General features: G+C 54.1%; 62 protein-coding genes, 1 tRNA gene and 1 pseudogene (2 of these 64 cut by a window edge). 5 read left to right on the forward strand and 59 right to left on the reverse strand.

Annotated elements, in window-relative coordinates:
- The 5 genes from H7U36_RS00875 to H7U36_RS00895 all read right to left on the reverse strand — a co-directional run.
- A protein-coding gene (locus H7U36_RS00875) for a TIGR03960 family B12-binding radical SAM protein (protein WP_033125252.1) crosses the window boundary here: on the reverse strand, positions 1-175 show its 5' portion. 1,691 nt of this gene lie to the left of the window's left edge; 175 of the gene's 1,866 nt are visible here — the first part of the coding sequence; the start codon lies at positions 173-175; its stop codon lies off the left edge, out of view.
- 220 nt (positions 176-395) lie between these two features.
- Positions 396-737 (reverse strand): hypothetical protein, encoded by a 342-nt coding sequence (locus H7U36_RS00880; protein ID WP_033125251.1) that lies wholly within the window; start codon positions 735-737, stop codon positions 396-398.
- Positions 738-884: 147 nt separating this feature from the next.
- Entirely contained in the window at positions 885-1,307 is a 423-nt protein-coding gene (locus tag H7U36_RS00885; protein WP_033125250.1) for a type II toxin-antitoxin system HicB family antitoxin, read from the reverse strand.
- Positions 1,308-1,337: 30 nt separating this feature from the next.
- Positions 1,338-1,511, reverse strand: a complete 174-nt coding sequence (locus H7U36_RS00890; RefSeq protein WP_081957986.1) for a type II toxin-antitoxin system HicA family toxin — start codon at positions 1,509-1,511, stop codon at positions 1,338-1,340.
- Positions 1,512-1,741: 230 nt separating this feature from the next.
- A tRNA-Val gene (locus tag H7U36_RS00895) sits at positions 1,742-1,815 on the reverse strand.
- A gap of 177 nt (positions 1,816-1,992) precedes the next feature.
- Here H7U36_RS00895 and H7U36_RS00900 point away from each other — a divergent pair.
- Complete coding sequence (locus H7U36_RS00900) at positions 1,993-3,261, forward strand: ArsB/NhaD family transporter (RefSeq protein ID WP_033125249.1); 1,269 nt, start codon at positions 1,993-1,995, stop codon at positions 3,259-3,261.
- A gap of 33 nt (positions 3,262-3,294) precedes the next feature.
- On the forward strand, positions 3,295-3,780 hold the full coding sequence (locus tag H7U36_RS00905; RefSeq protein ID WP_033125248.1) for a hypothetical protein: 486 nt from the start codon (positions 3,295-3,297) through the stop codon (positions 3,778-3,780).
- A 69-nt stretch (positions 3,781-3,849) separates the two neighbouring features.
- On the opposite strand, the gene hisIE is transcribed toward H7U36_RS00905, so the two are convergent.
- From hisIE to H7U36_RS00975, 14 genes are all read right to left on the reverse strand, one after another.
- Complete coding sequence (hisIE, locus tag H7U36_RS00910; RefSeq protein ID WP_033125247.1) at positions 3,850-5,133, reverse strand: bifunctional phosphoribosyl-AMP cyclohydrolase/phosphoribosyl-ATP diphosphatase HisIE; 1,284 nt, start codon at positions 5,131-5,133, stop codon at positions 3,850-3,852.
- Between the two features lie 21 nt (positions 5,134-5,154).
- Positions 5,155-5,742, reverse strand: a complete 588-nt coding sequence (gene hisB, locus H7U36_RS00915) for an imidazoleglycerol-phosphate dehydratase HisB (protein WP_033125246.1) — start codon at positions 5,740-5,742, stop codon at positions 5,155-5,157.
- Positions 5,743-5,749: 7 nt separating this feature from the next.
- Positions 5,750-7,051, reverse strand: coding sequence for a histidinol dehydrogenase (hisD, locus tag H7U36_RS00920; protein ID WP_205155605.1), 1,302 nt, complete (start codon positions 7,049-7,051; stop codon positions 5,750-5,752).
- Positions 7,052-7,118: 67 nt separating this feature from the next.
- Positions 7,119-7,754, reverse strand: a complete 636-nt coding sequence (hisG, locus tag H7U36_RS00925) for an ATP phosphoribosyltransferase (RefSeq protein WP_033125244.1) — start codon at positions 7,752-7,754, stop codon at positions 7,119-7,121.
- Between the two features lie 2 nt (positions 7,755-7,756).
- Positions 7,757-9,013 (reverse strand): ATP phosphoribosyltransferase regulatory subunit, encoded by a 1,257-nt coding sequence (gene hisZ / locus H7U36_RS00930; protein WP_033125243.1) that lies wholly within the window; start codon positions 9,011-9,013, stop codon positions 7,757-7,759.
- Positions 9,014-9,078: 65 nt separating this feature from the next.
- Positions 9,079-9,627 carry a Holliday junction resolvase RecU gene (locus H7U36_RS00935; protein ID WP_033125242.1) on the reverse strand — a complete coding sequence of 183 codons (549 nt, stop codon included), beginning with the start codon at positions 9,625-9,627 and terminating at the stop codon, positions 9,079-9,081.
- A 2-nt stretch (positions 9,628-9,629) separates the two neighbouring features.
- Positions 9,630-10,646, reverse strand: coding sequence for an RluA family pseudouridine synthase (locus tag H7U36_RS00940; protein ID WP_033125241.1), 1,017 nt, complete (start codon positions 10,644-10,646; stop codon positions 9,630-9,632).
- Positions 10,647-10,671: 25 nt separating this feature from the next.
- The gene (locus tag H7U36_RS00945; protein WP_033125240.1) at positions 10,672-11,247 is read right to left on the reverse strand and encodes a hypothetical protein; all 576 of its coding nucleotides are present in this window, start codon (positions 11,245-11,247) and stop codon (positions 10,672-10,674) included.
- 1 nt (position 11,248) lies between these two features.
- The gene (locus tag H7U36_RS00950; protein WP_033125239.1) at positions 11,249-12,031 is read right to left on the reverse strand and encodes an SDR family NAD(P)-dependent oxidoreductase; all 783 of its coding nucleotides are present in this window, start codon (positions 12,029-12,031) and stop codon (positions 11,249-11,251) included.
- A gap of 34 nt (positions 12,032-12,065) precedes the next feature.
- A complete protein-coding gene (locus tag H7U36_RS00955; RefSeq protein ID WP_138303152.1) occupies positions 12,066-13,994 on the reverse strand; it encodes a YgiQ family radical SAM protein in 1,929 nt (642 codons plus the stop codon).
- The gene (locus H7U36_RS00960; RefSeq protein ID WP_205147565.1) at positions 13,991-14,710 is read right to left on the reverse strand and encodes a pseudouridine synthase; all 720 of its coding nucleotides are present in this window, start codon (positions 14,708-14,710) and stop codon (positions 13,991-13,993) included. Before H7U36_RS00960 ends, H7U36_RS00955 begins: the two co-directional genes overlap by 4 nt.
- Entirely contained in the window at positions 14,707-16,101 is a 1,395-nt protein-coding gene (locus tag H7U36_RS00965) for an RsmF rRNA methyltransferase first C-terminal domain-containing protein (protein ID WP_205147564.1), read from the reverse strand. The genes H7U36_RS00960 and H7U36_RS00965 overlap by 4 nt, the downstream gene beginning before the upstream one ends.
- 68 nt (positions 16,102-16,169) lie before the next feature.
- Positions 16,170-16,883 carry a M23 family metallopeptidase gene (locus H7U36_RS00970; RefSeq protein ID WP_243425672.1) on the reverse strand — a complete coding sequence of 238 codons (714 nt, stop codon included), beginning with the start codon at positions 16,881-16,883 and terminating at the stop codon, positions 16,170-16,172.
- Between the two features lie 56 nt (positions 16,884-16,939).
- Entirely contained in the window at positions 16,940-18,388 is a 1,449-nt protein-coding gene (locus H7U36_RS00975) for an aminoacyl-histidine dipeptidase (protein ID WP_205147563.1), read from the reverse strand.
- Positions 18,389-18,517: 129 nt separating this feature from the next.
- On the opposite strand from H7U36_RS00975, the gene H7U36_RS00980 reads away from it, so the two are divergent.
- Positions 18,518-19,480 carry a hypothetical protein gene (locus H7U36_RS00980; RefSeq protein WP_033125233.1) on the forward strand — a complete coding sequence of 321 codons (963 nt, stop codon included), beginning with the start codon at positions 18,518-18,520 and terminating at the stop codon, positions 19,478-19,480.
- 7 nt (positions 19,481-19,487) lie between these two features.
- On the opposite strand, the gene H7U36_RS00985 is transcribed toward H7U36_RS00980, so the two are convergent.
- The 20 genes from H7U36_RS00985 to H7U36_RS01080 form a co-directional block, all read right to left on the reverse strand.
- Positions 19,488-20,114, reverse strand: a complete 627-nt coding sequence (locus H7U36_RS00985) for an ATPase (RefSeq protein WP_033125232.1) — start codon at positions 20,112-20,114, stop codon at positions 19,488-19,490.
- On the reverse strand, positions 20,111-20,608 hold the full coding sequence (gene coaD, locus H7U36_RS00990; protein ID WP_033125231.1) for a pantetheine-phosphate adenylyltransferase: 498 nt from the start codon (positions 20,606-20,608) through the stop codon (positions 20,111-20,113). Before coaD ends, H7U36_RS00985 begins: the two co-directional genes overlap by 4 nt.
- The gene (rsmD, locus tag H7U36_RS00995) at positions 20,602-21,171 is read right to left on the reverse strand and encodes a 16S rRNA (guanine(966)-N(2))-methyltransferase RsmD (protein WP_033125230.1); all 570 of its coding nucleotides are present in this window, start codon (positions 21,169-21,171) and stop codon (positions 20,602-20,604) included. Before rsmD ends, coaD begins: the two co-directional genes overlap by 7 nt.
- Positions 21,172-21,391: 220 nt before the next feature.
- Positions 21,392-21,598 (reverse strand): alpha/beta-type small acid-soluble spore protein, encoded by a 207-nt coding sequence (locus tag H7U36_RS01000; RefSeq protein ID WP_033125229.1) that lies wholly within the window; start codon positions 21,596-21,598, stop codon positions 21,392-21,394.
- Between the two features lie 63 nt (positions 21,599-21,661).
- A complete protein-coding gene (recG, locus tag H7U36_RS01005) occupies positions 21,662-23,692 on the reverse strand; it encodes an ATP-dependent DNA helicase RecG (protein WP_138303155.1) in 2,031 nt (676 codons plus the stop codon).
- An 85-nt stretch (positions 23,693-23,777) separates the two neighbouring features.
- A complete protein-coding gene (locus tag H7U36_RS01010; RefSeq protein ID WP_207750568.1) occupies positions 23,778-25,436 on the reverse strand; it encodes a fatty acid kinase ATP-binding subunit FakA in 1,659 nt (552 codons plus the stop codon).
- Between the two features lie 44 nt (positions 25,437-25,480).
- Positions 25,481-25,840 carry an Asp23/Gls24 family envelope stress response protein gene (locus H7U36_RS01015; RefSeq protein WP_033125226.1) on the reverse strand — a complete coding sequence of 120 codons (360 nt, stop codon included), beginning with the start codon at positions 25,838-25,840 and terminating at the stop codon, positions 25,481-25,483.
- A 147-nt stretch (positions 25,841-25,987) separates the two neighbouring features.
- Positions 25,988-26,173: a 50S ribosomal protein L28 gene (rpmB, locus tag H7U36_RS01020; protein ID WP_076777440.1), complete on the reverse strand. Its 186-nt coding sequence runs from the start codon at positions 26,171-26,173 to the stop codon at positions 25,988-25,990.
- A gap of 114 nt (positions 26,174-26,287) precedes the next feature.
- Positions 26,288-26,440: a hypothetical protein gene (locus H7U36_RS01025; RefSeq protein WP_171031513.1), complete on the reverse strand. Its 153-nt coding sequence runs from the start codon at positions 26,438-26,440 to the stop codon at positions 26,288-26,290.
- 75 nt (positions 26,441-26,515) lie between these two features.
- Positions 26,516-26,926, reverse strand: coding sequence for a GerW family sporulation protein (locus H7U36_RS01030; protein WP_138303157.1), 411 nt, complete (start codon positions 26,924-26,926; stop codon positions 26,516-26,518).
- Positions 26,927-26,947: 21 nt separating this feature from the next.
- The gene (locus H7U36_RS01035) at positions 26,948-27,997 is read right to left on the reverse strand and encodes a DUF2953 domain-containing protein (protein WP_205155606.1); all 1,050 of its coding nucleotides are present in this window, start codon (positions 27,995-27,997) and stop codon (positions 26,948-26,950) included.
- Between the two features lie 19 nt (positions 27,998-28,016).
- On the reverse strand, positions 28,017-28,340 hold the full coding sequence (locus H7U36_RS01040) for a hypothetical protein (RefSeq protein WP_033125223.1): 324 nt from the start codon (positions 28,338-28,340) through the stop codon (positions 28,017-28,019).
- A gap of 18 nt (positions 28,341-28,358) precedes the next feature.
- Entirely contained in the window at positions 28,359-29,702 is a 1,344-nt protein-coding gene (locus tag H7U36_RS01045) for a peptidoglycan D,D-transpeptidase FtsI family protein (protein ID WP_243425686.1), read from the reverse strand.
- A gap of 37 nt (positions 29,703-29,739) precedes the next feature.
- Complete coding sequence (locus H7U36_RS01050) at positions 29,740-31,215, reverse strand: FtsW/RodA/SpoVE family cell cycle protein (RefSeq protein WP_205155607.1); 1,476 nt, start codon at positions 31,213-31,215, stop codon at positions 29,740-29,742.
- Between the two features lie 8 nt (positions 31,216-31,223).
- Positions 31,224-33,446: a U32 family peptidase gene (locus H7U36_RS01055; RefSeq protein ID WP_205155608.1), complete on the reverse strand. Its 2,223-nt coding sequence runs from the start codon at positions 33,444-33,446 to the stop codon at positions 31,224-31,226.
- 54 nt (positions 33,447-33,500) lie between these two features.
- A complete protein-coding gene (gene zapA / locus H7U36_RS01060) occupies positions 33,501-33,914 on the reverse strand; it encodes a cell division protein ZapA (protein ID WP_033125221.1) in 414 nt (137 codons plus the stop codon).
- 67 nt (positions 33,915-33,981) lie between these two features.
- Positions 33,982-34,989, reverse strand: a complete 1,008-nt coding sequence (gene ruvB, locus H7U36_RS01065) for a Holliday junction branch migration DNA helicase RuvB (protein WP_033125220.1) — start codon at positions 34,987-34,989, stop codon at positions 33,982-33,984.
- A 15-nt stretch (positions 34,990-35,004) separates the two neighbouring features.
- Positions 35,005-35,619, reverse strand: coding sequence for a Holliday junction branch migration protein RuvA (gene ruvA, locus H7U36_RS01070; RefSeq protein ID WP_205147560.1), 615 nt, complete (start codon positions 35,617-35,619; stop codon positions 35,005-35,007).
- A 16-nt stretch (positions 35,620-35,635) separates the two neighbouring features.
- Positions 35,636-36,130 carry a Gx transporter family protein gene (locus tag H7U36_RS01075; protein WP_205147559.1) on the reverse strand — a complete coding sequence of 165 codons (495 nt, stop codon included), beginning with the start codon at positions 36,128-36,130 and terminating at the stop codon, positions 35,636-35,638.
- A 12-nt stretch (positions 36,131-36,142) separates the two neighbouring features.
- Positions 36,143-36,514 (reverse strand): NusG domain II-containing protein, encoded by a 372-nt coding sequence (locus tag H7U36_RS01080; RefSeq protein ID WP_205147558.1) that lies wholly within the window; start codon positions 36,512-36,514, stop codon positions 36,143-36,145.
- Between the two features lie 185 nt (positions 36,515-36,699).
- On the opposite strand from H7U36_RS01080, the gene H7U36_RS01085 reads away from it, so the two are divergent.
- Positions 36,700-37,686, forward strand: coding sequence for an FAD:protein FMN transferase (locus tag H7U36_RS01085; RefSeq protein ID WP_191428119.1), 987 nt, complete (start codon positions 36,700-36,702; stop codon positions 37,684-37,686).
- A gap of 87 nt (positions 37,687-37,773) precedes the next feature.
- Here H7U36_RS01085 and H7U36_RS01090 read toward each other — a convergent pair whose 3' ends face one another.
- The 19 genes and pseudogenes from H7U36_RS01090 to H7U36_RS01180 form a co-directional block, all read right to left on the reverse strand.
- Positions 37,774-37,995 (reverse strand): helix-turn-helix transcriptional regulator, encoded by a 222-nt coding sequence (locus H7U36_RS01090; protein ID WP_138303164.1) that lies wholly within the window; start codon positions 37,993-37,995, stop codon positions 37,774-37,776.
- Positions 37,995-38,309 (reverse strand): DUF6442 family protein, encoded by a 315-nt coding sequence (locus tag H7U36_RS01095; protein WP_205147555.1) that lies wholly within the window; start codon positions 38,307-38,309, stop codon positions 37,995-37,997. The genes H7U36_RS01090 and H7U36_RS01095 overlap by 1 nt, the downstream gene beginning before the upstream one ends.
- Positions 38,310-38,444: 135 nt before the next feature.
- On the reverse strand, positions 38,445-39,071 hold the full coding sequence (locus tag H7U36_RS01100; RefSeq protein ID WP_205155609.1) for a hypothetical protein: 627 nt from the start codon (positions 39,069-39,071) through the stop codon (positions 38,445-38,447).
- A gap of 150 nt (positions 39,072-39,221) precedes the next feature.
- A complete protein-coding gene (locus H7U36_RS01105) occupies positions 39,222-39,632 on the reverse strand; it encodes a DUF2752 domain-containing protein (protein WP_171031515.1) in 411 nt (136 codons plus the stop codon).
- Positions 39,633-39,683: 51 nt separating this feature from the next.
- Complete coding sequence (locus H7U36_RS01110) at positions 39,684-40,475, reverse strand: RnfABCDGE type electron transport complex subunit B (protein WP_033125213.1); 792 nt, start codon at positions 40,473-40,475, stop codon at positions 39,684-39,686.
- A gap of 12 nt (positions 40,476-40,487) precedes the next feature.
- Positions 40,488-41,063 carry an electron transport complex protein RnfA gene (locus H7U36_RS01115; RefSeq protein WP_033125212.1) on the reverse strand — a complete coding sequence of 192 codons (576 nt, stop codon included), beginning with the start codon at positions 41,061-41,063 and terminating at the stop codon, positions 40,488-40,490.
- Positions 41,064-41,074: 11 nt separating this feature from the next.
- The gene (gene rsxE, locus H7U36_RS01120) at positions 41,075-41,791 is read right to left on the reverse strand and encodes an electron transport complex subunit RsxE (protein ID WP_138303167.1); all 717 of its coding nucleotides are present in this window, start codon (positions 41,789-41,791) and stop codon (positions 41,075-41,077) included.
- A 12-nt stretch (positions 41,792-41,803) separates the two neighbouring features.
- Complete coding sequence (locus H7U36_RS01125) at positions 41,804-42,388, reverse strand: RnfABCDGE type electron transport complex subunit G (protein ID WP_033125210.1); 585 nt, start codon at positions 42,386-42,388, stop codon at positions 41,804-41,806.
- Positions 42,388-43,341, reverse strand: a complete 954-nt coding sequence (locus H7U36_RS01130; RefSeq protein WP_033125209.1) for an RnfABCDGE type electron transport complex subunit D — start codon at positions 43,339-43,341, stop codon at positions 42,388-42,390. The genes H7U36_RS01125 and H7U36_RS01130 overlap by 1 nt, the downstream gene beginning before the upstream one ends.
- Positions 43,342-43,370: 29 nt before the next feature.
- On the reverse strand, positions 43,371-44,693 hold the full coding sequence (gene rsxC, locus H7U36_RS01135) for an electron transport complex subunit RsxC (RefSeq protein WP_033125208.1): 1,323 nt from the start codon (positions 44,691-44,693) through the stop codon (positions 43,371-43,373).
- 212 nt (positions 44,694-44,905) lie between these two features.
- A complete protein-coding gene (rpsA, locus tag H7U36_RS01140; RefSeq protein ID WP_033125207.1) occupies positions 44,906-46,006 on the reverse strand; it encodes a 30S ribosomal protein S1 in 1,101 nt (366 codons plus the stop codon).
- Positions 45,987-46,252: pseudogene (locus H7U36_RS15465) on the reverse strand (4-hydroxy-3-methylbut-2-enyl diphosphate reductase); the annotation flags it as partial. The gene rpsA and the pseudogene H7U36_RS15465, both read right to left, overlap by 20 nt.
- Before the next feature lie 17 nt (positions 46,253-46,269).
- Positions 46,270-46,926 carry a (d)CMP kinase gene (gene cmk / locus H7U36_RS01150; RefSeq protein ID WP_033125206.1) on the reverse strand — a complete coding sequence of 219 codons (657 nt, stop codon included), beginning with the start codon at positions 46,924-46,926 and terminating at the stop codon, positions 46,270-46,272.
- A gap of 58 nt (positions 46,927-46,984) precedes the next feature.
- Complete coding sequence (locus H7U36_RS01155; protein ID WP_205155610.1) at positions 46,985-47,410, reverse strand: YcxB family protein; 426 nt, start codon at positions 47,408-47,410, stop codon at positions 46,985-46,987.
- A gap of 53 nt (positions 47,411-47,463) precedes the next feature.
- Positions 47,464-48,693, reverse strand: coding sequence for a BaiN/RdsA family NAD(P)/FAD-dependent oxidoreductase (locus H7U36_RS01160; protein ID WP_033125204.1), 1,230 nt, complete (start codon positions 48,691-48,693; stop codon positions 47,464-47,466).
- On the reverse strand, positions 48,686-49,624 hold the full coding sequence (locus H7U36_RS01165) for a MurR/RpiR family transcriptional regulator (protein WP_033125203.1): 939 nt from the start codon (positions 49,622-49,624) through the stop codon (positions 48,686-48,688). Before H7U36_RS01165 ends, H7U36_RS01160 begins: the two co-directional genes overlap by 8 nt.
- A 118-nt stretch (positions 49,625-49,742) precedes the next feature.
- Positions 49,743-50,828, reverse strand: coding sequence for a M24 family metallopeptidase (locus tag H7U36_RS01170; RefSeq protein WP_033125202.1), 1,086 nt, complete (start codon positions 50,826-50,828; stop codon positions 49,743-49,745).
- A gap of 91 nt (positions 50,829-50,919) precedes the next feature.
- Entirely contained in the window at positions 50,920-52,281 is a 1,362-nt protein-coding gene (locus tag H7U36_RS01175) for a peptide MFS transporter (RefSeq protein WP_033125201.1), read from the reverse strand.
- A gap of 28 nt (positions 52,282-52,309) precedes the next feature.
- The gene (locus H7U36_RS01180) at positions 52,310-54,097 is read right to left on the reverse strand and encodes an aminopeptidase P family N-terminal domain-containing protein (protein WP_138303169.1); all 1,788 of its coding nucleotides are present in this window, start codon (positions 54,095-54,097) and stop codon (positions 52,310-52,312) included.
- 304 nt (positions 54,098-54,401) lie between these two features.
- Here H7U36_RS01180 and pepI point away from each other — a divergent pair, with 304 nt between their 5' ends.
- Positions 54,402-55,295, forward strand: coding sequence for a proline iminopeptidase (pepI, locus tag H7U36_RS01185; RefSeq protein WP_138303170.1), 894 nt, complete (start codon positions 54,402-54,404; stop codon positions 55,293-55,295).
- Between the two features lie 24 nt (positions 55,296-55,319).
- On the opposite strand, the gene H7U36_RS01190 is transcribed toward pepI, so the two are convergent.
- Positions 55,320-55,824, reverse strand: partial view of a 2-isopropylmalate synthase gene (locus tag H7U36_RS01190; RefSeq protein ID WP_138303171.1) — the end only. The gene runs 1,484 nt beyond the window's last position; only the last 505 of its 1,989 coding nucleotides appear in the window; its start codon lies beyond the right edge, outside the window; it ends in the stop codon at positions 55,320-55,322.

The raw sequence follows: 55,824 nt of genomic DNA on the forward strand, positions 1-55,824 counted from the left end.
GGATCTGGATGCCCAGGTGGGACATCCCGATCTCGTACACATCGGGAAAGCACATGGCAAAACGGATATCCACCTTGTCCCTGTCTTTCATCACCGAGTTCACCTCTCCGCCGATGTAGCGGGCAGGCTTCTCGACTTTTAGTAATATTTCATCACTTAACGCCAGTTTACGCATAAAATCCACCTTTATTTTGAATTAATTGAACAAACGCATATTCATACATTTTTACATTATACAAACTCTGGATGGGAAAATCAATGTAAAGATGGGAAAAGGCCTGCACAGGAGGGCTGGACATACAAAGACCGGACGATCATATGCCATGATGGATATTCCCGTCCGATCTTTCCTGCGCTGTGAATAACGCTGGCTTTTCTTTTTATATTTATAAATGTCAGGGAGCTTCCTCCTGGCCGGTGAGGCTCTGGATTTCCTGCCACACAGTCCGGACATCCACCCCCTCCTCCACAGCCTCTGTGATCTGGCTGCTGCTGACATCCGCCACTGTGATATCGTAATTGTCCATCATGACAAAGCCGATAAAGAGAAGACAGCAGAGTATGACCCGCAGGCCGAAGAGGCCGGAGCTCTCCCTGTCCTCACCGTCCCCGTAGAGGCTGTTGTAGGCGTTCCTGTACCTCGGGTGGACAGCCGGGGAGAAGCTTTTCTCACTGTACAGACTCCTTGTCTGGGCGAGGAGCGCCCGCCTTCTTTTTTCTGTGTCTGTTCTGTCCATCTGCTCTTCCTCCCTTTATATTCTAAAGGATTATTATATCTCTATGCGATTAAAAGGAAATTGATGAAAAGAGACTTAGAAGAATTATTTTACTTTTTAATTAACAAAAGACCGGAAGAAATATACTATCTTCTGGTCTTTTGCGGATTAATAATTCGGTGTTTTAAGCCCAAGAGTTGATATTAGTGCCTCCTGAAGGACTCTTGAGACATTGATGCCTGCATGTTCAGCCTCATAGTTCAGCCAACTGGGTAAAGCAACATTTCTCCTAACCGTTTTTGTGTCTATTTTTCTTCTGTACTCACCAGAGTCAATGTCTACCAAAGAAATGACAGTATTACCCTCGCCAGCAAAAACTCCATCATTTGCATTAAGCCCTTCTAATGCAGATGGTTTAGGAATAGGTTTATTTGCATCTTCCAGCGATACGCATTTTACTTCAATTGCGTCTCTTGCCATTTCAATTGCATTGCTCATATTTTCCCCTTCAGTTAAAATATCAAAATCAGGGACTTCGATTAGAATATTATTTTCTGTTTTAGTGAATAAAACTGGGTAAACGGCTTTCATATAATCTCCTCCTTCTGGCAATCCTAAAACTTATAAAAGCCCTCTTCTTCTCAATATCGCTCTGGCCAATCGCTCATCAATTTCATTGTGTCGTGGAACAGTTTCCTGTTCATCTCCTCTAGTATAAACATCATGACTGCTACCATGGCGTTCGAAGACAAATCCACCGTCTTCTAGTTTTTTGATCAAATCACGCCTTTTCAAAAAGTATACATCCTCCTTATAATTAATTATACACACTAATTACACAAAATACAATGCTGCGGCAAAAATTGCCTCTTGTATATGCTTCGGTCAGTTGAATGTGGCCTGTGGTTCCTATTATAAATATATTTTCGGAAGAAACTGGGAAATTTGGGCAAAAACAAAGCCAACTGAGACTCAATAAAAACTAATACTAATAAAGGGGAAAAAGAATTTTAAGAAAAAATAAATGGAAGCAATGGGGCTCGAACCCATGACCTCTCGCGTGTGAGGCGAACGCTCATCCCAGCTGAGCTATGCTTCCATGTCTATTATTATATCACTATGTCTGAAAAATGCAAGGACGAAACACAAAAATGATAATTTAAAAACAATTTTGTTAAATGTTTGACAACGAAGAAAATTGTGCGTAACTTATATTTACAAAACAGAAAAATAAGAGTACAATACCATCTGAACATTAACTAGGAGGTAACAAAAGATGAATACAGAGGCAGTGATCTCAGTCCTTGTCTTTCTTCTCGTCATGGCTGCGATCATATCTGAAAAAGTGCACCGCTCCGTGGCCGCAATGGCCGGAGCTGTCATCCTTCTTCTCTTCCACGTGCTGTCCATCGAGGAGGCCACGTCCTACGTGGATATCAACACGATCGGCGTACTGGTGGGTATGATGCTCTTTGTGGCGGTTGTCAAGAATTCCGGTCTGTTTGAGTATGTCGCCATCAAGGCGGCGAAGCTCACAAAAGGAAGACCCATGGCTATCATGGTTGTATTTGCCGTCATCACGGCGCTGCTGTCCGCCTTTCTGGACAACGTGACCACCGTGCTCCTGATCGGGCCCATGACAATTGCCATCACGCAGATGCTGGAGGTCAACCCCATCCCCTATCTTCTTTCCCAGATCATGGCGTCCAATATCGGCGGTACAGCCACGCTGATCGGTGACCCGCCCAATATTATGATCGGAAGCGCTGCGGGACTGAGCTTTGTGGATTTCGTGATCAACACCGGAAGCGTAATCGTCATCATCATGGCCGTGACTGTGGTGATCTACTATTTCATGTACAGAAGCCGGATCAGCGTAGTCAAGGAGAACATGCAGAAGGTCATGGAGCTGGATGAGGACCGCTCCATTAAAGATAAGCCACTTCTCATAAAAAGTGTTATAATGACTATAGTGGTAGTGATCGGATTTGTGTTCCATTCACAGCTCCAGGTAGAGTCGGCCACAGTCGCGATGTTTGCCGCTGGCTTTATGCTCATCTTTGGAAAGCAGGATGCGGAGGAGATCATCCTTGGCGTGGAGTGGTCCACGATCCTCTTCTTTATCGGGCTCTTTGTCGTTGTTGGAGGACTGCAGAAATCCGGTGTCATCTCCTCCATGGCTGAGGTAATGGTCGGATTTATCGGAAACAACGAGGCGCTGGGCATTATCGTTATCCTGTGGGTGTCCGCCATCATCTCGTCCTTCCTGGACAACATTCCTTTTGTGGCGACTCTCATTCCGCTGATCCTCACAATGGAGAGCAGCGGTGTGGATGTGGCTCCCCTGTGGTGGGCTCTCTCCCTGGGCGCATGCCTGGGAGGAAACGGCACGCTGATCGGAGCCAGCGCCAATGTGGTACTGGCAGGAGTCAGCTCAAAGAACGGCTATCCGATCACCTTCATGCAGTACACGAAAATAGGATTTCCGCTGATGCTTATCTCAATCTTGATCAGCATGGTCTACCTGCTGCTCCGTTTTGCGTAGGCGCCCGGCGGAGAAAAGGAAGGAGAGGCTTTTATGAACAGAAACACAGTGAGCGGAGATATTATCGACTGGCAGCTCAGACAGATGGGCGCCTCGAATATCACATTTGTAAACAGCAATATGTACATTGTTGACTTTAAGCTGGAGGGCGGACTTCTTGTGTCCTACGTGTTCAATATTACCCGGGGAGACAAGTATTTCCTTCAGAGGATGCGCCCCTATGCCATGGTTCAGGGCAAATATGCCAACACGGCACAGATCGCCGAATTTATTGAAAAGGATCTGTCCAAGTTCCGCAACGCGGAGCACAGCCGCAATTTTGACAAGTTTATTGAGATTTCAAAAAAGGGAGCTGAATTTGCGGAGGCTCTTGAAAATCTCTTCCTCAATTACAATGTGGGCAAGGAGGAGATGGAGAGCATGGAGGAAAAGCTGGACAGACTGCTGGAGCACATCGGGCAGGCCAAGGAGAAGGCCGCGCCCATCCAGGTGCCTCCACTGAACGAAAACGAAAAATAAGGTCAAAGAAAATCCTCATGGAGCTCCATGAGGATTTTTAAATTATCTGTCTTTAGATTACCTGTCTTCCTATCTGTCCGCCAGCTCTTTGACAATGTCCTCCCAGCTGACGCCCCTCTCCACCATGAGCACCATGGCGTGGTAGAGGAAATCCGCCATCTCGTACTTGACCTCCTCCGGGTTGGGGTTCTTGGCCGCGATGATGATCTCTGTGGCCTCCTCTCCCACCTTCTTGAGGATCTTGTCGATTCCCTTCTCAAAGAGGTAGTTTGTGTAGGATCCCTCCTTGGGGTGGTCCCTTCTGTCCACAATGGTATTGTAGACGCTCTCAAACACCTGAAGCGGATTGGTCTCGTCGTAGTCCGATCCCACCAGTGGCTGGAAGAAGCAGGTCGGATTGCCGGTGTGGCAGGCCGCTCCCACCTGGTCTACCTTGGCCAGGAGGGTGTCCTTGTCGCAGTCGATGGTCAGGGAGTGGACGTACTGGAAGTGTCCGCTCGTCTCCCCCTTCACCCAGAGGCACTGGCGGCTTCTGCTGTAGTAGGTCATCCGCCCGGTCTTGATGGTCTGGTCAAAGGCCTCCTCATTCATGTAGGCCAGCATCAGCACCTCCTGGGTCTTGTAGTGCTGCACGATGACCGGGATCAGTCCTTTGTCGTCTGTCTTAAACTCAGAGAAATCCATCATACTCTCAAAGGAAGTCATCTGGATCTGCTCTTCCTCGCATTTCTTCTTGAAGTCATCGAAATTCATGTCCGTCTGGCTCACATACTTGCCGGAAAGCCCCCGCACGCCGGAGCACTTCAGAATCTTGAAGAGCTCTTTTTCCTCCATGGTGTCTGTCAGCACCACGCAGGGGATATCCGTCACGTTGATCACAGAGTTCAGATCCAGACGATGCATGAAAACAAGCTCGCTGGCGTACTCGTTGATGAGGTGCTGGTGCTTGAAGAGGGCGTCAAAGTCGTTCAGCGAGACAGCGATCTTCTCCTTGCCGAAGCGCTTGGACACGTCCTCTATAAGCTTCTGGTTGTCTGCTTTAGAGAAGTTCAGCATGGCTCTCTTGGCGCCTGCGTAGAGGATCTTTTTGATGTCCTCCTGCCGCTTTACATTTCCGCCCGCCACCATGGGAATGTGGATGACGCGGTTAATTTTCTTCATGAGGTCAATGGCCTCGTCGTGGTCCTCATCAGAGTCTGACAGGTCAAATACAAGGAGCTCGTCCGCTCCGTGCTCACTGTAATATCTGGCAAGGGAAATGACATCGTCGCTCACTACCGTATGGTCGTCGAACCAGCGAACCGCCTTGCCGGAGTCGATAAAGATACAGGGTATCAGTCTTTTATAACTCATTTCTCTTCCCCTTTTCCTTTCCTATAAAGTACCCTTTGTGGTCCAGGCTCCCTCGATGCGGGGTTCCATGGATACAGCCATATCCAGGGCCTTGCCAAAGCCCTTGAAGAGGGCCTCGGCGATATGGTGGTTGTTTATGCCGTCCAGCACCTTCAGGTGCAGGTTCATCTTTGCGCTGTAGGAGATGGCATAGAAAAATTCCCGCACCATCTCTGTGTCCAGATCTCCGATCCGCTCTGCCGTAAACGGGGCATCATAGTTAAAATACGGGCGGCCGGACAGGTCGATGGCGCACAGAATGAGGGTCTCGTCCATGGGGAGCAGGAAATTGCCGTATCTCTTGATCCCTTCCTTTCCTCCCAGGGCCTCCAGGATGGCGCTGCCGAGGACAATGCCGGTGTCCTCCACCGTGTGGTGGCAGTCCACATCCAGGTCTCCCGCGGCCCTCACGGTCAGGTCAAAGAGCCCGTGGCGGGCAAATCCGTTCAGCATGTGGTCAAAGAAGCCGATGCCGGTCTCTATGTCCGTCTTTCCGGTTCCGTCCAGGCAGATGGTGACCTCTATGTCTGTCTCCTTTGTGGTTCTTCTGATCGTCGCTTTTCTGTCCATATCTGTATTACGCCTCCTTGTCCTCAAAGCGGACTTTGATGGAATTGGCATGTGCCGTCAGGTGCTCCGCCTGGGCAAAGGCCTCAATGTCCGTGTGTATCTTCTCAAGGGCCTCCCTTGAATAGCCGATGATGCTGGATTTCTTGATGAAATCATCCACTGACAGGGGAGAGAAAAACCGGGCCGTGCCGTTGGTGGGGAGCACGTGGTTGGGGCCCGCGAAATAGTCGCCCAGGGGCTCGCTGGCATACTCTCCGATGAAAATGGCGCCCGCGTTGCGGATCTTTGTCATCACATCGTAGGGGTTCCTTGTCTGGATCTCCAGGTGCTCTGAGGCAATTTCATTGGCAATGTCGATGGCCTCATCCATGCTCTCTGCCACAAGGATGTAGCCGTAGTTGTCCAGTGATTTCCGGATGATCTCGCTTCTGGAGAGCACCCCGAGAAATTCGTCCACCTCCTCAGACACCCGCCGTGCCAGCTCCTCGCTGGTGGTGACAAGGATGGCGCTCGCCAGCTCGTCATGCTCGGCCTGGGACAAAAGATCCGCTGCCACATACCTGGGATTGGCGCTGTCGTCAGCGATGACTAGGATCTCGCTGGGACCTGCGATGGCGTCAATGCTGACATACCCGTAGACAGCCTTCTTGGCCAGGGCCACGTAGATGTTGCCCGGCCCCACGATCTTGTCCACCTTGGGGATACATCCGGTGCCGTAGGCCAGTGCGCCTACAGCCTGGGCTCCTCCCACCTTGTAGATCACGTCCGCCCCCGCCTCGTTGGCAGCCACCAGAGTGTTGGGATTTACCTTTCCGTCCTTCCCGGGGGGAGTCACCATGACGATCTCCTCCACTCCCGCCACCTTTGCGGGCACGATGTTCATCAGCACGGAGGAGGGATAGGCGGCCTTTCCGCCGGGCACGTAGACTCCCACCCTCTGCAGGGCTGTCACCTTCTGGCCAAGGATGGTGCCGTCCGGCTTGCTGTCAAACCAGCTGTACTGCCGCTGCTTCTCGTGATAGCTGCGTATATTAACGAGAGCCTTCCGGATAATGGAGATGAGCTCCTCCCCGGCCAGCTCGTAGGCCTCCCGGATCTCTTCCTCCGTCACCCGGATATTCTGCTCATTGATGTCAGCGTGGTCAAATTTCGCGGTGTACTCGAACAGAGCCTCATCGCCCTTTGACTTCACATCCTCCAGGATGCGGGTCACACCCTCCTCGTAGCTGCCGTACTGGTTGGGACTTCTCTTCAGAAGGTCCTCCAGCAGGTTTCTCCTTGTATGTCTGTCCAGCTTCTGTATCCTCATGTTCACAATCCTTCCTTCCAATCTGTCTTTCAGTCACGCTCTCGCTTACTCTTTCAATCGCGGTCCGCTAAATCACGGTTCGCAGGCGGGTGATGAGATCTCTGATCCTGTCGCTCTCCATCCGCATGCTGACCGGATTTACGATCATTCTGGCAGAGATGGGGCACACCTCCTCCAGCACGGTCAGGCCGTTTTCCCGCAGGGTGGAACCGGTCTCCACGATGTCCACGATGACCTCAGAAAGGCCCACAATGGGGGCCAGCTCGATGGAGCCGTTAAGCTTGATGATCTCCACGGTCTGATGCTTTGTGTTGTAGAAATAGTCCTTAGCGATATTGGGGTATTTTGTGGCCACCCGGATGAGCTCGTGGTGCTCCAGCAGAGGAGCCGCCTTCTTGGGCCCGCAGACACACATGCGGCAGGCGCCGTAGCCCAGATCCATGACCTCGTGGACCTTTCGCCCCTCCTCCAGGATGGTATCCCTGCCGACGATCCCGATGTCCGCCGCCCCGTATTCCACATAGGTGGGCACGTCAGGGCCCTTTGAAAGGAAAAACCGGAGTTTCAGATCCTCGTTTGTGAAAATGAGCTTTCTGGACTTCTCGTCCTTCATCTCCTCACAGGTGATGCCGATCTTCTCAAAAAGCTCCAGTGTATGTTTTGCAAGTCTGCCCTTTCCCAGGGCAAATGTCAGATATCTCATAATTACTGCTCCTGTTCCTTACTGCCTACAACCTTCTCCTCCCCTGTGACAAGGTTGATCATTAAGATCTGTCTGTCCGCCTGAATGTAGATCAGGCTTCCGGCATAGTATTCTTTTCCGTACCTCTTGTAGTCGTCCAGCGTCTTCCCCGTCTCCTTGCGCAGAAGCTCCGTGTTCTTGAATTTGTCCCGGAATTCCTTGGCCAGCTCGATAGCAGACTTCTCCATCCCCTTGTCATAGAGGATGAGGGTGTTTTTGCGGGAGTAGGTGATCCGCACGTGCTGTCTTGTGAGAGCCTTCATCAGCTCATCGATGACCAGGGCGAAACCGATGGAGGGGGACTCCTTGCCGAATTTCTCCAGAAGATGGTCGTACCGGCCGCCCTTTACGATGGCGTCCCCTGTTCCGAAGGTGTATCCGCGGAAAATGATGCCTGTGTAGTAGCCGTAGGTTCCGCTCATGCTCAGGTCAAAGCTGATGTACTTCTCAGCCCCGTATATCTTCAGAATGTCGTAGATCTGCTCCAGGCGGCGCAGGGCCATGATAGCCTTGGAGTTGGGGGCGATGTTCCGGGCCTGGGCCAGCACCTCCACGCCTCCGAACAGGTCACCCAGTCCGGAGAGGGCCTCCTTTGCGCTCCTTCTCACCTGGATGCTGTCCAGATACTCCTCCACGCCGAAGTAGTTCCTGTTACCTATAAGCTCCCGCACCCGCATCTCGGCTTCCGAATCCAGGGAGGCATCCTCGATCAGGCTCTGGAAGAAATCCACGTTTCCCACGCTGACCTGAAACTCACGCAGCCCGATGGAGGACAGACAGTCCACTACCATGGCCAGCATCTCAGCGTCGGCCTCCACCGTGTCCACGCCGATCAGCTCCGCGCCCATCTGAGTATTCTCCCGCATCCTGCCCTGGTAGCTGGAATGATTGACAAATGTGTTCCCTGTGTAGCAGAGACGGATGGGAAGCTCCTCCTCCCCGAAGAGGGTGGCCGCCGCTCTCGCGATGGAGGGGGTGATGTCCGGCCTGAGCACAAGGGTATTGCCCTCCTTGTCAAAGAACTTGTAAAGCTCCTTTGAGGGGGTGGTGCCGATCTCTTTGCGGAAGACATCAAAATACTCGAAAGTAGGTGTCTGGATGTCGTGATAGCCGTAGAGCTGCAGCACCTTGTGCAGACGGCTCTCCAGGGAAAGCTTTTTGCCGCACTCCACGTTGTATATATCACGGACTCCCTCCGGTGTATGTAGTAACTGTTTCATGAAAATCCTCCTCGCACTTTACCGTGCTAAAACGTTAAAACTCTTTTGCAATTATACGCACTTTTTTATGTATTGTCAAGTTTGTCCCTCATGGACAGATCCAGGTTCATAAGATCCAGATAGGGCAGATAGACCTTTGCCTTCATATCCAGAAAAAAGCGGGGATCCAGCTCGTCCATGCGGAAGCTCTTGCGTCCTCCCTGGCGGGAGCGGTTCCAGAACTTCAGGAGCTCTTCAAACCGCATGTAGTAGGCCCTGTGCTCACCGCTGAAGTAGATGAGAAGGAAAGCCACCCCGCCCTGCCGTTCAAATTTTTCCATAAATACGGCCTGGTGCTCGTGAATATTCTGGATGGGGAAGGTGCCCTCCGCGCACTCCTTTGCGTCAAAGCATACCGGAATTCCCTGGACAACGCCGATATAGTCCACTGTGCTGCGCTGCTCGAAATAGGCCAGGGTGATCTGTCGGTGCTCCTTGTCCATCCGGACCGGTGTGATGGGGGTGGGGATCTTCTGGATCAGGGCGATATTTTTTTCCGCGTACCGCTCGTTAGTCCTGTTGATGATATCCTCCAGCTCTGATCCCCTCAGTCCTCTTGTATTCCATGTGGCCATTGCTATTTCTCCTCCTTCAGTATCCTGGAAAAGAGATCCGGGAGAGGCGCCTCAAAGGCTTTTCCTGAAAGATGGGCAAGGGGGCCCGCTATCTCAGGAAAGACCATGCGGTGGGCGTGGAGAAGCTGGCTTTTCAGGCCGTAGGCCTTTTTGAAGCGGTCGTTTACCCTCCTGTCCCCGTACTTGTAATCCCCGATGATGGGATGCCCCGTCCCCGCCAGGTGGGCCCTGATCTGATGGGTGCGGCCGGTTATCAGATGCACCTCCAGAAGGGTGGCGTCTCTTATGATGGATACCGGCCGGTACTCTGTCTCGATGAACAGATCCTCCGGGGCGTTCTTTCTTTGGTGGACAGTGACCCGGTTTGTCCGTCTGTCCTTTTGCAGCCAGCCCCGTATCCGCTGGGATTCCTCCACTCTGCCCCTGACAAGGCACAGATAGTACTTTTTCAGGCTCCTGTCCTTGAAGAGGCGGCTCAGCTCCTGGAGCCCGGCAAGGCTCTTCCCTGCGGCGATGAGGCCGCTTGTGTTCCTGTCCAGACGGTTGCACACAGAGGGCCGGAAGGTGCGCAGCTCCTCCTCTGTGAGCTGCCCCGTCTCCAGCAGGTAGCGGATGACATACTCGGTCATGGACAGCTCCCGGTTGTCTGCCCTCTGGGACAGGATGCCGGCGGGCTTGTTTAAAAGGAGGACGTGGTCGTCCTCGTAGACGATGTCACTGCCTGTCAGGCGGAAGGGGCTCCTTTCCTCACCGGCTTTCCCGGCAGCTTTCCCAGGAACCTTCCCGGCATTTTTTGCTGTGTCCGAGAAGCCGTCGATGGTCTCCTCAGACAGGAAGAGCCGCACCACGTCTCCCTGGGCCAGCTTTTCACTGCCGGAGGCCTTCTTTCCGTTGAGGACAATGTTCTTTTTGCGGAGCATCTTGTAGAAAAAGCTTTTGGGGGCTTTTTTCATGTATTTGGCGAGAAATTTGTCCAGGCGCTGCCCGGCTTCATTCTCTGCTATCTGTAATTCCCTCATAGTTTCTTTTCCCTATATATTTTCCCTACATGGAAATGTTGAGAAGGATCTGGCGGATCCGCTTCTCTTTCTTGCTGTGTTCGCTGTGCTCTACCTGGGCGATGCTGTTCAGCCCCTCCGCCCTTGTGAGAAAGGGCTTGTAATCGGAAAAGATCTTTACAGTGATCTTGTTCAGGCGGTTCTCCTCCAGAATATTCCTGATGTGTTTTGCGGCCTCCTCGGGGACAGTCTTCCTGTTGGGGGCGTAGCCGCAGACAGTATTTCCGGAGATGACCACCGCCTCCACGGGCATGATCTTCTCCCGGCTTGTGATGACCAGGTCGAAGGCTGTGGTGAGAAGGGGCGCCTTTTCCCGGATCTCGGCCGCCTTGTCCTGGTCAGCAGTCCTGTAGGGCAGCAGGGTGATGAGTCCCACCAGCACCTTGCAGGCCGGCAGACAGCCCACGATGGCCACTACGGTGAGCAGGTTCAGCCTGGTGCCGGTCTGCATGTACCCCAGCACCAGGAGGGCGATCACAATGGCAAACTCCAGGAGAGTGAGCAGCAAAAGCCGTATTTTTCTGGCGTTCAGATAGCCAGGTGTTCCTTTTTCTATCTTCATCTTAAGTCAGACTCCTTGTATTCATTTTGTTCATAAACCAGTCCGTCAGTCTGTCCGGCGCAATCTTGGCGGCCGTCCTGGCCCCCTTCATGGCCGCGCCGTATACAGAGACGCTGCGGCGCCTGCGCACGTCCGACAGAGCCTTTCGCACCACTTTCCCGGGCTGGGCCATGAGCTTTTGCCTGGTCTTCCCTGCCGGCTCTCCGGCGGTGCGGAAAAAGTCCGTCTCCACAGGCCCCGGGCAGACGGCGGTGACAAAGATCCTCCTGTCAGCCAGCTCCTGGCCAAGGGCCCTGCTGAAGCTGAGCACGTAGGCCTTCGTGGCGCCGTAGACCGCAGATCCGGGCTGGGGCGCGAAGGCAGCCGCGGAGGCCAGATTGACGATGCGGCTTCCCCGGTTCATGTAGGGCAGGCACAGGCTGGTCAGGTGGGTCAGGGCCGTGCAGTTCAGCTGGATCATCCCGGTCAGGGTCTCCGGGCTTGACTGGGATACCAGAGCGTTGCACCCGACGCCGGCTCCATTGACGAGCATCCGAATGTCCGGCCTGAGGGCCTCCAGGTCCCGCTGCAGGTGATAGAAGACATAGTCTCTTGTGAGGTCGCTGTCGTAGATGCGGCAGTAGATGCCGGTCTCCTTTGTCAGCTCCTCCTTCAGCTGCTCCAGCTTGTCGCTGCTGCGGGCAATGAGCCATATCTCATCAAGGCTGCGGTAAAACTTCGGTATCTGTCTGGCGAACTCTCTTCCAAGACCAGAGGAGGCGCCTGTCACGATTGCTGTTTTCATATAAATCCCTTCTTTATCAATTATCTATACTTATCTATATGGTTTTCTTTCTATGTATATTGCGGATCGTCTTTTTCTTTCCCCTCTTTCCGGCCTTTCTCTCCCCCTGGCCGGCCGGAGCGTACTGCTTTATGCGTCTGCCCGCGCCCTCTTCCTTATCCTTTGGTCTTCTTGGACGGATCAGACATTTCTTATCAAATCCCACCAGATCCATCCGCCCCGCTTTTTTCAGAGCCTCCAGAACCAGATCATAGTTCCGCGGATCCCGGAACTGGATAAGGGCCCGCTGCATGGCCTTCTCATGCGGATTTTTCGGCACGTAGACCGGCCCCATGTCCCTCGGATCCACACCTGTGTAGTACATGCAGGTGGAGATGGTGGAGGGGGTGGGATAGAAATCCTGGACCTGCTCCGGCATAACTCCCAGATCCCGCAGGTACTCGGAAAGAGCGATGGCCTCCTTCAGGGTGGAGCCCGGGTGGGAGGACATCAGATAGGGAACCAGGTACTGCTTTTTCCCGATCTGTCGGTTGATGCTTTCGTATTTCTTTACAAAGGACTGGTACACGCTGTTCTTTGGCTTCCCCATCCTATCAAGGACCGGGTCCGCAATATGCTCCGGGGCCACCTTGAGCTGTCCGCTCACATGGTACTGGCACAGCTCCCGGAGGAAGGTGTCGTCCCTGTCGGCCATCACATAGTCGAACCGGATGCCGGAGCGGATAAACACCTTCTTCACACCGGGCACCTCTCTCAGTTTCCGTAATAATTTTACGTAGTCCTTATGGCTCACCTCCAGGTTTTTGCAGGGTTCTGGAAAGAGACACTGCTTTTTGCTGCATACGCCCTTTGTGAGCTGCTTTTTGCAGGAGGGCTGCCGGAAATTGGCAGTGGGCCCGCCCACGTCGTGAATGTACCCTTTGAAATCCGGATCCTCCGTCATCCCCTTTGCCTCTGTCAGAAGGGATTTATGGCTTCTCGTCTGGAGGATGCGGCCCTGGTGAAAGGTCAGGGCGCAGAAGCTGCAGCCCCCGAAGCATCCCCTGTTGCTGACCAGGGAGAACTTTACCTCCTGGATGGCCGGGATACCGCCCGCCTCATCGTAGGCGGGGTGCCAGGTGCGCATGTAGGGATAGCTGTACACCTGATCCATCTCCTCCTGAGTCAGGGGCTTTGCAGGCGGGTTTTGGACCACAAAGCAGTGGTCCGAGTAGGGCTCCACCAGCCTCCTGCCGGAGAAGGGATCCGTGTTGCAGTACTGGGTGTAGAAGCTTCTGGCATAATTCAGCCGGTCCTCCTTCAGCGCCTCGTAGGACGGAAGAATCACCGGGTCGTAGACACTGGAAAGATCCCGCACCTTGCAGACAGTCCCGTCAATATAGGTGATATCCCGGATGGAAAGCCCTGCGTCCAGCGCCTCCGCCACAGCGGCGATGGACCGCTCTCCCATCCCGTAGGAGATGAGGTCCGCTCCGGAGTCCAGAAGGATGGATCGCTTCAGCGTGTCGGACCAGTAGTCGTAGTGGGCCAGACGGCGCAGGCTGGCCTCAATGCCCCCCGCGATAATGGGGGTATGCTTGTACACCTGACGGATCAGATTGCAGTATACAACCACGGCGTAATCAGGACGCTTTCCCATGACACCGCCAGGTGAAAAGGCGTCCGTGCGGCGCCTCTTTTTTGCCACTGTGTAGTGGTTGACCATGGAGTCCATGTTCCCCGCTGACACGAGAAAGGCGAGCCTTGGCTCCCCGAACTCCATGATGCTTTCCCGCCTGCGCCAGTCCGGCTGGGGCAGGATACACACTTTATATCCAAGGGACTCTAAAAGTCTGGTGATGATGGCATGGCCAAAGGAGGGGTGATCCACATAGGCATCGCCGGACACATAGACGAAATCCGGCTGGCTCCATCCTCTGTCCTCCATCTCTTTTCTGGAAATCGGTAAAAATCCCTGCTTCATTCTTCTTTCAACCTCTTGATCTCTTCCTCGGTGAGGGGCCGGTACTCTCCCGGTTTCAGGCTTTCATCCAGCCTAAGTGGCCCCATGGACTCCCGCTTCAGGTAGACTACCTCCATGCCCTGCGCGTGGAACATCCTCTTGACCTGGTGGAACTTGCCCTCCCGTATGGTGAGGCGCACACGGGACAGGTCCCGCCCCGCCTCCAGGATTTCCAGATCGGCGGGCATAGTGACAAGAGGCTCCTCCCTGGTCCCGATGTCCACTCCCTCCCGGAAGGCTTTCTTTGTCTGCTCTGTCGCGCGGCCGTCCACCTCCGCGTAGTAGGTCTTATCCACATGGCGTCTGGGGGACAGGAGGCGGTGGGACAGCTCCCCGTCGTTTGTGATGAGGAGAAGCCCCTCCGTATCCCTGTCAAGGCGTCCTACAGGGAAGAGATCCTTTCTCTTCTTATCCTGTATCAAGTCCAGGACAGTCCTGTCCCTTTTGTCCTCCGTGGCGGAGACGACACCGCCCGGCTTGTTGAGCATATAATACTCCATTTTTGCATAGGCGACCTCTATTCCGTCCAGGCAGACCTGGTCTCCTTCGCTCACCTTGCGCTCCGGGGAGCGGACCGTCTCGCCGTTGACAGTGACAGCCCCTCTGCGGATCTGTTTTTTTACCTCCTGGCGGGTGCCCTCACCCATGTCAGCCAGGTATTTATCTAATCTTATCATAGGGACTGCCATCTCCAGCCTGGCAGATATTTGTTCTTGAGTGTTCCTCCGGACAGCTTTCCCCATCCAAGCGGATAGCCGTCCACGCAGAAGAGATGCCAGCCCTTCTGCGCTGTGGAGGTCTTGTCTTCCACATCCAGGGTCTCCCCCTTCAGGTAGCGGATCACCCGCTCGTCGCTGCAGGGGAGGCTGATAACCTGGTCAAACTCCTCCGCCCGGAGCGCCATGGCCATAGCCTGGCTGGGCTCGAAGCGGTTCTTCTTGAGTTCGCCCAGGAGAAGGCCTGTCCGCAGGAAGCGAAGTCCCCGGATATCGGAAAGCCCTTCTGGCATATAATAAACCCTTTCGCCGTGAATATCCAGTCTGTCCGGACTTAAATCTATCTTAAGTTTCTCTAAAAACTTTTCCAGCTCCTCCGGCAGCCTTCTGCTCCTCCGTCTGGGTGGCTCCTTCCCTTCACTGCCTTTTTTCGGAGCCTGCTCCCCCTTCTGGAGGAGGGCCAGGAAATGCCCTTCCCCGTGCATCCTGTGGGGGAAGATGCGAACCGTGTCAGCCAGAGAGGGATCCGCCCCTTTTGCCAGCTCCGGTCTTCCGGGGGCAAAGCCCTGGTAGGGCTCTATGGGGCAGACGTGAAATTCCGGCCTCTCTCTTAAGAGGTGGGCAATGACCTCCTCGTTCTCCGACGGGTCAAAGGTGCAGGTGGAATAGAGCATCATGCCCCCCTCCCGCAGCATGGAGGCTGCCTGCAGGATGATATTCTTCTGTATCTTTGAGAAAAAGGCGGGGCCGTGCTCCTCCCACGCCTTTACCATCTTTTTGTCCTTGCGGAACATCCCCTCCCCGGAGCAGGGGGCGTCAATAAGGATCTTGTCAAAGAATTCTGGGAAAAATTCCGCCAGGCGTCCCGGCTCCTCGCTGGACACAAGTACGTTTCCGATGCCGAAGAGCTCAATGTTCTTTAGGAGCCCCTTGGCCCGGGAGCTGCTGATGTCGTTGGCCGCCAGAAGGCCCCTTCCCCGGAGCTTGGCCCCCAGCTCCGTAGCCTTGCCGCCCGGGGCCGCGCACAGGTCCAGTACTCTGTCCCCTGGCTCCACCGGGAGACGGCTGGCAGGGGTCATGGCGCTTGGCTCCTGGAGGTAGTAGAGGCCGGCGAAATAGTAGGGATGGCGTGCCGGAGACACCTCCTCCCCGTTGTAGTAAAAGCCGTTTTCGATCCAGGGCACCTGCCGGATCTCAAAGGGGCAGATCCGCCGGAAATCCTCTACGGATATTTTCTTTGTGTTGACCCGGAGCCCGTAATACCGGGGTTCGTCGTAGCAGGCTATATAGGATGGGAATTCATCGCCCAGAAGGCGCTGCATTTTCTCTTCAAACTCAGATGGGAGCTTCATGTTTTTCCTCCGTTTTTTGTCTCGTAGTCATCTGATAAAGTATAACACAGATGGGCGGATTACACCAGCTAAGAATATTGGTATTTCAGCCTGCTGCTCTCCAGGAACCGCAGCAGATAGTAGGGGTTGACGCTGATCTCCTCCCCCGTCCCCCAGGAGTAGATGCCCAGGTGGAGGTGCACGTCGAACTCCCCCTTCGTCCCCTCGGGGCCATACCCGGAGTCCCCCATAAAGCCCAGGAGCTGTCCCGCCTTCACGGTATCCCCCTCCTTGATGTCCGCATAGGAGTCCAGGTGGGCATAGTAGTAGTAGACACCGTGAGGCGAGGTGATGCCGATCCGCCACCCGCCCAGCTCCAGCCAGCCAAGATTGGTGACAGTCCCATCAGATATACTGACAATGGGATAGAGCCCCCGCTCGTTTCTGGCAGCCATGATGTCTGTCCCCTCATGACTGCTCTTCTCCTTGTAATTTCGTTCGTACATCCAGGAATTCACATAGGATACAGAAAGGGAGGGATCCAGGGAGGACGCGGGCACAGGAAAGTACACGCTGTCCTCCTCCACCTGCCGCAGGAAGGTGCGGCACTCCTCTGAGAGCAGCTTCCTGTCCTTTTGCATTTGAGGGGAAAAGAAATCCTGCCTGTAGGATGGCGAGGAGATCCTCCTGCCGGCCAGGGTGTTCTGCCGTCCTGTCTCCAGCAGGCACCGGGCGCCCAGAGTGCAGAAAAAAGAAAATAGTAATACAAGAAGGAGCAGCCGTTCGGCTCTTATTTGTCTCAACGCAAAACTCCTTTTTGTATTACTATATGACTGGCCGTATGTATTTTAGTAGCTGCCTATCTGCATTTTGCCAGGACTGCCTTCAGGTAGTCGTAGCATCTTTTTGTGGACGCGATGTCCAGTCTCTCCCGGACGGAGTGAACGTCCGGAATGTCCGGCCCGAAGGAAACGCAGTCAAGGTCCGGGCGTTTGCCGAGGAAGAGACCGCACTCCAGTCCGGCGTGGATGGTGATGACCTTGGGATCCTCCCCGTACATCTGCCTGTAGGTATCTACCATGATCTCACGCAGAGGCGAGTGCTCCTTGTACATCCACCCCGGGTAATCGCTGTCCGCCGTGAAGTCGCCGCCGCACAGAGCCGCCAGAGTCCGAAGCCTGTCCGCCAGCGCTTCTTTCTTGCTGTCCACGGAGCTGCGCACGAGGGCGTGAATGGTGAGGATATCCCCCTTCATGGAGGCCACGCCTGGGTTGAGGGAGGTCTCTACAAGTCCCTCCAGTCCCCGGCTGTAGGCCTGGGGGCCGTTGGGCATAAGATAGAGATAGTCGATGATCTGAGTGGTCCGCTCCGGCGAGGCGGCGGAGAGCTCCTGCCCTTGGGCTCCCTCCACAGTCACCTTCAGCCCCGGCTCATCCCCCATAAATTCCACGTCCCAGGTCTCCTTCATGGCCTGCGCTTCTTTTTCAAGCTTCTCCAGGCCGCCCTCAGCTACCAGAAGGGTGGCGGTACAGTCCATGGCAATGACGTTCTCCTTGCTGCCGCCCTCCAGGCTTACAAGGCGCAGGCCGGCGTCTCTGTTCAGCCTGTGGAGGAGCTGTCCCATCAGCTTCAGGGCGTTGCCCTTTTGCATGTGGATCTCCGCCCCGGAGTGCCCTCCCTTCAGCCCGGAAATCCGCAGCTTTACAGCCAGGCCTTTATCCGGCTGTGGATCAAGGGAAAAGGAGGTGCGGCAGGTGATGCCGCCGGCGCATCCGCAGGTCAGATAGCCCTCCTCCTCCGAGTCGATATTGATCAGCTTTGTGCCCTTCAAGAGGGTCAGGTCTGCGGCCATAGCACCTCCCATGCCGGTCTCCTCGTCTGTCGTAAAGAGAGCCTCCAGGGGCGGGTGGGGAATATCCTTGCTGTCCAGGAGAGCCAGAGCCATGGCGATGGCAATTCCGTCATCGCCTCCCAGGGTAGTGTTCCTGGCTTTTACAAAGCCCTCCTCCGTATACAGATCCAGCCCGTCCTTTGTAAAGTCGTGGTCTGAGTCCTCGGTCTTGTCGCAGACCATGTCCAGATGGCCCTGGATGATCACCGGGTCGCTTCCTTCATAGCCCTCTGTCCCGCTTTTCCGGATGATCACATTGTTCGCCTCGTCCTGGAGCACCTCCAGTCCACGCTCCTTTGCGAAGCGGACGCAGTAGTCGCTGATCCGCTTTGTATCAAATGTGCCGTGAGGGATGCTGCACAGCTCCTCAAAAAAATGAAAGACTGCCTTTGGTTCCAGGTTGTCAAGTACTGCCATTGTCTTATCTCCTTTATGTGTGATTTGAATGTAAATTCGTCTTTCTCTATTGTGTCACGGAATACATAAAAAAGCAAGCCGCGCCATAAAATAAACCAGATCCTTCCGGAAAAGCCGAGGTGCCTGTCCATGAAACGCCGTCTCTTCACGCTGGCCGTCATAGTATTTTTCTTTATTATGCTCCTCTTTCCGGGCCCTGTGTTCAGGGGGGCAAGCCAAGGGATCCTGCTTTGGTTTCAGACTGTCCTTCCCACTCTTCTCCCCTTTATGATCGCCGCCAACCTGATGGTTCGGACCAATGCAGTCCACTGTATCTCCCGGCTGGCAGGAGGGCTTCTGGGCAGGGCGCTGAAGGTGTCGGACTGCGGGGCCTTTGCGGTTATAGCCGGTTTCCTGTGCGGCTACCCCATGGGCGCCAAAGTGACGGCAGATCTTCTGCGGGAGGGGAAAATCTGCCGGGAGGAGGCTGCCTATCTTCTGTCCTTTTGCAACAACACAAGCCCTATGTTCATTGTCAGCTATGTGGTCATGCAGAACATCGGTAAGCAGGCTCTGTTTGTCCCTTCAGTGGCCATCCTCCTTCTCTCCCCTCTTCTGTGCAGCCGCGTCTTTTACCGGATATTCCGGGGGAGATGGGCGCCGGGCCTGGACCGGCGGGGAAAATTCAAAAGCCCTCCCGGCGCCAGGAGCGCGCCCTTCTCCTTCGACGTGCTGGACGCCTGTATTATGGACAGCTTTGACTCCATCACAAGGGTGGGAGGGTACATTATGCTTTTTTCCGTCTTCACGGAGCTGGCTTTCCTGCTCCCGGGGACCGGAGGTTCCCTGTCAGTGTGCCTCTTTTCTTTTCTGGAGATCACGGCGGGCGTTCCCATGCTGGCTGCTCTCCAGGTATCCTTCCCTCTGCGGTGGGTACTGGTCATGGCCCTCACCTCCTTCGGAGGCTTCTGCGCGTCCGCCCAGACCTACAGCATGATCCAGGGGACAGGACTGAGAATTTCCGCCTATCTGACAGAAAAGCTGGCCACCGCAGGGGTGACCAGCTGTATGTGTGCTGTCTTTCTCTATGTATCCGAAAGGGGGCTGCTGTAGGCTTTGCCTACTCCAGCTCTATATCGTCCTCTTCGTAGTCCTCCTCCGGCTCCTCGGGAGTGCCGTACTCAGCCTCCAGCCCTCTTGAGGACTGATCCGGGATCTCCAGCTCTGAGCGGTTGTTGCGGACCATGTCGTAGCACTCCTGGAGGGAGTTGACAAGTCCGTCGTATTTGGTAGTGTAGCTGTCCAGCGTGTGGCCGATGATACTCTCCGCGTTTGCCAGCAGGTCGTCTGTGTACTGCATGGCGCCGATGCGGATGTCGTTGGCATCGTTTGTAGCATTGTCCAGTATCTGTTGAGCCTGCTCTGTGGCGGCGGTGACGATCTCATTTGCCTGGGCGTAGGCCTGCTGCATGATCTCGTGCTCGCTGACCAGCTCGGATGTCTGAATCTGGGCCTCCTGGAGCATGCTGTCAGCCTTTGCCTGGGCGTCGGCCAGGATGGCATCTTTATTTGCAATGATCTTCTGATAGCGCTTGATCTCGTCCGGAGTCTTCATGCGGAGTTCGCGGAGAAGCTCGTCTATCTGATCCTTGTTTACAATGATCTTAGTGGTGGACAGAGGCTGAAATTTGCAACTGTCGATGTACTCCTCGATCTCTTCGATAATCTGTTCAATACGGCTGCTCATAATTTACACTCTCCTTTTTTATCCATTTTTTCCTGCATCCGCTCTATCACGATATGAGGCACAAACTGTGAGATGTCTCCCCCGAAAGCGGCCACTTCCTTCACTGTGCTGGAGCTCAGGTAAGAATACTCCAGGCTGGTGGTCAGGAAGATCGTCTCCAGCTCCGGCTCCAGCTTGTGGTTGGTCTGGGCCATCTGGAGCTCGTACTCGAAATCGGTAATGGCACGAAGTCCCCTTACTACCATCTGCGCTTCCATTTTTCTCACAAATTCTACCAGCAGTCCCTCAAATGGAATGACTTTTACATTTGGAATATTTTCCACTGTTTTCTCTAGTATTTTAACACGTTCTTCTACGGAAAACAACGGACTTTTTGCGTTATTTACCAATACTCCGACGATTAATTCGTCCACCAGTTTCGCGGATCTGGTTATGATGTCCAGATGGCCGAATGTGACCGGGTCAAAGCTGCCCGGATAAACCGCTCTTAACATATCTCTTTCCTCCCTGACGGCTCTATGAACACGTGCTTGTTTGTCTTGTACACTTTCTCCTTTATGATCTGAAATCCCAGGTCATCCAGATAGTCGAAGGAAGTCTCCCTGGAGGCCTCCACGATGATCACCCCCTGGTGGGCCAGAAGGTCGGACTCTGACAGGTAGGTGAGAACCTGCTTTTCCAGCTCCCTGTTGTAGGGTGGATCCATGAAAATATAGTCAAACTGCTTCTCCCCCTCCAGGCGGTAGAGGGCCGTCATTACGTCAGAGGAGATGGTGAGGGCCCTGCGCTCCAGGCGGGTGTGCTTCAGATTGTCCTTGATGCAGGCCATGGCCTTTGGGTTCTTCTCCACGAATACAGCCTCCATGGCGCCCCGGCTTAGGGCTTCGATGCCGATCCCGCCGCTGCCGGCAAAGAGATCCAGAAAAATACAGTCATAGAGGTAGGGGGCCAGCATATTAAAGAGAGTCTCCTTTATGCGGTCCGTTGTGGGACGGGTGTCAAGCCCGTCCAGGGTTTTCAGCTGCAGGCTCCGCGCGGTCCCGGCGATCACACGCATGAAATCACATCCTTTTACTTCATTTCAGACGTAATACTTTTAAAAAGTATTACGTCTGAAATTATACTAACTGGTGCATAATTGTGTCAACAGGAATAAACAAAAAGCACCCGACAGATATTATTTCAATCTGCCGGACGCTTTTCGGTTTCATATTTCAGAATTTTCGCAGGTATTGATACACTTTATTTCAGATACCGTTTTGAGCTGGATTTTCAGCCTATTTTCCGGCCATCTGTCTCTCCTGCTGCTCGATCATCTTCTTTACCATATATCCGCCAACAGAGCCGTTCTGTCTGGAAGTCAGGTCGCCGTTGTAGCCGTCTGTGAGCGGTACGCCAAGCTCGCTTGCCACCTCGTATTTGAATTTGTCCAGTGCGCCCTTTGCCTCAGGCACTGCTGCTTTGTTAGATGAACGATTAGTCATTTTTATACTCCTCCTTTTTTGTAACATTTTGTTTTGTTGTTACACCGATAGTATATGGAGGATTTACAATATTACACTAGTATTTCCTGCATGCTTTTCCATTTTTTTCAACCATTCGGAGCCGGCGGCCTCCGGGGAAGAGACGGCCTCGTTCGCCATCTGAAGGAGCCGTGCGTCCTGGAACACATCCCCTAGCTTAAAGTTCATCAGGCCGCTCTGGCGGATGCCGAACAGATCCCCAGGTCCCCGCAGCTTCAGGTCCTCAGCCGCTATCTTGAAGCCGTCGTTGCTTTTGTTTAAAATGTCCAGCCGCTTCTTCGTCTCCTCGTCGTGGGAGCCGGTCATGAAAATGCAGTAGGACTGGTATTTTCCACGGCCCACACGTCCCCGCAGCTGATGGAGCTGGGCCAGTCCGAAGCGCTCCGCGTTCTCCACCATCATGACCGTGGCGTTGGGCACGTTGATACCCACCTCGATGACTGTGGTGGAGACGAGGACCTGGATCTGGCCGCTGCCAAACCGCTCCATGATCTCATCCTTCTGGGCCTGTTTCATCTTCCCGTGGAGGTAGTCCACGGTGATGCCCTCTCCCAGCTCCTCCTGCAGCATGGCGGCGTAGTCCGTCACATTTTCCACCTCCAGGTGCTCGCTCTCCTCCACCATGGGGCAGATAATGTAGCACTGGCGCCCTTCTTCCACCTGCTTTTCTATAAAGCGGTAAGCGGTCTTCCGGTAGCCTGTGTCCACCACGCAGTTCTTGATGGGCAGCCGGTCAGAGGGCAGCTCGTCGATGACGGAGATGTCCAGATCCCCGTACAGAATGATGGCCAGCGTCCGCGGAATGGGGGTGGCGCTCATGACAAGGATGTGGGGCATCTGCCCCTTCTGTGCCAGCATCTCCCGCTGCTTTACCCCGAATCTGTGTTGCTCGTCCGTGACCACCAGGGCCAGATTTTTGTAGCCCGCCTTTTGCTGGATGAGGGCGTGGGTGCCGATGATGATCTGTGCTGTCCCGTCCTCCATCCGCTGGTAGGCCTCCCGCTTTTCCCTGGCGGTCATGGATCCGGTGAGGAGCTCAGTCCGGATGGGGATGTTGTATTCCCTGAGAAGAGAAGTGATGGACTCATAGTGCTGTTTGGCCAGCACCTCAGTAGGAGCCATGAGCGCTCCCTGAAATCCGTTCAGTGCCGCTGTCATGAGAGCCAGCAGGGCGATGACCGTCTTCCCGGAGCCCACGTCTCCCTGGACAAGCCGGGACATGGAGTAATCCCTCTGCATATCTGCCAGGATCTCTCCCCAGACCCGCCTCTGGGCCCCGGTGAGCTCATAGGGCAGCTTCCGGATAAAATCATCCACCTGGGGCCTGGGCTCGATGTGAAAATCATTGCGGGCCCGGTCCGTCTCCTCCTTCAAAAGCCGCAGGGAGCAGATAAACTGGGCGAATTCCTCGAACACGAGCCTGTTCCTGGCATGGTAGTACACGTCCTTGTCTTCGGGAAAATGAATTCCTCTCAGCGCATAGTTATACTCTGCAAGCTGGTACCTGAGCCTCAGGGACTCGGGCAGCAGCTCCCGCTCCAGGGGAAGACTGTCCAGCGCCTGGCGGACTGCCTTCATGACCGCATTGTTGGACAGGCCGCTTGTCAGCGGATAGACCGGCTGCATGGTATTCAGCTTCTCTTCATATTTTGAGGAAGGATAAAAGATCTCCGGGTGCTCCATGACAAGGCCGCTCTTTTTCCTGGACACAAGTCCTCGCAGAGTGATGACTCCACCCTTTCCCAGCGTATTCCGAAGAAAAGGCATGCGGAACCAGACCACCTTCAGAGTGCCGCTGATATCTTTTACATGGAGCGTGGTCACCTGCATGGAGCGGTTCCCGGACACCTGAACCCTGCCGAAGATGGCCCCGGTGACAGTCTGCACCTTTCCCTCCACAATCTCGCTGACAGGCACCGCCTCCTCGTACACGTCGTATCCTCTGGGATAGTACTGGATCAGGTCTCCCACCGTGTGGATGCCCAGCTTTATAAAAAGTTTTTCTGTCTTGTCTCCGATCCCCTTCAGCTCATGGACCGGTGTCAGTTTGTTCATACCTCATTCACCTGCTCTTGGTTTTGTCTCCGGACAAAGAAATAACAGGCAAAATCATGCCTGCTATCTCTCTTTTGTTCTCTCTTTATTCTACAGCCAGCACGTAGTAGTAGATAGGCTGTCCGCCGTAGTGTGCGTCCACATCCACATCCGGGTATTTCTCCTCGATCTCAGCCACAAACCTCTGGGCGTCCTCCTCCTTTACTTCCTCGCCGTAATACAGGCTGATAAGCTCAGAGTCCTCGTCCACAAGCTGCTCCAGCATGTCCCTGGTAGTCTCCTCAATCTGAGTGCCCACCGCGATGATGCCGGCGTCGCCGATGCCCATGATATCTCCCTCGTGGATCTCCTTGTCATCGATCTTTGTGTCCCGGACAGCGTAGGTCACCTGCCCGGACTTCACATGGCTGATGGCATCCAGCATGGCCTCCTCGTTGGCCTTGCTGTCCGCCTCTGGCATAAAGCTGATGATGGCTGTGATGCCCTGGGGAACTGTCTTGGTGGGGATGACGATGATCTCCTTATCCTTCACAAGGGCCTTGGCCTGGTTGGCTGCCAGAACAATGTTCTTGTTGTTGGGAAGGATGAAAATGGTGTCTGCGTTCACATGATCCACAGCGTTGAGCATATCCTCGGTGCTGGGGTTCATGGTCTGGCCGCCCTCGATGATATAGTCGGCTCCCAGCTCCCGGAAAATCTCGTTCAGGCCCTCGCCGATGGAGACTGTGATAAATCCCATGGGCTTCCTCGGCTCTGCCGCGGCGGCCTTCTCCTCCTCTTCCTTCTGCTGCTTTGCCAGCTTCTCAGCATCGCGGATCAGCTTCTCCTGATGCTCCTCGCGCATATTGTCAATCTTGATGCGGGAGAGCTGTCCGTAGGTGAGGGCTTTCTGGATGGCAAGTCCGGGATCATTGGTGTGAACATGTACCTTCACCACGTCCTCGTCAGCCACACAGACGATAGAGTCGCCGATGGACTCCAGATAGGCCTTGAACTCGTGCTCATCCGCATCTGTAAATTCTTTTTCCGTCATGATAATAAATTCCGTACAGTAGCCAAACCGGATGTCCGCCGCAGACTCGGCGGCAACCTTCTGCTGCCCGGCTGCTGTCGCGCCGCCTCCCTCGGATGTGAGGGCGCTGTAGTCGACCTCCTTGCCCAGGAAAGCGTCGTAGGCTCCCTTCAGAACCTCCATAAGCCCCTGCCCGCCGGAGTCCACCACACCAGCCTCCTTCAGCACAGGAAGCATGTCCGGTGTCTTTGCCAGAACCGCATCCCCCTCCTCGATGAGGGCGGGGATAAACACCTCCAGGTCATCGGTAGTCTCCGCCAGCTCCTTCGCTTTGTCCGCAATGCCTCTGGCGACAGTGAGGATGGTCCCTTCTTTGGGCTTCATGACCGCCTTGTAGGCCGTGTCCTTGGCCCGTTCACAAGCGGCTGCCAGATTTTGTACATTGATCTCCTGTTCGTCCCGGAGAGCCTTTGTAAACCCTCTCAAAAGCTGGGATAAGATCACGCCGGAGTTCCCCCTTGCCCCTCGCAGGGAGCCGGATGAGATGGCCTTTGCCAGAGACTTCATGTCCATGTCGGCAAGCGCTGTCACTTCCTTTGCCGCCGACATAATGGTCAGCGACATGTTCGTACCCGTGTCGCCGTCCGGCACGGGAAATACGTTGAGTTCGTTGATATATTCCTTCTTCGCCTCAATATTCTGCGCCCCGGCGAGAAACATCCTGGCGAGCATATCCACACTTATAGAATTTGTAGCCACTTAAAAGTCCTCCTTAACTAATCGATGACTCTGACGCCTTCGATGTAGATATTGATTTTATCCACCGGCATACCGGAAAATTCTTCCACCCTGTACTTTACATTGCTGATCAGGTTATCCGTGACAGCAGAGATGCTCACGCCGTAGGACACGATCACATGGAAATCGATGGTGATCCGGTTGTCATCCGATATGGTAACCTGGATGCCGTGGGTGAGGCTGTCCTTTTTCAGCAGCCTGACAAGACCGTCCTTCATATTGACAGCCGCCATGCCGACGATGCCGAAGCACTCAACGGCAACAGTACCCGCATATTTCGCGATCACTTCAGGATTTACTGTTATGATACCAAGATCTGTGCTCATGCTTCCCTTCATATAATTCCCTCCAATGTTCTATTTTCATACTTTCTTAAAAGTCTGCTTAACAAAAATATTATACTCTGTTTTCCATTGTTTTACAACAAAAAAAGACTAACTTCCCACGTCTATATGGGGAAATTAGCCCTCTTTCTTACTCGCTGATTAAGCACGCTCTACTTTGCCGGATTTTAAGCAAGAAGTACATACATACATTCTCTTTGCTCCGCTCTCTGTTTTTACACGCACAGATTTTACGTTTGATTTCCACATTTTCGGTGTCTTTCTATGAGAGTGGCTGACACTGTTTCCAAAGTGAGCACCCTTTTCGCAAATAGCACATTTCGCCATGACTGCACCTCCTAACGCTCATAATAAGTCCGTTCTCCAGACTCGCAACAATGATATTCTATCAGAAGAATTTTCAAAATGCAAGCATTTCTTTTTGATTTTCCAAAATATTTCTCATTTATCGTCCCTGCAGCAAAAAAACAGCTCATATGCCGCCAGCAGACACAGGATAATGCACAGTACTTCCACAAACATATTGGGAAGCCAGATACTGATCAGCACCCCGACAGCAATCCAGAACAAGGCAAAGCCAGCCACCCGTTTCATAAGGGCACCGCCCCTTCCGCAAGGCTTCTTCCTTCTATGCTTATTCGCTCCCGCCGCCGTTCAGAACCCGGACAGTTACTTTTTCTCCTCTTCCGCCTCGTCCAGGATATCGTTCAGATCGTCCTCTGACATCTTTCCGTTTCCCTTTGCGGTAAAGCGGTCCAGCACGTCGGGCACCATGTCCAGGAGCTTGGTGATGGTATCCTGGTTTTTGATATTCACCAGTCTCGTGGTGCCGTTCTGGATGACAAGGACAGCGCTTGGAGTCATCCTGCCGCCCAGGCCTCCCGCCCCCTTCTCCTTCTTCTCACCGCTCTTGTCCCCGTTAAAGGCGCCGGCCCCCACGGCGAAGGATACATCCACAAGGGGAAGGATGATGGTGTCATTGATATGGATGGCGTCCCCCACTACTGTCCTGGAAGAGATGACCGCGTCCATTCCGTGAAACAGCGCCTCCACAGTCCCTTTGAAATTATTGTCAGCCATATTCGTTAACCTCCTGTATTTTTACGCTTTCGCCCGCAACAATCCCCGTATATCCCGGTAGGTCTCTCTCACCGCTCTGCGCCGCAGCACCTGAAAAGCCGCAAAGACAAGGCTTGCCACATACAGCCGTCCCCGCAGCACGGCTTTTCCCCGAAAGATCCGCTCCTCAAAATCAGGCTCCACCCGGACGTCTCCCGGGAGAAAGGGGTAGAGCACGGCAATTCCTGCCAGCAGCTGTCCCGTGTGGTATGGGTCTTCAAAGCCGAAACGCGCGGACAGGCTGAACTGTTTGGGCAGGACGCTCCCGAGAAGGCGGATACATTCCTTTTTCACGACATCAAACGCTTTTTTATGGGTCTCGTTGCTTAAAAACGCTGCAATCTGTTCTTTTTTTTCAGTAATCAGATTTATTTTATCACAGATCTTCTTAAAAGTACATTTTATCTTTTTAATGATCTGCCGAAGGCGCCGGCATATTTTTTCAGCTGTCCGGCGGAGCTTACTGTGCCCCCTGTCAGCCTGGGCGCCCTCTTTTTCATCATGCGCAGCGTCTTTTTCAATCCGGGCGCCTCTCTCCAGCCCTTTTTCCCCATGCGCCTCATGCCCTTCTTCATGCGCTTTCTCAGCCTGCGCAGCTGCCTTTGCAGGCGCCGGAACTGCCTCTGGCGCTTCTTCAGCTTTCTCAGCTCCCTGCTGATCCTTTTCACGTTCTTCTTCATGCTTTTCCTCCTTCTGCCGGTCCCTGCTCTCATCCTTTACCGGCCTTTCCTCTTCCGCCTTTTCCTCTTCCGCCGCTTCCGGCTCAGACTCCCGGCCCTTGGCCCGCGCTCCGCCCAGCTTCTTCCAGGCGATCCGGCCCTTTACAGAGGCATTTCCGTCCCGGAGCACAAACCGCAGCTCAACCAGGCCGAGCAGCCAGCTGATCCGCCCCTGGGCCCGCAGGTCTCTCTGCCCGCCGTCCCACTTTGCGGCGCCCTGGTAACAGAAGGGCACAAAGAGGACGATAAGGAGCGCTAATATGAGTATGCCCAGTATAGCTGCCAATATGATGCCTGCAATTTTTAAGATCAATAATAAAATGTGAAGCATATTACTCTTCCTGTTCCCTGTGGTGTATGTATCCGCACAGATCTGTTCCCATGAGGGCGTCAAAGGTCTCCTGGGCGATCCTGCGCACCAGCTCCAGAGCGTCATCGTAGTCTCCGGCTATGCCCGCGACGAGCAGCCCCTGGGATGGGTAGCCCTTCTGCAGAAGCTCCGCGGAGGAGAGGATCTCCAGCCTCTCCTGCCCGTAATCGCACAGGGCGATGAGATACACCGGCACCTGAAGCTTCCCGCGGCGCAGCCGGTGCATCACTTTTCTCTTCTTTTTTTCCATCCCTTCTGACAGATACAGATGCCTTGCGAATTTCATGGTAAACAAGCCCTCTTCCTACTGATTATAATAATAGCTGTCCAGGATCTCTTTTGCAACATCTACCGCCCTTGTGCCTCCGTCGGACTGCTCCACGATCACACAGATAGCGAGCTCGGGGTTGTCTACATCTGAAAATCCCACGAACCAGGAGTGGTTTTTGGAGGAGTCCCCGTCCGCGTACTCGGCGGTTCCGGTCTTGCCGGCCACGCTGTAGCCTGAGCCAGAGAATACGGAGCCCGTACCGTAATCTGTCACATCCTGCATGTACTCCTTCAGCTGGGCCGCCTCCTGGGAGGTCATGAGAGACCCGTAGCTGTCAGGAGACGCCTCTCTGACAATGGAGCCTGTATAGTTGGTCACCTGCTCCACCAGGTAGGGGCGCATCAGATTGCCCCCGTTTGCGATGGCAGAGGTGATGAGGGCCATATGGTAGGGGCTGACCTGGGTCTCCCCCTGTCCCATGGCTGTCATCATCCGGTCTGAGGCAGAGGCGCCGCTCTTCAGGGAAAAGCTGCTCTTGACCGGGGAGATATCGTTTCCCGGAAGGCTCTTGTTGAAGAGCAGATCCCTGGCTGTGCCCCGGTAGCTGGAAATATCCAGCGACAGGCCGATGTTGCAGAAGGATGAGTTGCAGGAGTAGGCGAAGGAGTCCGCCAGACTGACGGTTCCGTGGACCTGTCCTCCCGCGCAGGGAATGGTCACTCCATCGTAGGTAATGGAGCCGTTGCAGGTGTAGGAGTAGCTGCCGTAGTCCGCGTGCTCCCGCATGTACTCCAGAGCGGTCACGATCTTGAAGGTGGAGCCAGGCGCGTACTGTCCCTGGATGGCCCGGTTTAAAAGACGGCTGTCCGGATCGCTGTTCAGGGCGTCCCAGTTCTGCTCCACTGTGTTGGGGTCAAAGTCCGGTTTGGAGAGCATGGTCAGGATCTTCCCGGTTGTTGGCTCCAGGATCACCACAGCCCCCTTGTTGTCGCCAAGGGCATTGTAGGCTGCCTGCTGGAGGCTTGTATCCAGGGTAGTCACCACCGTGTCTCCCATATTTTTCTCATCCTGGAACTCATTGCGCAGCTTCTCCAGGAAAAAAGCGTTGGATGTTAGGAGCTCAAAGTTTTCCGTGGACTCCAGCCCGGATTTCCCCTGGGTATCGTAGCCAACCACATGGGCGTAGAGGCTGCCGTAGGGATAGCTGCGGTATTCGCTGCCGTCTTCTGCTGTCTGAGTGGAGGCCAGCACATTTCCGTCCTTGTCCAGGATGCTGCCCCGCACCACCCGGTCCGCCATGGAGTCCAGCCTGGGGTTGTAGGGACTGTTTATGATATCCTTGCTCTCCACAATATTGAAGTAGCCGATGTAGACCATCAGCACAAGGAAGAGAGCCACAAAGGCATAGGTCACCCTAGCGAACTCTTTGTTTGCTTCCCGCTTTTTCTTTTTTTCTTTCTTTTCCCGCTGTTTTAACTCTTTTTTGCCCTGACGGCTCATGGAGGCTTTTTCCTGCTGCTTCTTTTGGCGCTCTGCCTCTCTTCTGAGCTCGTAGCTTCTGTTCTTTTTTTCTTCTTTCAATGCTTTCTTCCTCGTCCTCTCTTAAGATGTAAAGTCCCTGGATGATCGCAAACATGATCAGCGTGCTGAGCATGGAGCTCCCCCCGTAGCTGACAAGGGGCAGCGTCACGCCGGTGGACGGAATGAATTTGATCACACCGCCTACATTCAGAAACACCTGAAAGATGTAACAAGTTCCCAGTCCCAGCGCCACCAGCTTGTAGAACTGGTTGTGGAGCTGCATGGCAATGTTCAGGAACATGATGTAGCAGCTCACAAATATAAGGATGAGACAGAGGGCAAAGACAAGCCCCAGCTCCTCTGCGATGGCTGAGAAAATAAAGTCCGAGTCCCGCACAGGGATGCTCTCCGGAGAGCCCTGACAAAGCCCCATGCCGAACCAGCTCCCGGTACCGATGGCAAACAGCGACTGGGCCACCTGGTAGCCTCCGTTGTCGTAGGTGCCAAAGGGGTCTCTCCACACATTGACGCGGGTCCGCACATGGGCGAACAGGTAATACCCGGCCACCGAGGCGCAGGCCCCCGCTCCGATCCCGGCCAGCATGTAGAGGGGCTGCCTGGTGGCCACATACAGCATGACCAGATACACCACAAAGATGATGAGGGCCGCTCCCAGGTCCGTGGAGATGACAAGGATCAGTACGTGGAGGGCCGCGATCATGGTGGTGATCACCACATTCTTAAACTGGGTGGACTCCTTCAGGCTGGCGGCCACATAGAATACGAAAATAATTTTCACCAGCTCCGATGGCTGGATGCTGATGCCGCCGATGGAAAAGCCAAGCTTGGCGCCGTAGGACACCTGTCCCAGCACCGCCACGACCACGAGGGACGCCATACCGGCGATGGCGTACAGCTTCCGAAGCTTCGCCAGGCCCTTCACCTTTCGGATAATGACAGGCACCACAAGGCTCAGGGCAATGCCCGCAGCCGCAAAGACAAACTGCCGCATGGCGGTGCCGTAGTCCAGCCGTGTCAGCATCACGAGGCCGACACACAGGAGCATACACATATTGTTGACCACAAGCCGCGACACTCTCGGATAGATCTTCGTGTACAGAAGGATCGTCAGCCCGAAGAGCACTACCTGGGCAAGGTACAGCCCCGCTATCCGTATGTCATCCATCTCCAGATACAGCACAAGGAAGGCGATCAGATGGAAGAGGAACATAAGGACATTCTGTCTGCGCAGCATGGCCTGCTTCCTCTGCATATCGTGATAGCCGAATATCGTGAAGCACAGGTATGTGTACATGATGATCAGTATGATGATGAGATATTTCGAAAGCTCTACTATAATATTTACCAAAGTTTCACCTACTTTACTCCCCTTTTAAAATGGCCCCGTGTAAAGCCGCCCTCCCACCGGGGCGCTTCCTCTGTGGAAAGCCACTTCCGGAACTGCTCCAGCACTTCTCTTGTCTTCTCCTTGCTCTCCCACGTAAATCCGCACAGGAGAGCCGCCGGCGCCAGAGGCTCAATCTCCTCCTTCTGTCCCAAAAGCACAAGAGGGTCTGTGTTATATATCACATTATAACAGTAAAGGCACTCACTGCGCACCATAAATTTCTTGTGGTACCGGTCTGTCATGGATGTCCAGCCCGCCTTCCCGGTACATCCCTTTGTGTGCTTGCGTATGCAGCCGGCGCTGACCATGACCGGGAGATAGCCGTACACAGGCAGGAGCATCCGGCTTTCCTCCAGGCTCTTCAGCTCCTGGGCGTTCAGCTCAAGGGGCGCCTCCAGAAAGCCGGCTCCCAGCTCCTTCCAGAACGCGGCTGCTCTCCGGTTCCAAGCGTAGGCGGAAGCCCCGGTATCCACAGGCTTTGAAAAGCCCGCTCTTTTCAAAAGCAGAAGGCTTTCCAGATTTTTCACCATAGCCCCGTCAAAATCCCGGGCCATAGCCTCCAGATTTCTGCTGTAGAAATCTTCCGCCTCACGGCGGCAGATCTCCGCCATGGAGGCATACACCTCCACCTGACGCTGCCGGGCCTTCGCAAGGAACTCATCCGCCTCTCCCCGGGCCCAGGCTGTATCGGAAAGATAGATCCTTTTCACGGCTGGGAAGGCAAGGGCGGACATGGCCTGCTCCGCGGACATGGCAGAGACAAAGAGGGGAATTTCTCCCAGAGGCCTGTCCTGCCGGGACTTACCGATGGAGAGAGCCGATCTATTTGAAAGCCCCGCTGCTGTCCCGCCAGGCCTGCGGAACCTGCCGGTGATGCTGTCACTCAGTTTTTCCAGTCCCGCCCGCCGGAGTGCGTTGAGAGCCTGGAGAGGCAGAAAAACGTCTCCCTCTGTGCAGATCTCCAGATTTTGAAAGACGAATTCTGTATTTCCTGTCTTCCGGAGCTGCTTCAGGATCTGCTCCCTGGCTAAAGGCCTGCTCTGGGCCTCCTGCACTGTGTCTCCTGTGACAGTCACCTCCGTCATCTCTCCGTCAGGGCCGGAAGATAAAGTAAGTGTAGCACTTTTTCCGGGGGAAAGTATTAATTTCCCATTAATTTTTTCCTGCAATTGTCTTTCTCTCCCCTTTTTGGGGGAAGCTTCCCTCTGCGCCTGCGCCGGCTCAGGACGGCTCAGGGACAGCATCTCCCTGCCGTTGTGGCGGGCGTAGTAGCCGTCCGTGTAGCCCCGGCGCGTGTAGGCCTCCATGAGGGCTCTTTTGTCCTCCCGCGACACCCGGAAGCGCTCCCTGTCCCCGTTCAGGGCAGCCCAGAGGTCCGTGTACCTGCGGTACATGGCGGTGACCGTCTCCACGTAGGAGGGCTGCTTCATCCGGCCCTCGATCTTAAAGGACGTGATGCCGGCCCGGATCAGCTCCGGGATCAGTTCGATGGCGCAAAGATCCTTCAGGCTTAAGAGATCCTGCTCTTTCTTTGCCTGCTCCGCCTTCCAGGGGAGACGGCAGGGCTGGGCGCACTGGCCCCGGTTTCCGCTCCGGCCGCCGATCATGCTGCTCATGAGGCAGCGCCCGGAATAGCAGTAGCACAGGGCTCCGTGTACAAAGCACTCGATCTCCAGGTCCGTCCCCTCAGCGATCCGGCGTATCTCCCCAAGAGACAGCTCCCTTGCCGGGACCACCCTTGTGACGCCCCTCTCCTCAAGAAAGGATGCGCTGACCGAGCTCGTCACAGTCATCTGGGTGCTGGCATGGATGGGAAGAAGGGGGAATTCTTCTCTTATAAATTCCATCACTCCCATGTCCTGGACAATAACCGCGTCCAGCCCCTGCCGGTAAAAGGGGAGAAGGTAGTGGTAGAGCCGGTCAAATTCTCTCTCCTTGACCAGCGTGTTGACCGTCAGATAGAGCTTTTTCCCGTGGATATGGGCATAGTCAATCCCCTCCATGAGCTCCTCCTGGGTAAAATTGGTGGCAAAGGCCCTGGCTCCAAAGCAGGAGCCTCCCGCGTAGACCGCGTCAGCCCCCGCCTCGAAGGCGCACTTCAGTATGTCCAGAGAACCGGCCGGAGCCAGGATTTCCACAGGCCCGCCCTTCTGCCCGGGTTCTCTTTTTTTCGATCGGTTCGGATGCGTCATAGCTGTCCCTCCTCTCTTTTTATCCGCCATTTAAAAAGGCTGTCCCATGACAGCCTATTTTTTCTGATTGTTCTTCATCTCTGTTTCCAGTTTGACGATCTTCATCTGAAGCTCTCTGTTCTCCTCCTTCATCCGATCCAGAGTCTTCTCCGCGTTCTCCAGTTTAATCTGCACGGAGATGAGCTCGTGCTTCAGATCGTACATCTCTTTGTCCTTTGCCTCGATATCGCTCTCCAGCGTGCCGCCCTGCTTCTTTGCCTTGAAGTAATCATCGGCAATGTTCAGCGCGAGAAGGATGCTCCTGGTCTCGGCGCTCTGCTTGCGGTATCCCTCGCTGTTCGTACACTCTTCCAATTTATGGTTCAGATAGGTAGACACTCTCTGCAGATACTCTTCGCTTTCAAATCCACTCAATGTGAATACCTTGCCCCCTATGAGAACTTCCGTATAATTTTTTGATGATGCCATAAATGACCTCCCGCCCTTTTACGTTTATCCTGCAATTCATTATAAACTATTTACATATAAAAACCAACTATTTTTCGATATTTTCAGGTGAAATTCCCAGATGCTCATAGCTGAGGGCCGTCACCACACGCCCTCTTGGCGTCCGCTGTATAAAGCCGTTCTTCAGGAGATAGGGCTCGTACACATCCTCGATGGTGCCCGCGTCCTCCCCGATGGAGGCAGCCAGTGTGTCAAGTCCCACCGGACCGCCCTGGAACTTCTCGATCATGGTGAGAAGGATGTTCCTGTCAATATGGTCCAGACCGTACTTGTCCACGTCCAGAAGGTCCAGCGCAAAGTCCGCTACCTCCTTTGTGATGACGCCGTCGTATTTCACCTGGGCAAAATCTCTCACCCGCTTGAGAAGCCGGTTGGCAAGACGGGGCGTCCCCCTGGAACGTCTGGCCAGCTCCATGGCTCCCGCCTCATCGATCTCCACCCCCAGCACAGAGGCGGAGTTCATGATAATGGTCTTCAGCTCCGACACCGTGTAAAATTCCAGGTGGTGGACTACTCCGAAGCGGTCCCTCAAGGGGGCAGTCAGCATGCCTGCCCTTGTGGTGGCTCCCACGAGGGTGAATTTGGGGAGGTCCAGGCGGATCGACCTGGCTCCAGCGCCTTTGCCGATGACAATGTCGATGGCGTAGTCCTCCATGGCCGGGTAAAGCACCTCCTCCACCTGCCGGTTCAGTCTGTGGATCTCATCCACAAAAAGCACATCCCCCTCCTGGAGATTGTTCAAAATGGCGGCCATCTCCCCCGGCTTCTCGATGGCCGGTCCGGAGGTGACCTTCAGATGAACGTTCATCTCATTGGCGATAATACCTGCCAGAGTCGTCTTTCCAAGGCCAGGCGGGCCGTAAAAGAGCACGTGGTCCAGCGCCTCCCCCCTGGCCTTTGCAGCCTCGATATAAATCTTCAGTGTGGCCTTCGCCTTCTCCTGGCCAATGTAATCCTTCAAATACTGGGGCCGGAGACTGTTTTCTATCTTAACATCTTCTTCCAGATTTTCTGTTGTGATAATTCTTCGTGTCATGTCTTCTACCTGCTTTTAGAACATCATTAATTTCAGCGCCCTCTTCAGCACGTCCTCCACCTGCATGTCCTCTGTGATCTCCACCTGGCGCACTGCCTTCAGGGCATCTGTATTTCCATAGCCCAGAGCCACAAGAGCCTGCACCGCGTCGTTCTGGATGGATCCGGACAGGACAGCGCCGGTTCCGGCCACGCTGTCTGCCTCCTGGGAATGGCCCAGAGCGTCCTCCAGCTTCAGCTTGTCTTTGAGCTCCAGGATCAGCTTCTCAGCGGTCTTCTTTCCGATGCCGGGCGCGGCTGAGATGGCCTTCACATCGCCGGAGAACACAGCAAAGCGCAGCTCATCCGGCGTGAGCTGCGATAGAATGTTCAGTCCTCCCTTGGGGCCGATGCCGCTGACCCCTATGACGAGCCGGAACACCTCCAGATCGTCTCTTGTGAGGAAACCGAACAGCTGCATGCTGTCCTCCTTCACGCTGAAATAGGTGTGGATCTTTACCTGGCTGCCGACAGAGGGAAGCCGGCCTATGGCGCTGCCGGACATGAAGATACCGTACCCGACGCCTCCGGCCTCCACCACGACCCTGTCCTCTTCCACAGCGGCAAGCTCGCCCCGTATATATGAAATCATATCATCTAACTCCTTTTCATTTCAATGTGATGCCTCTCAGCCTCATCAGCATGGCGTCAGCGGCGATGCCGATGACAAGTCCGGTGAGCAGTCCGGCCACGAGAAGGACCGGAATATAGTAGGATACGCTGAAGGTCTGGACGACAAACATGGCTACTATGAGCTGCCCCACGTTGTGCATGACGCCGCCGCCGATGCTGACTCCAAGTATGCTGAAGCCGCCGTTCCTTTTCAGAAGGGCCATGACAGTCAGGCTGAGGAGCGCGCCGGCAAGACTGTAGAGGATGCTGAACAAGTTCCCGAAAATAAATCCAGCCAGGACAACTCTTGTTACAGACAAAAGATAAGCCTCTCTGAGGCTCATCTTGTAAAGTGCGATCACTATGATCAGATTGGCAAGTCCCAGCTTCACTCCGGGGATACCGATCTGAAATGGTATCAGGGACTCCACATAGCTGAAAATCAGTGCCAGCGCTGTGAAGACTCCGAAATAGGCAACTCTCGTCTTCAAGGACAGCACCTCCTAATTCGTGACGGCATCGTATTCGCTCTCCTGCCTGGACTGGATCTCCACGATCACCTTATTTGGCAGACAGATGATGCTCTCGTTGTCCGCGGACACGGCCCTCTGATTCACACAGAGCTGGTCCGGACAATCCGCCTCGATCATCTTGGCCTTTCCGTTCCTGATCCGTAGAATGTTGGTCCCTCCGTTGATGGAGATCTCTCTGTCCTCGCTCAAGGGGTAGGTGCCTTCGATCTCGCCGTTCACGCGGATCACGGCCACACCGCTGCCCGCATCCTTCAGCACCTCGTGGAGAAGCCAGGCTCCCCCCGCCACGAGAAGGATCAGTACGACCAGTATGATATCTTTTATCTTCAGATGTTTTTTCATGATGACTGCTTTCGCTTTCTCTTAAATACTATATCTGCTATTCTACCATATCGTTTTGGGATGTGCAACCACATGTTCGGATGCATGTTCGGGTATGGTAGCAGTTGCGGCCCCTGCCGTGGCTATGGTATAATGATTGCGCAAAAGCGCAATTTGGCGCGATTTTACAGACGAGGTGGAAAATTATGAAATTACGAAAGATACGGTTCCTGGCGGGAGCCGCCGCAGTCTCTGTCTTTTTGGCATCCGGCTGCGCGGCAGTCTCCTCCGGGCCTATGACATACACGGATACCCTTTTTGACAGCGTGATCTCCGTACAGATCTACGACTCAAGAGATCAGGATATTCTGGACGGATGCCAGAAGCTCTGTCAGAAATATGACGTCATGTTCTCCCGGACTAACGGGGAGAGCGAGGTCTCCATGATCAACAGCGCCCAGGGCAACCCGGTGGAGGTGTCCCCGGACACGGCCACCCTGATCAAAAAGGGACTCTACTACGGCAAGCTGTCGAACGGGGCCTTTGACATCACCATCGGCGCTGTGTCCAGTCTGTGGGATTTCAAGTCCGAGGATCCGGCCCCGCCGGACACGGCTGCCATCGCCGCGGCACTGACCCACGTGGACTACAAAAAGGTAGTGGTGGAGGGCAACACCGTCACCCTGCAGGATCCGGCTGCCGCTCTGGATCTGGGCGCCGTTGCCAAGGGATACATAGCCGACAGGCTGAAGGATTACCTGAAGGGGGAAGGTGTCCACCACGCCCTCATCAACCTGGGAGGAAATGTGCTGGCAGTAGGGGACAAGCCGGACGGCTCCCCCTTCCACATCGGCATACAGAAGCCCTTTGACGAGAGCGGTATCCCTCTCACCTCTGTCCGGATCGATGACAAATCCATCGTCACGTCGGGCACCTACCAGCGGTATTTTGAGAAGGACGGCACCCTGTATCACCATATTCTGGATCCGGCTTCCGGGTATCCCTGCAACAACGGCCTGGCCAGCGTGTCCATCATCACGGACTCCTCTCTCACCGCGGATGCACTGAGCACCACCTGCTTTTTGCTGGGGCCGGAGAAAGGGCTGTCCCTTGTCAATCAGCTTGATAATGTGGAGGCTGTGTTCGTGGACATAGACAACCAGATCACCTACTCAAACAATTTCCAGAAATAGAAAAGCCCCTCGTGCGGGGCAGTGAATACAGAAGCTCCCTGTGTGACCGGCATTATCTTTTGCAGCGTCTCTCACACAGGGGGCTTCTCACATCTGCTGCTCGTCAAAATAGAACAGCTCTTCAAACCTCTTATCCAGAGCGATGCATAGAACAAGCGCCAATTTCGCAGTTGGGTTAAACTGCCCTGTCTCAATAGAGCTGATCGTATTGCGGGATACCCCCACCATTTCCGCCAGCGCTGACTGTGACAGCTTTTTTTCTGCCCGCACTTTTCTTATATTGTTTTTCAGTATCAGCTTATCATTCATCAGAACAGCCCCATACAAAATATATAGAAAAAGCAGGCACACAATATCAGCAGCACGATACCGGCTATGAGAGAATGTTTTTGGTTCAGCTTCAGCCCCTCATAGGCGAATCCCAGGCCAGAAGTGCAAAACAGCAGCGATATGATGTCTGCTGGAGACTCTGTCTGGACTATCTTGATGATCATTATGACTGCCCCTAAGACGATCAGCCCCCATAGTGAGAAGGCATCCCTCTTTAGACGCACCTCTCTCTCTCGTTCATCTCCCAGATAATTGTCTCTTTTGGCTCTTAATAAAATTTCCTCTCTATTCATGGATATAGTCTCCTTATGCCAAGTTTTATTGTCATCAAGAAGTATATCATTGCCAAGTTTACTTGTCAATACTGCTTATGAAAAACGGCCAGCTCTGTGGGGACTGACCGTTTCCTGATTACATACTTTCAAAAATTAATATCCGTATGACGGATAGGCTGTAAAGAGAGCCGCTCCGAAGATGACCATCACGATGATGGAGAGTATAATGATCACCAGCTCAATGACGAGAGCCGCGCGGCAGTAGTTTCTCCTGTTGATGTTGCCGTTCTTCCCAAAGGCCCACACAAAGTAGAGGATGATGCCCGCGCAGGGAATCATCAGGGCCAGGATGGTGAGCACCCAGTCACCCATAGACATGGGGCTTGTGTCCATACCGCCGTACTGCTGCGGGTTGTAGCCGTTTCCGCCGTACTGCTGATTGTAGTTCTGATTATAGTTTGAGTTGTAGTTCTGGTTGTAATTCTGATTATAGCTCTGGCCGTTCTGGTTATAATTCTGGCTGTAATTGTAGTTTTGGTACTGATACTGGCTCTGATCCTGGTACTGGGTCTGCCCATTCTGATTATAGTACCCGCTCTGTCCCTGGCTGCCAGCGCCCTCCGTGCCGCCCGCACCGTTATAGTCTGTGCTGCTGTAGCCTGCATTTGGGTCTGTGTACTGCTGCTCCGGCTGGCTCTGAGAGTTTCCGGCGCCGTCTCCGCTCCCGGAGTATGTATAGTCCTGTCCGTTGTCCGGCTGATTGTTGTAGTTATTATCCATTTGTTCATCCTCCTTGAGAAATATAACAATCTGCGGTTATTTTACCATGGCCATTGAGCGGCCATGGGCCTTCGGCAGATGCGCAGCGGATTTCTGCGGTTCCGCAGAAACCGCTCTATGCGCAGGTAAAATAACCACGTTGCGGTTATTTTACCATAATTGTCTGTAAATGACAATCTTTTGGAGGAGATTATCTGAATGATATAGGTAGGGCGCCCTGTCCGGGAAATACCTGTACATGGACACAGCGTAGAAGACAACCATCCCGCAGATGAGGACAGCGCCTGCCCACTTGAGCCACACGGAGAGTCGCCTCCTGCGGCAGAAGTATCTCTGCACAGCGGCGGCAGCCAGCCACAGCAGAATCGGGTAGATAAAAGGCTGCAGCTCCCAGGCATCCGCAAAGCGGAGGGTGAGGACACTGATCCCCGCCCTGGTCAGGCCGCAGGCCGGACAGGGGAAACCTGTCAGACAGGCCACAGGACAGATGCTGCCGAACAGGACATAGAGAAACAGAAAACAGGCGATTATCGAAATAACCGCCCATTTTACATTCCTCATATCCGCCCAGAAAATTTTTATACTGGATCTGATATGTCTTATCATAAATTTTTACAGTATCACTTTCTTCGGACACTTCTCTGCGCACTTTCCGCAGTTTGTACACTTGGAAGGATCGATGTGGGCGATGTTGTCTGTCACCTTGACTGCGTCAAACTCGCAGACTCTCTCGCACATCTTACATCCGATACATCCGACGGAGCACACGGACATGACATCCTTGCCCTTGTCTCTGGAGCTGCACTGCACAAGATGCTTCTGCTCGTAGGGCACAAGCTCGATCAGATGGCGCGGGCAGACAGCCACGCACTTGCCGCAGGCCTTGCAGGCATCCTTGTCCACTACAGCCACGCCGTCCACAACGTGGATGGCGTCAAAGGGACATGCCTGCACGCAGGAGCCCTCTCCCAGACAGCCGAAGGTACAGGCCTTGGGGCCGCCGTTCTGCATCATGTTGATCATGACGCAGTCGTGTAATCCGTTGTAGTTGTATGTCTGCTTTGCCACCTCACAGGTGCCGGCGCATTTGACGAAGGCCACTTCACGAACCTGCTCTCCTGCCTCGACGCCCATGATCTCGCCTACCTTTGCTGCCACCGGAGCGCCGCCCACAGGGCAGGCGTTTACCGGAGCCTCTCCCTTGGAGATGGCCGCCGCCAGTCCGGAGCATCCCGGGTAACCGCAGCCGCCACAGTTGTTGCCCGGCAGCACGCCCAGGATCTGCTCTTCTTTCTCATCAACTTCTACTGCAAACTGCTTGTCCGCAAGTCCGAGGAAAATACCGATGAATAACCCAGTACCGCCTACAATGACTGCAGCCAAGATAATTCCTGTCATACTCATTTTCTTTTCCTCCTATATCAGTCCGGAGAACCCGAAGAATGCGATCGCCATCAGTGTGGATGTGAGAAGGACAATCGGCATCCCCTTAAAGGACTCCGGAATATCATTGTATTCCATTTTCTCTCTGATACCAGCCAGCAGAACGATGGCGATCAGATAGCCGACGCCAGTTGCGAAGCCGTTTACAACACCCTCCAGGATGTTGTAGCCATCCTGCACGTTGTTCAGGGCAACGCCCAGCACGGCGCAGTTGGTCGTGATCAGGGGCAGATAAACGCCCAGCGCATTGTAGAGGGAGGGGACGAACTTTTTAAGGAACATCTCCACGATCTGCACAAGCGCCGCGATGACCAGGATGAACACGATCGTGTTCAGATAGTCAAAGCCCAGCGGATGAAGGATGAACTGGTATAAAAGGCCTGCCACCAAGGAGGCCAGTGTGATAACAAAGATAACGGCTCCGCCCATGCCGACAGCTGTCTCCGTCTTCTTGGAGACACCGAGGAAGGAACAGATACCGAGGAACTGGCTGAGCACCACGTTGCTCACGAGCGCAGAGCCAACTGCAATTAAAATCAAATCTCCCATGGTTTTCCCTCCTATTCTTTATCTTTTCCGGCTGCTGAAGGACATCCGCCGCATGTAGCGCAGTCCGCGCCGCAGCCTGACTGGATCTTGGATGCGTCCTTGCCCTTCTTCTCCATGTTGATCTTCACCTTGTTCTGGAGAGCGGCAAGACCTGCAAGAACGAGGAACGCGCCCGGAGCAAGGATGAAGATGGTAATGGGTGTATAGCCCGCTTTTCCTGTAGCCGCGTCAGCCAGAGGAAGAAGCTGGTATCCAAAAATCTGTCCGGCGCCCAGGATCTCACGGACGATACCGATGGCGATCAGGGCCACTGTAAATCCAAGTCCCATTCCCAGTCCGTCAAAGATAGAGGGAAGCACTTTATTCTTGGAGGCATAGCTCTCAGCGCGGCCCAGGATGATACAGTTTACAACGATCAGAGGAATATAAATTCCAAGTGAATCATAGAGGGCAGGCGTAAAGCCTTCCATCATAAAGTCAACAACTGTTACAAAGGATGCCACGACTACGATAAACGCAGGCATACGGACAGAGTCCGGTATGATCTTTCGCAGCATGGAGATCAGCATGTTGGACATGACAAGCACGAATGTCGTGGAAAGCCCCATGCCGATACCGTTTGTCGCTGAGGTTGTGACAGCAAGTGTGGGACACATGCCGAGCATCAGGACAAAGATAGGATTTTCATCAATAAGACCATTTTTCAGTCTCTCGCCACATTCATTCATCTCAACTACCTCCTAAAACTCATTCTGGAAGTAACCAAGTGCCGCGTTCACCGCACCTGTCACTGCCCTTGATGTAATGGTGGCGCCGCTGATGGCATCGATTGGCTCGCCTTCGCCGCCGTCTTTAGATACATAGAAATGGTCTGTCTGTACACCTACATACTGGCCGTAGAAGGACTCGTTCTGGGCGTTCATTCCAAGACCCGCGGTCTCGCTGATGGACAGGAAGGAAATACCGCTCACCGTGCCGTCCGCTGTGATGCCCACAACAACCTGAATGTCGCCGCCGTATCCCTCGCTGTCTGTGGCAGTGATAACATAGCCGGTGTCGCCGCCGTCCACTGTGCAGACCTCATCGATGGTGGCGTCAATGCCAAGATCAGCGATCACCTGATCCGCCACATCGGTGTCCACATCCGTCTCCTCAAAGGCAGTAAGGTCCGCGTCCGGGAACACAGCCTGCCAGGCCTCTCTCTTGGCATTCTCTTCAGACTGGGCAATGGGATCCTTTGTGACCTCATAGGCCAGTCCCAGAAGAAGTCCGGAAACCAATGTAATTACTGTAAGGATAATTGTATTTTTTATGATCTTGTTCATTATTTCTCTCCTCCTTTGCCAAACGGTTTTGGAAGAGTAACCTTCTCGATCAGCGGAACCAGAAGGTTACTGATGATGATGGCGTAGGAGACGCCCTCAGCAGACCCGCCGAAAATACGGAACAGGCCGGTCAGAACGCCGAGGCAGATGCCGTACAGGTACTGTCCCTTCTTCGTGATGGGGGAGGTGACGTAGTCTGTCGCCATGAACCAGGCGCCCAGCATAAGGCCACCGCCGCACAGGTGGGCTGTCAGGTAGGTGGGATCGAAAAATCCGATCTCCGGATGTGCCACATGGCCGAAAATTCCCACAAAGATCACGAAGGTTACAATGTATGTACCCGGGATGCGCAGATCGATGACTCCCATCAGAATCAGGAAGATCGCACCGATGACGATGGCGATCACGGATGTCTCACCGATGGTTCCCGGAATGGTTCCAATGAGCATGTCCATGGTGTTCACCTGATCCAGCGCCCCGCTCTTTACATAGGAAAGGGGAGTCGGACCTGTGATGCCGTCATAGACGAAGCTTGTCATGGGACCTGTGAAGGAAAGCAGAAGGAAACATCTGGCTCCCAGAGCAGGGTTCATGAAGTTCTGTCCCAGTCCTCCGAAAAGCTGCTTTACGATCAGGATTGCAAATACGCTTCCCAGGGCGCCCATCCACCAGGGGGCTGTGGGCGGCATATTCAATCCAAGGAGCATACCAGTGACAACCGCACTGAAGTCTCCCACTGTGACCTTTTTATGCATCAGTTTCTCATAGATAAATTCTGTAAGCACAGAAGCCGCCGTTGTGCTGACCATCATGATCAGGGCGGGCAGTCCAAAGTTGTACACTCCGAAGAAGGTTGCCGGGAGCAGCGCAATGACTACCATGAGCATGATATTGCCGGAGGTCACCTTGGAACGTATATGTGGTGAAGATGAAATATTAAATGAATTCTCCACGTTTGTTCACCTCTTCCTCTCTAAAATCTTTATTTCTTTTTCTTGCGGTTCGCAAGTGCGATCTTTCTCATAGAACCAATAGACTGCTTCAGCTGGCGCTTTGCAGGACATACATAGCTGCAGCATCCGCACTCCACGCACTCCAGCCCGTTCAGCTTTGTGAACTGCTCCTCATCGTGGTGCTCCGCGTAGTCTGCCAGTCTGGAGGGGATGAGCCTGCTTGGACAGGCGTCTACGCATCTTCCGCAGTTGATACATGCTGTTGGTTCAAATTCTGCCACCGCGTCTCTGGAAAGACAGAGAATGGAGGAAGAAGTCTTTGTGACAGGAGTGTCCAGTGTGAACATGGCAAATCCCATCATGGGGCCGCCTGAGATCACCTTCTTGGGCTCTCCCTTAAATCCGCCGGCTGCCTCCACAAGCTCCGCCTGGTTTGTGCCAAACAGGACCTTGAAGTTGCCCGGCTCGTTCACAGCGTCTCCGCTGACTGTCACAATGCGCTCCATGGAGGGAAGTCCCTTCACGACAGCCTGGTAAATATTGATCATGGTCTCCACGTTGTCCACAACGCAGCCCGCGTCGGCCGGGAGCATAGAGGAATTGATCGCCCTTCCCGTGGTGGCGTAGATGAGCTGGCGCTCAGCGCCCTGCGGATACTTTGTCTTCAGCGCCATCACTTCCATGCGGGGCTCGTCCTTCACAAGCTCCTTTAATTTGGCGATGCAGTCCGGCTTGTTGTCCTCCACCGCGAAAATACCTTTTGCGTTGTCAAACAGTGAAAGAACCACCTTCATGCCGCCCACGAGCAGCTCCGGTGTTTCCATCATTCTGCGGTAGTCCGCTGTTATGTATGGTTCACATTCCGCACAGTTCGCGATCACATAGTCGATCTTCTCCGGCTCCTTCGGTGAGAGCTTCACTCTTGTGGGGAAGCCTGCGCCTCCCATACCTACAACTCCGGCCTCACCGATGGCGTTTAGGATCTCTTCCTTGGTCATATCGGCCAGAGGCTTTACGGGAGCGTACTCAACCTCCTCGTACTCGCCGTCGTTCTCAACGACAATGCAGTTTACCTTGGCCCCTGTGGGGTTGAAATGGGGCTCGATCGCCTTGACTGTACCAGAGACAGAGGCGTAGATGGGGGCAGATACAAATCCGCCGGCCTCCGCGATCTTCTGCCCTTTTAATACATGATCGCCCACTACAACGATGGGAGAAGCCGGGGCGCCAATATGCTGAGAAAGCGGATAAACCAGGTTTCCCTTTGGCTTAACTTCGACAATAGCCTTGTCTTTTGCCAGGCTCTTGCCATCATCCGGGTGGATACCACCCTTAAATGTCAACAATGCCATCTCTTTTTTCCTTCCTTCCTACTATAATCTGTATATACTATACAAGAAAAAACCGGTTTCTTCTAGGTTTTCCGGCGTTTTTTTTGTATATTTCGAAGTACATCTTGTCGCATTTTTAACAATGCTTCACACGAAAAGAAAGAGACTATAACATAGTCTCCATCTTTTAATTCGCTATATAATTTCAAAAGAAATGATATGTCCGGATATATCTATTCCTCTTCAGCCTCTGCCTCAGCCGGAGCCTCCTCAGCCTGCTGTGCGTTCTCGAGAGCCTTCATGCTCAGGCTGATCTTCTTCTCCTCCTCGTTGAGGTCCACGATCTTGGCTGTGATCTCCTGTCCCACTGTCAGGACATCAGACGGCTTGTCGACATGCGCTCTGGAAATCTGTGACACGTGAAGCAGCGCGTCCACACCCGGAGCCAGCTCCACAAAAGCGCCAAAGTCTGTCATGCGGGCAACCCTGCCTGTAATGATCTTTCCTACAGCGTAGTCCTCTGCCGCGTTGGCCCAGGGATTTGTCTCCGGGAACTTCAGGCTGAGGGCAATCTTTGTGTCGTGGATATCCTTTACGAGAACAGTCACCTTCTCGCCAACCTGGAATACCTTCTTCGGGTTCTCCACTCTGCCCCAGGACATCTCGGAGATGTGGAGAAGTCCGTCCACACCGCCCAGATCGATAAAGGCGCCGAAATCTGTCACATTTTTCACAGTACCTTCGATCCTGTCGCCGACCTGTAGCTTCTCGAAAAGTTCCTTCTGCTTCTCTGCCTTTCTGGCAACAAGGAGCTGTCTTCTGTCGCCGATAATGCGGTTTCTTCTCGGATTGAACTCGCTGATGACGAACTCAATCTCCTGATCCTGATATTTGCTCAGGTCTTTCTCATAGGTGTCGGAAACCAGGCTTGCAGGGATAAATACTCTGGCTTCGTCGATCACAACGGAAAGTCCGCCTCCCAGGATCTGAGTAACAGGAGCCTTCAGCACTTCCTTGTTCTCAAATGCCTCTCTGAGACGCTCGTTTCCCTTCTCGGCCGCAAGCCGTTTATAAGTGAGCAGCACCTGACCTTCTCCGTCATTTACTTTTAACACCTTTGCTGTCATGGTATCGCCAGGGGACACAATGGTAGTCAGATCCACGTTCGGCTCGTTTGTGTACTCGCTTCTCGTAATGATGCCATCTGCCTTGTAACCTATATTTAAAATGATCTCATCAGGCTTTACGTCGATGACTGTACCATCTACCACTTCCCCGTTCCGTATTGTCTTAAAAGACTCTTCCAACATCTGTTCAAAAGTTAATTCTGACATTATTTTGAACCTCCTCAATTATTTTATTGGGCGTGGATGCCCCTGCTGTAATACCTACTGTTTCCACGGACCTTAATTGATTCATATCAAAATCGTCAAGTGTCTGTATGTAGTACGTATTGTTACATGCATGATCTGCGCGCTGTCTGCAGTGCGGCAAATCGTATCTAAAACATTTATATCATACCCCTTTTTCGAGATAATTTCAACTAAATCTTTGATTTTATTGTAATTATATGTCGTTTCAAAGTCCCGGCGGGGCTCTAGCGGCAGAGAGCCAGGATGGCGTCCGCCACCTGCCTGATGGTCATGTCCGAGCTGTCCACCAGCACCGCGTCCTCAGCCTGGCGCAGAGGAGAGATCTCCCGGTTCATATCCCGGCTGTCCCGCTCGATGATGTCCTGCTCGATCTGCTCCAGATCGCAGGGGACTCCCCTGGCGGTCAGCTCGTCATATCTTCTCTTCGCCCGGGTCCGGCTGCTGGCTGTCAGGTAGACTTTCACATCCGCGTCCGGCAGGACGCAGGTGCCGATGTCCCGGCCGTCCATGACCACGTTCTGCCTGCGGGCCAGATCCCGCTGCAGGGAGAGAAGCTTCTCTCTCACCTCCGGGATGGCAGAGCTTTTTGAAGCCATATTGCCCACTTCCTCCCGGCGCAGCTGGGAGGTGATATTTTCGCCGTTCAGATAGACCTGCTGCTGTCCCTCCTCATAGCCGATGGAAACCTGGGCGTCCCGGCAGGCCTCCTTGATCTTCTCCGTGTCCTCCGGCTGTATGCCCTTCTTCAGGAAGTGGACCGCCAGCCCCCTGTACATGGCTCCTGTATCCACGTAGATAAATCCCTTCTCTTTGGCCACAAGCCGGGCGATGGTGCTCTTTCCCGCCCCCGCCGGACCGTCGATCGCTATACTGTAACCCATATCTTTGCTCCTTGTCCTGTATATTTTTTCGCCGCATGTTGGCTGTCCGCTTCCGCTTTTAGAGATGTCTGATACTGCCGCCTGCCTTTGTGCATTTTTTCAGGAGAAATTCCTTCAGATCCGCAAGGCTCTTCCCCTTTACGCTCCCTTTTTTCAGAGCGATAAAGCCCTCCTTCTTCCGCTTTTTGTCCGCCACCAGCGCAAGAGTGGTATCGGTCTCGCAGATGCACTCGATCTCCCCGTAGGAGAATTCCTGGGTGACATCCCCTGTCACGCAGGTGAAGCTGTCCTCGTAGAAGCTGACCTTCACAAGGCGCTCCTTCCGGCTGATCTTCTTCAGCTCTGCCCACCGCTTCTTGGCGCCCTCGTAAGCCCTTGTCTTGATGTCCTGGATCTTGAAGGGCCCCCAGGCCTTTGAGTTCCTGTATTTGTAGAGGGCTGTGTACATCTCGTTTACGATCTTAAAAGACTCGCTGTATTCCATATAATATACTGGTTCCATAATATCATTCCTTTTCCTGTAAAAATTCTTTCCTGCTAGGGAATGCTGCTCCCCGCCAGATAGGCGGTGGACCAGGCGATCTGGAGGTTAAAGCCTCCCGTCACCGCGTCCAGATCCAGAACTTCACCGGCAAAATAGAGTCCCTTTATCTTTTTCGACTCCATAGTGGCCGGGTCTATCTCCCGCACCGAGACGCCGCCCTTTGTGATGATGGCCTCGCTCCAGCTCCGCAGGGACACGGCCGTCACGGTCAGATCCTTCAGAAGGCTGACCAGCCCTCTTCTCTCCTCCCTGGAGATGTCGTGGATCTTCTTTTCCGGGGAAATGCCTGACAGCCCCACCACCACGGGGATCAGCTTGGCGGGGAGAAGCTTTCCGAGAGAATTTTTGAACTGCCTGTTCTTCTGCTCTCCGAAATCCCGCAGGATCCTCTGATCCAGCTGCTCCGGGGTCAGAGCCGGCTTCAGATCGATGTGGAAGGAGAGCGGCCCCTTCTCAAGCCGCGGCCCTACCTCGCTGGTAGCGCTAAGTACCACCGGGCCGCTGAGACCGAAATGGGTGAACAGCATTTCCCCGAAATCCCGGTACAGCTCCTTCTTCCCGTCCTTTACCGTCAGCTCTATGTTTCTCAGGGACAGGCCCATCAGGTCTCCCACCCACTTCTCTTTCGCCTCCACCGGCACGAGGGAGGGAACAAGATCCGTGACGCTGTGGCCTGCCTCCCGGGCAAACCGGTAGCCGTCCCCGGTGGAGCCGGTCAGGGGATAGGAAAAGCCTCCGGTGGCGACGATGCAGGCGTCTCCTGTCTCCCGGGTGCCGTCCCCCAGGAGAAGGCCGGCTATCCTTCCCTCCTCTGTCAGAAGCTCCCTCACCTCTGTCCCCAGGTGGAGCCTGACTCCCCATTTGCTCATCTGCCGCTCCAGAGTGCGGATCACATCTGAGGAGTGGTCAGAGGCGGGGAAGACACGACCCCCTCGCTCCGTCTTTACAGGCATACCATTGTCCTGGAAAAAGCGGATCACATCCTGGTTTGTGTGGGTGTAAAAGCTGCTGTAGAGAAATTTCCGATTGCTTTTGACCGCCTGGAGCAGTTCCTCTGTGTCGCAGTCGTTTGTCAGGTTGCAGCGCCCTTTTCCCGTGATAAAAAGCTTTCTGCCGGCTTTGTCATTTTTCTCAAAGACGTGGACCTGATGTCCCGCCCGGGCAGCTGTCACAGCCGCGTACATGCCGGCGGCGCCGGCGCCGATAATCAGAACCTTACTCATCTGCCTCCCCTTTGCCTTCCTTTCTTCCGGGCGTGGAGAGCTCCACCTTGTCGCTCACCTTGTCCAGTTCGTCCCCGCTGTAGACCTGGTACTCGTCCCAGATCTCCTCCAGCATCTCCAGGGTGGAGACCACCTCTTTTTGCTTCTTCATGCACAGGGCTACCACCAGGGCGTTGACAACGCTTAAGGGGGCTACCAGGGAGTCCACGATGGAGGCCATGTCGCTCCTGGCGATCAGGTTGCAGGAGGAGTAGAGGTTCATGGGGGAGTGGATGCTGTCTGTCAGGGTGATGACCTTCGCCTTCCTGTTGCTGGCGAATTCCAGCGCCTTCAGGGTGCGCATGGAGTACCGCGGGAAACTGATGCCGATGATCACATCCTCCTCGCCGATGCGCAGGAGCTGCTCGAAGATCTCGCTGGAGCTGTTGGTGCTCACAGGGGTCACATCCTCGCAGAGCAGATTGAGGTAAAAGCTCAGGAAGCTGGCCAGGGGCGCGCAGCTCCTGATTCCCACCACATACACCTTCCTGGCCTTCAGGATAGTCTCCACCGCCAGCTCGAAGGCCTCATGGTCAATGTTCTCCATGGTGAGCTTGATCTTCTCAATGTCCGACTGAAGGACAGATTCCAGGATCTCCCCCTGGGTGATACGCCCGTAAGTCACCTCCATGCGCTGGATGGAATTCAGCCGGGTGCGCACCATCTCCTCCAGCGCCTTCTGGAAGGCCGGGTAGCCGGAATAGCCCAAAGCGGTGGCAAAGCGGACCACTGTGGACTCGCTGACCCCCACCACCTCGCCCATCTTCGCCGCTGTGAGGAATGCGGCCTTGTCATAGTCTCTGCGGATGTAGTCAGCCAGCTTTTTCTGCCCCTTGCTGAACCTCGCGTATCCGTCATCAATTTTCTGCAGTAATTCGTTGTTTGTTCCCATTTTACAGGTCCCTTTTCTTTATAGTCACAAGAGGACAAAGAACCCCCGGTTCCTGCCCTCTGTGTGTATTCACTGTACTATTATAAATCCTGTCGCTTCCGTCCGCAAGTAGAAATCCTTACTCCTCCGGTACGACGATCAGATCCTTTGTAAAGCTGTTGAGCACCTCGCAGCCGTCCTCTGTGATCAGGACAAGGTCCTCGATGCGCACACCGATGCCCTCCTCCGGCAGATAGATGCCCGGCTCAACGGAAAAGCACTGGCCCGGCTTGATGATATCTGTGTTCACAGATGACACGTCGCCGAACTCGTGGTCCTCCAGACCGATGGAGTGTCCGGTGCGGTGCGTAAAATACTGTCCGTAGCCCTTCTCCTCGATGTAATTTCTCGCGGCAAGGTCCACGTCGCACATCCGGTTGCCCGGCTTTGCAGCCGCGATGCCCCGCAGGTTGGCCTCCAGGACGATGTTGTAGATCTCTCTTGCCCGGTCTGACACCTCTCCGATGAAGACGGTTCTTGTCATGTCGGAAGCGTAGTTGTCCTTGAAACCGCCGATGTCGATGACTACGCAGTCACCCCGTTTGCCCTTTGTATCGTCTGTGGCGTGGTGGGGATCTGCCCCGTTCTTCCCGTAGGCAGTGATGGGATCAAAGGACACGCCCTCACATCCGGCTTCCTTGTAGATCTCCCGCACCTTGTGGTCCAGCTCCATCTCTGTCATTCCCTTTGCCACAAGGGGGATGACCTTCTCCATAACGCCGTCGTTGATCCGGGAGGAGATCCGCATCAGCTCCTGCTCCTCCTCATCCTTGATCATGCGGACCTGGTCAACGATCCAGGAAGCATTGACAAAGCTGCTTCCGCCGCCCAGCTCCTGAAGGCGAAGAAGAAATCTGGCGGGCCAGTTCTTGTCCACGCCCATGACAGCGTCCTTGTCCACGTAGCGGCTCAGGATCTCCACGGCGTCCTCCACGTCATCGTACCACACAAGCTCAACGCCCAGATCCTTCTCCTGGGGGAACAGCTTGTTGATGACCAGCTTGTGGTTCCCCTTTACATTCAGGTACAGAGCCAGCATCCTCTCGCCCGGATGGATCCACTTTCCTGTCAGGTAGAAGATCGCTACCGGATCAGAGATGATCATCTGGGGAATCTTGTTTTCTTCCATTGCCTTTAAAATTTTCTGAGTTCTTCCCTCGTTCATGATATGCACACCTCTCTATATATTTTACACATGCCGGGGAAGCTCCCCGGCAAAATGTCCGCCAAAAACAGTCGGTCTCTTACTTATGATATTACTCCTGCTCCAGCTTGTCCAGCTTGCCGCTGCATGCCCACAGGATCACTCCCAGAACAATGACAACCGCTGCCAGGACGCCGTATCCCATCTGGAAGGGAACGGTCTTCAGGAAGTCGTAGAGCGGCGGATAGATCATCTGTGCAAAGAACACGGCGATGGGCCAGAAGCCAAGAAGAATTCCCATGGCCTTGGCCGGCGCGATCTTTGTGATGAAGGAGTTCCCCAGAGGTGAGAAGATCATCTCGCCCACAGACATGAGAACAGCCACCATGGCGATCCAGACAAGTGAGCACTGGCCGTCTCCTCTGATGATGTCCGCCAGTACCATGACAACAAAGGCAACACCCACAAGGATCATGCCCAGAGCTGTCTTCTTGAACATGCTCATATCGCCCTTCGGACGCTTGGCCATCTTGTCCCACACCACAGCGAACACCGGTCCCAGAATGATGCAGGTGATGGCGTTCATGGAGTCAAACCAGGATGTGGGCACCTGGAAGGAGCCGATCATCCAGTTGGCGTGGTTCAGATAGGAAGCGCCGTCGCCCCATCCAAAGTAGAAATAGGCCGGATAGTAGGCAAGATACCACACCATCCAGAACACAACAGAGAACAGGGTCACAAGGATAACCGCAATGATGCGTTTCCAGTCGCTCTTTGTCAGGGGAGCGCTCTCTGCCTTTTCCGCCTTCGCCTTGTCCACGAACTCTCTCTGATCATGCTTGAAGGGCTTCTTTCCCGCCTCTCCCAGCGCTCTCTGGTTTGCGATGAACCAGATGGCATCGATGAAGAGGAAGATGCCGCAGATCAGGAATACGGTGTTAAAGGGCAGCTTCAGGCCAAAGAGTCCTGAGATGGGAAGCATGGCGATAAAGGTTGTTCCGATAAAGCTTCCGATGTTTACAAAGGAGTACTGGATGGAGAATGCATTGTTCAGCTCCTCCTGGTCGTGGAATAAAAGTCCGTTGATACCGGACAGGTTTCCCTTGAAAAGACCTGTACCGATGGCAACCAGTATGATCATGACCCACACCATAGTGAGGGAGTCAGCCTGCCATGCGCACACATAGCCAAGGCCCATCAGGATCATACCTGCCGGCACGCAGATGCGGGGGCTCAGCCAGTAGTCGGCGATCCATCCGCCCACGATGGGTGTGATGTAGGTTCCGGCCACGAACACGGCGGAGATAAATGTTCCCTCGGAGTCGGTAAGCCCGAGTCCGCCCTGCATTGCCTCTGTGGCGATCCAGATCGCCAGAAGATATTTCATGGTGTAAAATGCCAGACGCTCAAAGGTAAAGCCGAGCGCGCAGACATAGAAACCAAAGGGTTTTTTTCTTTTTGCTGTCTGTTCCATTTTGAAGTTTCCTCTCTACTATTATTTCCTACACGGCTCTTGTGTACTTCTGAAGCCATGCCCGCTCCTCCTCGTCGAGGAAGGGGGAAACCTTCTCGTACACTGCGCTGTGGTAGGTGTTCAGAAGATGTCTCTCCTCTTCTGTCATCATATCCGGCAGGATGGCATCCAGGTCCATCGGGACGAATGTGATGGTCTCAAAATACATGAACTGCCCGTACTCGTTCCGGGTTCCCTTTCGTGTCAGCAGCTCATTTTCCAGTCGGATCCCGTATTCTCCCTCCAGGTAGATGCCCGGCTCGTCTGTGATCACCATGCCATCCTCGAAGGGCTGGATCTCTCCTGCCCGGAACTGCCAGCGGAAGCCTGTCGGCGGTTCGTGTATGTTCAGAAGATAGCCGACCCCGTGGCCCGTCCCGTGGTTAAAGTTCAGGTTCCTGTCCCAGAATGGCTTTCTGGCAAGCATGTCCAGTGTCATCCCGGTAGTGCCGTATAAAAATTTTGCCGATGCAAGCTGAAGGTTGCTGATGGCTGTCAGCGTAAAGTGCTCCTTCATCTTATCTGTCACGTCGCCCAGTGCGTAGGTTCTCGTGATATCGGTAGATCCCTCATAAAAGCCTGCGCCTGTGTCTGTCAGAAGAAAGCTTCCGCCCTCCAGGCGCACGTCTGTCTCCGGCGAGGATGTGTAGTGCACGATGGCCCCGTGCTCGCCAAAGGATACGATGGGTTCAAAACTGGGCCGGATAAAATTCCCCTGCTGTGCCCGCAGTTCATCCAGCTTCTGTGAAGCGCTCAGCTCTGTGATCACCTCTTTGTCGTAGTTCTCCTTGACCCATTTCATAAATTTGACATGGGCAACGCTGTCCTTGAGCTGCGCTTTGCGGATATTGGCAATCTCTGTGGGATTTTTGACTGCCTTGAAAAGGATCTCCGGGTTGCGCATCTCCACTTTTCCCGTCTTGCGGGGAATGTTTTTCCAGAGCGCGTAGTTCAGCCTTGCCGGGTCGATGAGGACAGTTCCGCCTTCGTCCAGCTTCTTCACATCCTCATAGATGTCATTGTAGGGGTGGAAGACAACGCCGTCCTTCTCCAGCTTCTCCCTCAGCTCATCAGAGAATTTGGACGCATCCACATAGAGATCCATCCGGTCCATCCTGATGACTGCGTAGGACAGCACCAGCGGGAAAAATTCGATGTCGTTTCCGCGGATGTTCAGCGTCCAGCATATATCGTCCAGCGTGGTCAGTATATGGCAGTCCGCTCCCGCCTCCTCCATGGATCTGCGGATCCTCTCAAGCTTTGAGCTGCGGTCCTCGCCTGCGTACTGAAGCGCAAGCTCCCACACCGGCTCCTCTGACAGGGCCGGACGGTCTTTCCAGATGTCCGCCGCCAGATCCCTTTCGCAGGAGACAGAGCCCTGCTTGCTCGCGGCAATCTGCTCGTAGAGCTTGCCGTCGCCCAGGGAAACACACCTTCCGTCAAAGGCAATGACGCCCCCCTCGGGAAGACTGGCGCTTAAGAAATGCTCTATGTCAGGCACTCCGGGCTCGCCCATCTTCATGAGTCTGACCGGCGTCCCCTCCAGCTCCTTTGCAGCCTGGATAAAATATCTGCCGTCCGTCCAGAGGTAAGCTTCGTCCGCTGTAAAGACGGCCGTGCCCGCTGATCCGGTAAAGCCAGTGAGAAATTCTCTCATCTTGAAATACTCTCCCACATACTCGCTCTGATGAAAATCAGCCGTGGGCACGATGTAGATATCCACCTTGTTCTGCCGCATGATCTCATGCAGCTTCTGCACTCTCTCGGTTATATCCATGACTTTTTTCGCCTCCATTATTGTGGTTTTGTATAAATGCACTGTCTGTCCGCGCAGGGCAGCCGGCACAAGCACACCAGGCGCAGACCATATTATTTTACAATATAAAGCCAGGTTTGTAAACTCAAAAATTGCGGCTTGAAAATATTGGCTTTATCGGGAAGTACATGCCCATATCCATGCCTTGTCAAATAAAATCCCCTTATGATATACTGGTCAGAAGCAGCGGGTTTTATGTAAGAAGCCTGCCCTTCAATGAGATAAGATAAAGAAAATTCAGAAAAAAATTCAGGAGGTAAACTATATGAAGATCACAGAAGGATACATGCCCTATCTGGGCTATCAGACCTACTACCGGATCGCCGGCGAGTGCAGGGACGGCAAGAAGCCTCTGCTCCTTCTCCACGGCGGACCGGGCTCCACACACAATTACTTTGAGGTGCTGGACGCTCTGGCGGATACAGGCAGGGCCGTCATCTCCTACGACCAGCTTGGCTGCGGGAACTCCTATGTGGACGGGCACCCGGAGCTGTGGTGCCAGAAGACATGGGACAACGAGCTGATGGAACTGCGCAGGCATCTGGGGCTTGACCAGGTGCACCTGCTGGGACAGTCCTGGGGCGGCATGCTGGCCATTGAGTATCTCTGCGACTACCAGCCGGAGGGCGTCGCCTCTGTCATTCTCTCCAGCACCCTTTCCTCCGCCAGTCTGTGGGCAAAGGAGCAGCACCGGATGATCCGTTTCCTCTCCCAGGAGGACCAGGAGGCCATCGCCGAGGCGGAGCGGACCGGAAACTTTGACACGCCGGAGTACCTGGCCGCCAACAGCCGCTTCATGGAGCGCCACTGCGACTCTCCCTCCGCTGACACGCCGGAGTGTGTGACCCGTCCCAAGAGATCCGGGAAGGAGGCCTACCTCTACGGCTGGGGTCCCAACGAGTACAACCCCACAGGATCCCTGGGAAGCTGGGAGTACACGGACAAGCTGGAGAGGATCAAATGCCCGGCCCTCATCATCAGCGGCACGAACGACCTGTGCACACCCCTCATCGCCAAGACCATGTACGACCGCATCCCGAACGCAAGATGGGAGCTCTTCGACGGGTGCCGTCACATGTGCTTTGTGGAGGACAATGAAAAATATATCCGCCTTCTCACTGAATGGCTGGATCAGACAGAAAAAAACGGCTGCGTGTAGGCAGCCGTTTTCTTCTGTCTCGTCTTATTTCTGGTTCCGGAACTGTACCGGTGTCATATTGTACGCTTTCTTGAAGAGCCTGTTAAAGTGCTCCACATTCTGATAGCCCACGGACAGGGCGATATTTTCCACGGTCATGTTGCTGCTCTTTAAGAGCGCTCTGGCCTTCTTCATGCGGATCTTTTTCACAAGGTCTCCGAAGGTCATCCCTGATTTCTCCCGGATATACTTGGAAAGGTAGGGCTTGGAGAGATAGAATTTCTCTGCCAGGTCATCCAGCGTCACGTCAATGTAGTTGGCCTGTATATAGTTCATGATCTCGATCATGCGGGCGTCCTTCACCGGGTCAGCGGTGCTGAGCTCCTCGATCTTGTTCACAGCCACGATGAGGGCCTCGATGGAGGCGCGGATGATGTCCGCGTCGATGCCAACGCCCCAGAACGTCTTCTCGTGGGAGATGATGCCCACGTAGGCCACCGCCTTGGAGGAAGATCCTCTGGTGAGGGAGTGCTCCTCGTAGTAGCGCAGC

It is taken from the genome of Faecalicatena fissicatena (genome assembly GCF_016900595.1).
GTDB classification, from domain to species: Bacteria; Bacillota; Clostridia; order Lachnospirales; family Lachnospiraceae; genus Claveliimonas; species Claveliimonas intestinigallinarum.

Coding starts and splice junctions, on each gene's coding strand:
- H7U36_RS00880 (WP_033125251.1), bottom strand. CDS start 737: ATGGACAGAACAGACACAGAAAAAAGAAGGCGGGCGCTCCTCGCCCAG.
- H7U36_RS00885 (WP_033125250.1), bottom strand. CDS start 1,307: ATGAAAGCCGTTTACCCAGTTTTATTCACTAAAACAGAAAATAATATT.
- H7U36_RS00900 (WP_033125249.1), top strand. CDS start 1,993: ATGAATACAGAGGCAGTGATCTCAGTCCTTGTCTTTCTTCTCGTCATG.
- H7U36_RS00905 (WP_033125248.1), top strand. CDS start 3,295: ATGAACAGAAACACAGTGAGCGGAGATATTATCGACTGGCAGCTCAGA.
- hisIE (WP_033125247.1), bottom strand. CDS start 5,133: ATGAGTTATAAAAGACTGATACCCTGTATCTTTATCGACTCCGGCAAG.
- hisB (WP_033125246.1), bottom strand. CDS start 5,742: ATGGACAGAAAAGCGACGATCAGAAGAACCACAAAGGAGACAGACATA.
- hisD (WP_205155605.1), bottom strand. CDS start 7,051: ATGAGGATACAGAAGCTGGACAGACATACAAGGAGAAACCTGCTGGAG.
- hisG (WP_033125244.1), bottom strand. CDS start 7,754: ATGAGATATCTGACATTTGCCCTGGGAAAGGGCAGACTTGCAAAACAT.
- hisZ (WP_033125243.1), bottom strand. CDS start 9,013: ATGAAACAGTTACTACATACACCGGAGGGAGTCCGTGATATATACAAC.
- H7U36_RS00935 (WP_033125242.1), bottom strand. CDS start 9,627: ATGGCCACATGGAATACAAGAGGACTGAGGGGATCAGAGCTGGAGGAT.
- H7U36_RS00940 (WP_033125241.1), bottom strand. CDS start 10,646: ATGAGGGAATTACAGATAGCAGAGAATGAAGCCGGGCAGCGCCTGGAC.
- H7U36_RS00945 (WP_033125240.1), bottom strand. CDS start 11,247: ATGAAGATAGAAAAAGGAACACCTGGCTATCTGAACGCCAGAAAAATA.
- H7U36_RS00950 (WP_033125239.1), bottom strand. CDS start 12,031: ATGAAAACAGCAATCGTGACAGGCGCCTCCTCTGGTCTTGGAAGAGAG.
- H7U36_RS00955 (WP_138303152.1), bottom strand. CDS start 13,994: ATGAAGCAGGGATTTTTACCGATTTCCAGAAAAGAGATGGAGGACAGA.
- H7U36_RS00960 (WP_205147565.1), bottom strand. CDS start 14,710: ATGATAAGATTAGATAAATACCTGGCTGACATGGGTGAGGGCACCCGC.
- H7U36_RS00965 (WP_205147564.1), bottom strand. CDS start 16,101: ATGAAGCTCCCATCTGAGTTTGAAGAGAAAATGCAGCGCCTTCTGGGC.
- H7U36_RS00975 (WP_205147563.1), bottom strand. CDS start 18,388: ATGGCAGTACTTGACAACCTGGAACCAAAGGCAGTCTTTCATTTTTTT.
- H7U36_RS00980 (WP_033125233.1), top strand. CDS start 18,518: ATGAAACGCCGTCTCTTCACGCTGGCCGTCATAGTATTTTTCTTTATT.
- H7U36_RS00985 (WP_033125232.1), bottom strand. CDS start 20,114: ATGAGCAGCCGTATTGAACAGATTATCGAAGAGATCGAGGAGTACATC.
- coaD (WP_033125231.1), bottom strand. CDS start 20,608: ATGTTAAGAGCGGTTTATCCGGGCAGCTTTGACCCGGTCACATTCGGC.
- rsmD (WP_033125230.1), bottom strand. CDS start 21,171: ATGCGTGTGATCGCCGGGACCGCGCGGAGCCTGCAGCTGAAAACCCTG.
- H7U36_RS01000 (WP_033125229.1), bottom strand. CDS start 21,598: ATGACTAATCGTTCATCTAACAAAGCAGCAGTGCCTGAGGCAAAGGGC.
- recG (WP_138303155.1), bottom strand. CDS start 23,692: ATGAACAAACTGACACCGGTCCATGAGCTGAAGGGGATCGGAGACAAG.
- H7U36_RS01010 (WP_207750568.1), bottom strand. CDS start 25,436: ATGCTCGCCAGGATGTTTCTCGCCGGGGCGCAGAATATTGAGGCGAAG.
- H7U36_RS01015 (WP_033125226.1), bottom strand. CDS start 25,840: ATGAAGGGAAGCATGAGCACAGATCTTGGTATCATAACAGTAAATCCT.
- rpmB (WP_076777440.1), bottom strand. CDS start 26,173: ATGGCGAAATGTGCTATTTGCGAAAAGGGTGCTCACTTTGGAAACAGT.
- H7U36_RS01025 (WP_171031513.1), bottom strand. CDS start 26,440: ATGAAACGGGTGGCTGGCTTTGCCTTGTTCTGGATTGCTGTCGGGGTG.
- H7U36_RS01030 (WP_138303157.1), bottom strand. CDS start 26,926: ATGGCTGACAATAATTTCAAAGGGACTGTGGAGGCGCTGTTTCACGGA.
- H7U36_RS01040 (WP_033125223.1), bottom strand. CDS start 28,340: ATGAAATTCGCAAGGCATCTGTATCTGTCAGAAGGGATGGAAAAAAAG.
- H7U36_RS01045 (WP_243425686.1), bottom strand. CDS start 29,702: ATGGTCTACATCGGCTACTTCAATATTGTGGAGAGCAAGGATATCATA.
- H7U36_RS01055 (WP_205155608.1), bottom strand. CDS start 33,446: ATGACGCATCCGAACCGATCGAAAAAAAGAGAACCCGGGCAGAAGGGC.
- zapA (WP_033125221.1), bottom strand. CDS start 33,914: ATGGCATCATCAAAAAATTATACGGAAGTTCTCATAGGGGGCAAGGTA.
- ruvB (WP_033125220.1), bottom strand. CDS start 34,989: ATGACACGAAGAATTATCACAACAGAAAATCTGGAAGAAGATGTTAAG.
- ruvA (WP_205147560.1), bottom strand. CDS start 35,619: ATGATTTCATATATACGGGGCGAGCTTGCCGCTGTGGAAGAGGACAGG.
- H7U36_RS01080 (WP_205147558.1), bottom strand. CDS start 36,514: ATGAAAAAACATCTGAAGATAAAAGATATCATACTGGTCGTACTGATC.
- H7U36_RS01085 (WP_191428119.1), top strand. CDS start 36,700: ATGAAATTACGAAAGATACGGTTCCTGGCGGGAGCCGCCGCAGTCTCT.
- H7U36_RS01090 (WP_138303164.1), bottom strand. CDS start 37,995: ATGAATGATAAGCTGATACTGAAAAACAATATAAGAAAAGTGCGGGCA.
- H7U36_RS01095 (WP_205147555.1), bottom strand. CDS start 38,309: ATGAATAGAGAGGAAATTTTATTAAGAGCCAAAAGAGACAATTATCTG.
- H7U36_RS01100 (WP_205155609.1), bottom strand. CDS start 39,071: ATGGATAATAACTACAACAATCAGCCGGACAACGGACAGGACTATACA.
- H7U36_RS01105 (WP_171031515.1), bottom strand. CDS start 39,632: ATGAGGAATGTAAAATGGGCGGTTATTTCGATAATCGCCTGTTTTCTG.
- H7U36_RS01110 (WP_033125213.1), bottom strand. CDS start 40,475: ATGAGTATGACAGGAATTATCTTGGCTGCAGTCATTGTAGGCGGTACT.
- H7U36_RS01115 (WP_033125212.1), bottom strand. CDS start 41,063: ATGGGAGATTTGATTTTAATTGCAGTTGGCTCTGCGCTCGTGAGCAAC.
- rsxE (WP_138303167.1), bottom strand. CDS start 41,791: ATGAATGAATGTGGCGAGAGACTGAAAAATGGTCTTATTGATGAAAAT.
- H7U36_RS01125 (WP_033125210.1), bottom strand. CDS start 42,388: ATGAACAAGATCATAAAAAATACAATTATCCTTACAGTAATTACATTG.
- rsxC (WP_033125208.1), bottom strand. CDS start 44,693: ATGGCATTGTTGACATTTAAGGGTGGTATCCACCCGGATGATGGCAAG.
- rpsA (WP_033125207.1), bottom strand. CDS start 46,006: ATGTCAGAATTAACTTTTGAACAGATGTTGGAAGAGTCTTTTAAGACA.
- cmk (WP_033125206.1), bottom strand. CDS start 46,926: ATGGGTTACAGTATAGCGATCGACGGTCCGGCGGGGGCGGGAAAGAGC.
- H7U36_RS01155 (WP_205155610.1), bottom strand. CDS start 47,410: ATGGAATACAGCGAGTCTTTTAAGATCGTAAACGAGATGTACACAGCC.
- H7U36_RS01160 (WP_033125204.1), bottom strand. CDS start 48,693: ATGAGTAAGGTTCTGATTATCGGCGCCGGCGCCGCCGGCATGTACGCG.
- H7U36_RS01165 (WP_033125203.1), bottom strand. CDS start 49,624: ATGGGAACAAACAACGAATTACTGCAGAAAATTGATGACGGATACGCG.
- H7U36_RS01170 (WP_033125202.1), bottom strand. CDS start 50,828: ATGAACGAGGGAAGAACTCAGAAAATTTTAAAGGCAATGGAAGAAAAC.
- H7U36_RS01175 (WP_033125201.1), bottom strand. CDS start 52,281: ATGGAACAGACAGCAAAAAGAAAAAAACCCTTTGGTTTCTATGTCTGC.
- H7U36_RS01180 (WP_138303169.1), bottom strand. CDS start 54,097: ATGGATATAACCGAGAGAGTGCAGAAGCTGCATGAGATCATGCGGCAG.
- pepI (WP_138303170.1), top strand. CDS start 54,402: ATGAAGATCACAGAAGGATACATGCCCTATCTGGGCTATCAGACCTAC.